This window comes from Archangium lipolyticum, from assembly GCF_024623785.1.
Taxonomy (GTDB): domain Bacteria; phylum Myxococcota; class Myxococcia; order Myxococcales; family Myxococcaceae; genus Archangium; species Archangium lipolyticum.
Genome location: NZ_JANKBZ010000027.1, coordinates 113223 through 165442, shown reverse-complemented (window position 1 = coordinate 165442; position 52220 = coordinate 113223). Strand labels below are relative to the sequence as shown.

Annotated in this window: 44 protein-coding genes, 1 pseudogene and 1 CRISPR repeat array (1 of these 46 only partly in view); of the genes and pseudogenes, 20 read left to right on the top strand and 25 right to left on the bottom strand. The window is 68.5% G+C overall.

What is annotated here, in order from left to right; translation table 11 throughout:
• Positions 1-199 precede the first annotated feature (199 nt).
• Positions 200-661: direct repeats of the CRISPR family, unit length 36 nt; unit sequence CGCCCTGCTCTTCGGTGCGGGGCGTGGGTTGAAACA.
• Between the two features lie 147 nt (positions 662-808).
• From NR810_RS39295 to NR810_RS39280, 4 genes are all read left to right on the top strand, one after another.
• Positions 809-940 (top strand): hypothetical protein, encoded by a 132-nt coding sequence (locus tag NR810_RS39295; RefSeq protein ID WP_257460141.1) that lies wholly within the window; start codon positions 809-811, stop codon positions 938-940.
• A gap of 112 nt (positions 941-1052) precedes the next feature.
• The gene (locus tag NR810_RS39290; RefSeq protein WP_257460139.1) at positions 1053-1403 is read left to right on the top strand and encodes a DUF2019 domain-containing protein; all 351 of its coding nucleotides are present in this window, start codon (positions 1053-1055) and stop codon (positions 1401-1403) included.
• Between the two features lie 192 nt (positions 1404-1595).
• Positions 1596-4142, top strand: a complete 2547-nt coding sequence (locus NR810_RS39285) for a VIT domain-containing protein (RefSeq protein ID WP_257460137.1) — start codon at positions 1596-1598, stop codon at positions 4140-4142.
• Positions 4143-4363: 221 nt separating this feature from the next.
• Positions 4364-6034, top strand: coding sequence for a ligand-binding sensor domain-containing protein (locus NR810_RS39280; RefSeq protein WP_257460135.1), 1671 nt, complete (start codon positions 4364-4366; stop codon positions 6032-6034).
• Positions 6035-6043: 9 nt separating this feature from the next.
• Here NR810_RS39280 and NR810_RS39275 read toward each other — a convergent pair whose 3' ends face one another.
• On the bottom strand, positions 6044-6529 hold the full coding sequence (locus tag NR810_RS39275; RefSeq protein ID WP_257460133.1) for a RebB family R body protein: 486 nt from the start codon (positions 6527-6529) through the stop codon (positions 6044-6046).
• A gap of 146 nt (positions 6530-6675) precedes the next feature.
• Here NR810_RS39275 and NR810_RS39270 point away from each other — a divergent pair, with 146 nt between their 5' ends.
• Complete coding sequence (locus NR810_RS39270; protein WP_257460130.1) at positions 6676-7419, top strand: hypothetical protein; 744 nt, start codon at positions 6676-6678, stop codon at positions 7417-7419.
• Between the two features lie 5 nt (positions 7420-7424).
• Entirely contained in the window at positions 7425-7811 is a 387-nt protein-coding gene (gene gloA / locus NR810_RS39265; protein WP_257460129.1) for a lactoylglutathione lyase, read from the top strand.
• A gap of 7 nt (positions 7812-7818) precedes the next feature.
• Here gloA and NR810_RS39260 read toward each other — a convergent pair whose 3' ends face one another.
• The 3 genes from NR810_RS39260 to NR810_RS39250 all read right to left on the bottom strand — a co-directional run bounded on the left by NR810_RS39260 (position 7819) and on the right by NR810_RS39250 (position 12552).
• Positions 7819-9426 carry a CotH kinase family protein gene (locus NR810_RS39260; RefSeq protein WP_326522538.1) on the bottom strand — a complete coding sequence of 536 codons (1608 nt, stop codon included), beginning with the start codon at positions 9424-9426 and terminating at the stop codon, positions 7819-7821.
• A 207-nt stretch (positions 9427-9633) separates the two neighbouring features.
• Positions 9634-11025 (bottom strand): hypothetical protein, encoded by a 1392-nt coding sequence (locus tag NR810_RS39255; RefSeq protein ID WP_257460127.1) that lies wholly within the window; start codon positions 11023-11025, stop codon positions 9634-9636.
• Between the two features lie 606 nt (positions 11026-11631).
• Positions 11632-12552: a hypothetical protein gene (locus NR810_RS39250; protein ID WP_257460125.1), complete on the bottom strand. Its 921-nt coding sequence runs from the start codon at positions 12550-12552 to the stop codon at positions 11632-11634.
• Between the two features lie 70 nt (positions 12553-12622).
• Between NR810_RS39250 and NR810_RS39245 the strand changes: the two genes are divergently transcribed.
• The 3 genes from NR810_RS39245 to NR810_RS39235 are packed head-to-tail and all read left to right on the top strand — an operon-like array spanning position 12623 to position 15567.
• A complete protein-coding gene (locus tag NR810_RS39245) occupies positions 12623-13450 on the top strand; it encodes an alpha/beta fold hydrolase (protein ID WP_257460123.1) in 828 nt (275 codons plus the stop codon).
• Between the two features lie 50 nt (positions 13451-13500).
• Positions 13501-14163 (top strand): GNAT family N-acetyltransferase, encoded by a 663-nt coding sequence (locus NR810_RS39240; protein WP_257460122.1) that lies wholly within the window; start codon positions 13501-13503, stop codon positions 14161-14163.
• Positions 14164-14223: 60 nt separating this feature from the next.
• Positions 14224-15567, top strand: coding sequence for an HAD family hydrolase (locus NR810_RS39235; RefSeq protein WP_257460120.1), 1344 nt, complete (start codon positions 14224-14226; stop codon positions 15565-15567).
• An 8-nt stretch (positions 15568-15575) separates the two neighbouring features.
• Here the strand turns inward: NR810_RS39235 and NR810_RS39230 are convergent, their stop codons facing one another.
• Complete coding sequence (locus NR810_RS39230) at positions 15576-17204, bottom strand: serine/threonine-protein kinase (protein WP_257460119.1); 1629 nt, start codon at positions 17202-17204, stop codon at positions 15576-15578.
• A 59-nt stretch (positions 17205-17263) separates the two neighbouring features.
• On the opposite strand from NR810_RS39230, the gene NR810_RS39225 reads away from it, so the two are divergent.
• Together NR810_RS39225 and NR810_RS39220 are read left to right on the top strand one after the other, a co-directional pair.
• Positions 17264-18670: a sigma-54-dependent transcriptional regulator gene (locus NR810_RS39225; protein WP_257460118.1), complete on the top strand. Its 1407-nt coding sequence runs from the start codon at positions 17264-17266 to the stop codon at positions 18668-18670.
• A 21-nt stretch (positions 18671-18691) separates the two neighbouring features.
• Entirely contained in the window at positions 18692-19939 is a 1248-nt protein-coding gene (locus NR810_RS39220) for a sensor histidine kinase (protein WP_257460117.1), read from the top strand.
• Between the two features lie 30 nt (positions 19940-19969).
• Here the strand turns inward: NR810_RS39220 and NR810_RS39215 are convergent, their stop codons facing one another.
• Together NR810_RS39215 and NR810_RS52670 are read right to left on the bottom strand one after the other, a co-directional pair.
• On the bottom strand, positions 19970-20545 hold the full coding sequence (locus NR810_RS39215; RefSeq protein WP_257460115.1) for an imm11 family protein: 576 nt from the start codon (positions 20543-20545) through the stop codon (positions 19970-19972).
• A gap of 1 nt (position 20546) precedes the next feature.
• The gene (locus tag NR810_RS52670) at positions 20547-21692 is read right to left on the bottom strand and encodes an AHH domain-containing protein (protein WP_257460113.1); all 1146 of its coding nucleotides are present in this window, start codon (positions 21690-21692) and stop codon (positions 20547-20549) included.
• A gap of 336 nt (positions 21693-22028) precedes the next feature.
• Here NR810_RS52670 and NR810_RS39205 point away from each other — a divergent pair, with 336 nt between their 5' ends.
• Positions 22029-22688 carry a hypothetical protein gene (locus tag NR810_RS39205; protein ID WP_257460112.1) on the top strand — a complete coding sequence of 220 codons (660 nt, stop codon included), beginning with the start codon at positions 22029-22031 and terminating at the stop codon, positions 22686-22688.
• 13 nt (positions 22689-22701) lie between these two features.
• Here NR810_RS39205 and NR810_RS39200 read toward each other — a convergent pair whose 3' ends face one another.
• On the bottom strand, positions 22702-23256 hold the full coding sequence (locus NR810_RS39200; protein ID WP_257460111.1) for a hypothetical protein: 555 nt from the start codon (positions 23254-23256) through the stop codon (positions 22702-22704).
• Positions 23257-23504: 248 nt separating this feature from the next.
• Between NR810_RS39200 and NR810_RS39195 the strand changes: the two genes are divergently transcribed.
• Complete coding sequence (locus tag NR810_RS39195) at positions 23505-24095, top strand: DUF2381 family protein (RefSeq protein ID WP_257460109.1); 591 nt, start codon at positions 23505-23507, stop codon at positions 24093-24095.
• Between the two features lie 17 nt (positions 24096-24112).
• Entirely contained in the window at positions 24113-26011 is a 1899-nt protein-coding gene (locus tag NR810_RS39190) for a serine/threonine protein kinase (protein WP_257460107.1), read from the top strand.
• A 12-nt stretch (positions 26012-26023) separates the two neighbouring features.
• Here NR810_RS39190 and NR810_RS39185 read toward each other — a convergent pair whose 3' ends face one another.
• The 3 genes from NR810_RS39185 to NR810_RS39175 all read right to left on the bottom strand — a co-directional run bounded on the left by NR810_RS39185 (position 26024) and on the right by NR810_RS39175 (position 29191).
• Positions 26024-26425, bottom strand: coding sequence for a response regulator (locus tag NR810_RS39185; protein ID WP_257460106.1), 402 nt, complete (start codon positions 26423-26425; stop codon positions 26024-26026).
• Positions 26426-27017: 592 nt separating this feature from the next.
• Positions 27018-27419 carry a response regulator gene (locus NR810_RS39180; protein WP_257460104.1) on the bottom strand — a complete coding sequence of 134 codons (402 nt, stop codon included), beginning with the start codon at positions 27417-27419 and terminating at the stop codon, positions 27018-27020.
• A 182-nt stretch (positions 27420-27601) separates the two neighbouring features.
• A complete protein-coding gene (locus NR810_RS39175) occupies positions 27602-29191 on the bottom strand; it encodes a glucose-6-phosphate isomerase (RefSeq protein ID WP_257460146.1) in 1590 nt (529 codons plus the stop codon).
• Positions 29192-29332: 141 nt separating this feature from the next.
• Between NR810_RS39175 and NR810_RS39170 the strand changes: the two genes are divergently transcribed.
• Positions 29333-30139: an alpha/beta hydrolase gene (locus NR810_RS39170; RefSeq protein WP_257460102.1), complete on the top strand. Its 807-nt coding sequence runs from the start codon at positions 29333-29335 to the stop codon at positions 30137-30139.
• Positions 30140-30239: 100 nt separating this feature from the next.
• Here NR810_RS39170 and NR810_RS39165 read toward each other — a convergent pair whose 3' ends face one another.
• From NR810_RS39165 to NR810_RS39135, 7 genes and pseudogenes are all read right to left on the bottom strand, one after another.
• Positions 30240-30941 (bottom strand): SDR family oxidoreductase, encoded by a 702-nt coding sequence (locus NR810_RS39165; protein ID WP_257460099.1) that lies wholly within the window; start codon positions 30939-30941, stop codon positions 30240-30242.
• Positions 30942-30957: 16 nt separating this feature from the next.
• Positions 30958-32352: pseudogene (locus tag NR810_RS39160) on the bottom strand (FAD-dependent oxidoreductase); the annotation flags it as partial.
• Complete coding sequence (gene kynU / locus NR810_RS39155; RefSeq protein ID WP_257460098.1) at positions 32330-33622, bottom strand: kynureninase; 1293 nt, start codon at positions 33620-33622, stop codon at positions 32330-32332. The pseudogene NR810_RS39160 and the gene kynU, both read right to left, overlap by 23 nt.
• Positions 33623-34636, bottom strand: coding sequence for an amidohydrolase family protein (locus NR810_RS39150; protein ID WP_257460097.1), 1014 nt, complete (start codon positions 34634-34636; stop codon positions 33623-33625).
• Positions 34633-35151 carry a 3-hydroxyanthranilate 3,4-dioxygenase gene (gene nbaC / locus NR810_RS39145; RefSeq protein ID WP_257460096.1) on the bottom strand — a complete coding sequence of 173 codons (519 nt, stop codon included), beginning with the start codon at positions 35149-35151 and terminating at the stop codon, positions 34633-34635. The genes NR810_RS39150 and nbaC overlap by 4 nt, the downstream gene beginning before the upstream one ends.
• Position 35152: 1 nt before the next feature.
• Positions 35153-35584 (bottom strand): RidA family protein, encoded by a 432-nt coding sequence (locus tag NR810_RS39140; protein ID WP_257460095.1) that lies wholly within the window; start codon positions 35582-35584, stop codon positions 35153-35155.
• Positions 35581-37023, bottom strand: a complete 1443-nt coding sequence (locus tag NR810_RS39135; protein ID WP_257460093.1) for an aldehyde dehydrogenase — start codon at positions 37021-37023, stop codon at positions 35581-35583. Before NR810_RS39135 ends, NR810_RS39140 begins: the two co-directional genes overlap by 4 nt.
• A 215-nt stretch (positions 37024-37238) precedes the next feature.
• Here NR810_RS39135 and NR810_RS39130 point away from each other — a divergent pair, with 215 nt between their 5' ends.
• The 4 genes from NR810_RS39130 to NR810_RS39115 all read left to right on the top strand — a co-directional run bounded on the left by NR810_RS39130 (position 37239) and on the right by NR810_RS39115 (position 42817).
• Complete coding sequence (locus NR810_RS39130) at positions 37239-38618, top strand: hypothetical protein (RefSeq protein ID WP_257460091.1); 1380 nt, start codon at positions 37239-37241, stop codon at positions 38616-38618.
• A 20-nt stretch (positions 38619-38638) separates the two neighbouring features.
• Positions 38639-40018: a DUF4785 family protein gene (locus NR810_RS39125; RefSeq protein ID WP_257460090.1), complete on the top strand. Its 1380-nt coding sequence runs from the start codon at positions 38639-38641 to the stop codon at positions 40016-40018.
• A 207-nt stretch (positions 40019-40225) separates the two neighbouring features.
• Positions 40226-41698 carry a methyl-accepting chemotaxis protein gene (locus NR810_RS39120; RefSeq protein WP_257460089.1) on the top strand — a complete coding sequence of 491 codons (1473 nt, stop codon included), beginning with the start codon at positions 40226-40228 and terminating at the stop codon, positions 41696-41698.
• 387 nt (positions 41699-42085) lie between these two features.
• On the top strand, positions 42086-42817 hold the full coding sequence (locus NR810_RS39115) for a hypothetical protein (protein WP_257460088.1): 732 nt from the start codon (positions 42086-42088) through the stop codon (positions 42815-42817).
• Positions 42818-42824: 7 nt separating this feature from the next.
• Here the strand turns inward: NR810_RS39115 and NR810_RS39110 are convergent, their stop codons facing one another.
• Positions 42825-43349, bottom strand: a complete 525-nt coding sequence (locus NR810_RS39110; protein ID WP_257460086.1) for a cupin domain-containing protein — start codon at positions 43347-43349, stop codon at positions 42825-42827.
• 169 nt (positions 43350-43518) lie between these two features.
• Positions 43519-44058 (bottom strand): hypothetical protein, encoded by a 540-nt coding sequence (locus NR810_RS39105; protein ID WP_257460085.1) that lies wholly within the window; start codon positions 44056-44058, stop codon positions 43519-43521.
• A gap of 88 nt (positions 44059-44146) precedes the next feature.
• Here NR810_RS39105 and NR810_RS39100 point away from each other — a divergent pair, with 88 nt between their 5' ends.
• The gene (locus NR810_RS39100; protein ID WP_257460083.1) at positions 44147-44932 is read left to right on the top strand and encodes a 2-keto-4-pentenoate hydratase; all 786 of its coding nucleotides are present in this window, start codon (positions 44147-44149) and stop codon (positions 44930-44932) included.
• Between the two features lie 2 nt (positions 44933-44934).
• Here the strand turns inward: NR810_RS39100 and NR810_RS39095 are convergent, their stop codons facing one another.
• The 5 genes in view from NR810_RS39095 to NR810_RS39075 are tightly spaced (at most 51 nt apart) and all read right to left on the bottom strand, a layout consistent with a single transcriptional unit that may run on beyond the window.
• Positions 44935-45237: a DUF5985 family protein gene (locus tag NR810_RS39095; RefSeq protein WP_257460082.1), complete on the bottom strand. Its 303-nt coding sequence runs from the start codon at positions 45235-45237 to the stop codon at positions 44935-44937.
• Positions 45234-45491, bottom strand: a complete 258-nt coding sequence (locus NR810_RS39090; RefSeq protein WP_257460080.1) for a DUF5985 family protein — start codon at positions 45489-45491, stop codon at positions 45234-45236. Before NR810_RS39090 ends, NR810_RS39095 begins: the two co-directional genes overlap by 4 nt.
• Complete coding sequence (locus tag NR810_RS39085; protein ID WP_257460078.1) at positions 45484-45882, bottom strand: hypothetical protein; 399 nt, start codon at positions 45880-45882, stop codon at positions 45484-45486. The genes NR810_RS39090 and NR810_RS39085 overlap by 8 nt, the downstream gene beginning before the upstream one ends.
• A 51-nt stretch (positions 45883-45933) precedes the next feature.
• On the bottom strand, positions 45934-47493 hold the full coding sequence (locus NR810_RS39080; protein WP_257460077.1) for a sensor histidine kinase: 1560 nt from the start codon (positions 47491-47493) through the stop codon (positions 45934-45936).
• Between the two features lie 5 nt (positions 47494-47498).
• A protein-coding gene (locus NR810_RS39075) for a HAMP domain-containing protein (protein ID WP_257460076.1) crosses the window boundary here: on the bottom strand, positions 47499-52220 show its 3' portion. 558 nt of this gene lie beyond the right edge of the window; only the last 4722 of its 5280 coding nucleotides appear in the window; its start codon lies off the right edge, out of view; its stop codon occupies positions 47499-47501.

The following is a 52220-nucleotide window of genomic DNA, read 5'->3' as shown; positions in this document are numbered from 1 at the left end:
TGACCCGGTCCAAGAAGGGGGCGAAGTGAACCCCGGCCAGCGTCGCTGACGCTCCGACTGTTCCACATGGCCGGAATGGGTGTTCCACTTCGCCCGGAACGGGTGTTCCACTTCGCCGGAATACGCACCTACGCCAGAAGGTCGCCCTGCTCTTCGGAGCGGGGCGTGGGTTGAAACATGATCCGCTACCTGCGCCAGTCGCCCTGCTCTTCGGTGCGGGGCGTGGGTTGAAACATCGCCTGCTCGGGGGTGACCATCTCGAATGCAGGCCGCCCTGCTCTTCGGTGCGGGGCGTGGGTTGAAACACTTGCACGTGTGGATTCGCCTTCCGGTTGGAGCGTCGCCCTGCTCTTCGGTGCGAGGCGTGGGTTGAAACCAGGAGAAGTTCGGAGTCGGGAAGTGGGTCGCGTGTCGCCCTGCTCTTCGGTGCGGGGCGTGGGTTGAAACTTAGAAGACCGACAAGCCGAGGGGGCTGCGCCCCGTCGCCCTGCTCTTCAGAGCGGGGCGTGGGTTGAAACAAGTTCGCCATCCTCCGGGGCGCCATCCGGGAGAGTCGCCCTGCTCTTCGGAGCGGGGCGTGGGTTGAAACCTGTCCAGCGCTGTCCCCATGGTACCCGGTCCGCGTCGCCCTGCTCTTCAGAGCGGGGCGTGGGTTGAGACCGGCCGTCCCCGTGTGCACCACCGTGGAGCCGGATGCCGCCCTGCTCTTGGAGCGGGGCGTGGGTTGAAACGCCCTCATGACGCCCGAGGAGGCGGTGCGGTCCGGTCGCCCTGCTCTTCAGAGCGGGGCGTGGGTTGAAACCAGAACGTGATGTTCATGGGAGCGCCGGTCGTCGTCGCCCTGCTCTTCGACGCGGGGCGTGGGTTGAAACATCTTCGAGTCCGCCAGGGCGAGAAGCTCGCGGAGTCGCCCTGCTCTTCGGCGCGGGGCGTGGGTTGAAATGGGTCCACGAGAGTCTGACTGTCCGAGAGTGGTTGAGCACACAGTCCTTCGAGGCTCAGCGTCAGTTCGGGTTGCAGGCCATCGAGAACATCAAAAAGGGAATCTGGCGATGACCATTGAGGAGCTTGTTGAGGAGTTCGCCCGAAACGTAGCCGCGCAGACCGATGCCATCTTTCGCGGGGATACCAGCACCGGAGATGAGCACGCTGATCGTTACATCGCTGCTTTCAAGAAACTGCGCTCCGCTGGAGACGCAGGGCGGGATGCTCTCGCAGTGCTGCTGGAGCACCCTCGGATGGATGTGAGGGTCGGAGCTGCCGCATGCCTGCTCCGCCACCGGACGGCAGAATCCAAGGCGGTGTTGGAAGCAGCGGCGAAGGGGGAGGGGCTCGCCGCGTTCGAGGCTGCCCAGGTGTTGAAGAACTGGGAGAACGGCACCTGGGCCTTGGACCCGGCATAGATGCCATGCTGCTGATGATCTGAACCGGGTTTCGCCCAGTGCGGTCAGGCAACCACACCCCATGCCCCGCCCTCGTGAGAGTGGGCCTCTGGCGCTCACACGCCCCAGTCCTTCCGCGTACTTGGCGCGCCGCGAGCCCTGGCCCGCTGGCTGCATTCCCTCGAACCGTACCCATCCCGTTCGAGGAATCCCATGCGAGCCGCACTCGCCGCGCTCATCGTCTGTCTTCTGTCCGTCCCCGCCTCCGCGCAACAGCCAGAGTCGCACGACACGCCCTGCCCCGCTCCCGCCTCGCCCCTGAGCTCCGGCGCCATCACCCAGGGCACCCTCGTGGCCAGGCTCCGCCACCACGCCTCCGCCCAGGGCTGCCCCGAGTCCCAGCCCCAGCACTTCAGCCTCAAGCACACCGAGGTCGACGCCGAGGTGAGCGGCTTCCTCGCCAGCGTCACCGTCACCCAGGTCTTCGAGAATCCCTACGCCGAGCCGCTCGAGGCACTCTATGTCTTCCCGCTGCCGGAGAAGGCCGCGGTGGATGCCATGGAGCTCGTCATCGGCCAGCGCGTCATCCGTGGCGTCATCCAGACCCGTGAGCAGGCCCGCGACACCTACGAGCGCGCCCGCGCCGAGGGCAGGACGGCCGCGCTGCTCGACCAGGAGCGTCCCAACATCTTCACCCAGTCCGTGGCCAACATCCTCCCCGGGGAGGAGATCCGCGTGCGCATCCACTACGTGGAGCGGCTCGTCTACGAGAGCGGCAAGTACCGCTTCGACTTCCCCATGACGGTGGGCCCACGCTTCATCGGCGGTGAGCCCCTGGCCTTCCGCCAGGGCGAGGGCACCGCGCCCGACACCACCACCGTCCCCGACGCCAGCCGCATCACCCCGCCCGTTCTGCCACCCGAGGCGCGCAGCGGCCGCGACATCCGCCTCTCCGTGCGCCTGGACGCGGGACTGCCCGTGCACGAGCTGCGCTCCACCTCGCACCAGGTGACGGTGTCGCGCGAGGGCCCCAGCCGCGCCCGCGTGGAGCTCGCCCCCAACGACCGCATCCCCAACAAGACCTTCACCCTGGAGTACCGCGTCGCCGACGCCCTCATCCGCCCCGCCGTTCTCATGCACCGTGAGCCCGGCGCCGACGAGGGCTACTTCCTCGTGCTCCTCAACCCCCAGCTCGAGCCCAAGCAGGAGGAGGTCGTGCCTCGCGAGCTGTACCTGGTGCTGGACACCTCGTGCTCGCAGTCCGGCCAGCCCATCGAGAAGTCCAAGGCCATCACCGCCGAGGTGCTGCGCCACCTCCACCCCGAGGACACCTTCCAGGTGCTCAACTTCGACACGTCGGTCACCAAGTTCGCCCCCACCGCGGTGCCCGCCTCGCCGGAGAACGTGGCTCGCGCCCTGCCCTACGTGGCCAACTTCTGGGGCGGCGGCGGCACGGACGTGCGCGTGGCCGCCCAGGAGGCCATGGTTCCCGCCAACGACCCGGCCCGCCTGCGCATGGTGCTGTTCATGACGGACGGCTTCATCGGCAATGACGACCAGGTGCTCGGCACCCTCCAGCAGCACCTGCGCGAGGAGACGCGCGTCTTCAGCGTGGGCGTGGGCAACGACGTCAACCGCTACCTCGTCGCCAAGATGGGTGAGGTGGGCCGTGGCGCCTCCACCTTCGTCAACCTCCGCCGCCCCGAGGCCGAGGTGGCCCAGGAGTTCGAGTCGCGCATCCGCGGCCCCGTGCTGACGTCGGTGCGCGTGGACACGGACGGGCTGCCGGTGTCGGACGTCTACCCGCGCGTGATGCCGGACCTCTTCAGCGGCCAGCCGCTGTTCCTCATCGGCAAGTTCCACGGCTCGGGCGAGGGCCTGCTGCGCATCACCGGCCGCGTCCGCGGGCAGGAGCGCCACTTCGACGTGCCCGTCACCTTCCCCGCCTCCGCGCCGGAGCACGCGTCGCTGCGCAGCCTGTGGGCCCGTCAGCGCATCGAGGAGCTGTCGGTGGAGAACTACCGCGGCGAGAAGCCCGAGGTCGTCCAGGCCATCACCGCCACGGCGCTCCAGTACCGGCTGATGAGCAAGTACACCTCGTTCGTCGCGGTGGAGGAGGTGGCGCGCACGCAGCCGGGTGGCGACCCGGTGCGCGAGCTGGTGCCGGTGGAGCTGCCGGAAGGCACCTCGTACGCGGCCGTCTCCGGCGAGCTGAGCCGCGAGGAGATTCCGCCCGGGGACCCCATCATCTCCGTGGCCGCCCCGAGGAACGCGCGCCGGGTGACGGCCTACTTCCCCTTTGGCCTGGTGAAGCCCCTCACCTTCGACACGGCGTCGGGCCTGTGGCGGGGCCGCTTCCTGGTGCCCCTCTTCGTCGAGGACGGCTACTACGACGTGCTGGTGGCGGTGGAGATGAAGGACGGCACGGTGCGCCGCCGCGAGGTGCGCTACCGGCTGGACTCCAAGGGCAACGACTTCGAGGTGGCGCTGTCCACGCGCGTGCTCGCTCCGGGGCAGGCCCTGCGCCTGGAGGTGGACGCGGTGGAGGCCACCCGGGAGGTGAGCGTCTACGGTGAGCTCTTCGGCGACGAGCAGCTCCTCCTGGAGACGCGCGATGGGCTGCGCTTCTCCCGGGAGCTGGTGGTGCCCGCCGGCACCGGGCCCGGGGACTACGAGCTGGTGCTCGTGGCCCGGGACGCCGCCGGCAACCGCTTCGAGCGCCGCGAGAAGGTGCGCGTCGCCCTCAGCGTCGAGGAGTAGTCCCTCCAACAGCCGGGCCTCCCCGGCCTTCGCCGCGGAGGAGATGGTCACGGGCCGTCCTCCACGGCCCTGCCCTCCCGGACATGGGTGCTGTCACGCGGCCACACTCCGAGGCCACGAGAAGACGCGGCCAAGCGTTTCCAAGGGCTTACGCGCTGGCCCGCGCTTCGCAATGCAACCGGGCGAGGAGGCTCACGACGCCTGCTCCCGAGGACCCGCACATGCTGCTCTCCACCCTGACCGCCGCCCTGCTCTCCGCCACCGTCACCAACACCGAGACGGTGCATGACCTCGCCTCGTACAACGGCCACGTGGTGGCCTGTACCGAGGGAGGCCTGGAGCTCTTCACCTCCGGGGGACGGCCGGTGCGCACGCTGACGGTGGAGGACGGCCTGCCGAGCCACTTCTGCCGCGCGCTGGAGGTCGCGGGAGACCGCCTCTTCGCCGCCACGGACGAGGGCGTGGTGGCGGTGGACGGCCGCTGGCGCGTGGAGCCGGTGGTGGAGGCGAAATGGTACGCCCTGCCGGCGGCGAAGGGCATGAACGCGGAGGTGTACCGCGCGGCGCTCGGGTGGCTCTCGGAACGGCTGCCCGCGGGCCCCACGTACACGGCCTTCACCGAGCGATATCTCGGCACCGCGGATGGGCGGGTGATGGCTCCGGCCTCGGGGCGCATGTGGACGGTGCCAGGGCAGGTGCGGCTGCTGGAGGAGGAGGGAGACTCGCTGCGCGTGGGCACCACCGAGGGCACATTCATGCTGGGGCCAGACGGGCTCGTGTCCCTCCCCGTGCCCGTGGGGCCGCTCGCGTACGCCACGGGCACGGGCGGTGAGACGCGGGTGCTCGGCGCGGAGGGCGAGTCACGGCGCTGGGGCGCGAGCTCGGGCGAGCCCAGGGCACTGCCCCCGGGAGCCACGAGCACGCTCGAGGAGAAGGGCGTGGCGTGGGTGGGAACTCGTGACCAGGGCGTCTTCCGGCGTCAGGGCGGGGCGTGGAAGCGGGTGACGCCCACGGGCCAGCTGTGCGGCAACCACATCACCGCGCTCACGTGGCACCAGGGACAGCGCGTGGTGGGTACCTTCGACAAAGGCGTGTGCTGGGAGCTACCCGATGGGCGGTGGCGGACGTTCCGCGCGCCGAACCTCCCGAGCAACCACGTGCTGGGCCTCGCGAGTGACGGGAGGAACCTCTACGTGGCCACGATGTACGGGCTGGGCCTCCACGACGGAAAGTCGTGGACCCCCATGGCCTACGGAGGCCGCAACCCGGTGGCGCTCGGCAAGCTGTCGGTGCTGGCGGCGGTGGCGGACACGGAGGACGGTGTCGCCCTCGTGGACGGACGCGGTGTGTCCTTCGTGAAGCCGGCGAGCCAGCCGCTCGAGTTGGCGAAGCGGCTGCAACCGCCGGAGGGCTGGAGCACCCACGCTTCGGTGGCGGACGGCGCCGGGCGCTACCTCTGGGTTGGGAGTGAAGATCGAGGCCTGATGCGCTGGGACGGCACACAGTGGAGCCGCTTCCACGATGGGAAGGACCTCACGGACAACTGGGTGACGGCGCTCTCCGCGGACAGGGAGGGCCGTGCGGTGGTGGGCTCGTGTCAGGACGGCTTCAGCTACTTCGACGGCGAGCGCTGGAGCCGGGTGCGCGACGCCGAGGGCCTGCCGAGCCGCTACGTGGTGTCCACCGCGCTGGTACCGGGTGGGGCCCTGGTGGGCACGCTGCGGGGCGCGGCGCACTACGACGCGGCGAGCGGCAAGGTGCGAGCGTTGCCCCGGCTCGCGGACCCGCGCGTGCACTCCATCCTCGCGGAGGAAGACACGGCCCTCTTCGGCACGGAGGGTGGGCTCTCCCAGTTGGACTGGAGAGCCCCCGCCACCGTCTCCCACCGCTGAACCGCGGGCTCAGCCCGCCTTGAGGACGCCCACCGGGTGCGACTCGCCGGAGGACCCGGACGAGAGCACCAGGACGGCCGCCTGGCTCAGGGCCGCCTGCCCCAGGGCGTTGAGCTGCTGCTGGTTGGCCACCGCGTTGTGGAACGCCAGGCCGAGCGCCTGTGCCGCCGCCTCGTACACCGAGGCCAGGGCCCGCGCCCTCACCTCGTCGGGGTGGACGGACGGCGCGCTGGACTCGGGCGCGTCTCCCTCCACCGGGGCCGTGGACTGCGCCGGCTCGATGGGCGGCAGGGAGACGGACTTCGACTCGGGCGCCGGCCCCCGGACGGACTCACACGCCACCCGGGCCTCCACGACGAGATCCAGGATGCCCTGCTGCTGCCGAGCGGTCACCTCGTTCAGCTTCGCCAGGACCTGGGCCACCGCCGTCCCGAGCCGCACCAGCTCCACCTCGGCGCCGAGCGTCGCCAGATCCACGTTGTCGCTATCCGCCATCGAATTCCTCCTGGGAGTGAAGGGCACCGCGGTGCCACGCCAGAGGGGGAGTAAAGCCGTCCGGAGCGGATCCGTCGAGACACCTCTCACCTCCGAGCCGCCTTCTCCCTCGGCACCCGGGCATGCCACACTGTCCCAGGCCCCCCATGCGATTGAGCGACGTGCAGGCGCTGCTGGACACCTCCTTCCAAGGTGCGGAGGAAGGTGCCACCCGGATGTACGAGCCCGAGGATGAGCGCTTCGACAAGCGGCTGAGCGCCGTGTGGCTGGAGTACCGCTGGTACGTGCACGAGCGGGGCCTCGCCGAGGTCTTCGTGAAGTGGAAGCGGGTGGAGCGGGAGGCCTGCGCCCGCGAGGAGGTGTCCGTGCTGCGCCTGCACCTGCTCGGGCACTCGGCCGTGCTCGCGGAGTGCGCGCAGCGGGTGCTCGACGCGGGCCAGCCCGCTCCGGGACGGCTGCTGGAGCTGTTCGGCGCGGACGGGGTGAAGCGAGAGAGCAGCGTGGCCGGCACCACCGGCATCACCCTGGAGCACTGGCCACACCCGGCGCCCCAACCGCTGCTCCCGGAGGAGACGTTCCAGGCGCTCTCCGCGGTGCTGGCGGACCCGCACGCCTCCTTCGAGGAGCGGCACGAGGCGGTGGACAGGCTCTGCCGGGAGCGCAGCCCGCGCGTGGTGCGGACGCTGCTGGCCGCGCTGGAGGTGGGCCCCTCCCTGTCCGCCCTGCGCCGGCTGTCCGAGTGGGGCGAGCTGGATGCCCTGCCACACCTGGAGCGGGCGCTCGCGGGCGTGGCACCCGACAACCCGGCGGACCTCTGGGCGCTCATCGCGCTGCAGCGGCGGTTGCAGGCCTGGGAGGCCGCGACACGCGCGCGCCAGCCCGCTATGTAACGCCCATGCGAATCCTCCACACGATGCTGCGTGTCGGCGACCTCGAGAAGTCGCTGGACTTCTACACCCGCGTCCTCGGGATGCAGTTGCTGCGCCGCAAGGACTACCCGGACGGCAAGTTCACCCTGGCCTTCGTCGGCTACGGCCCCGAGGACACCCATCCGGCCCTGGAGCTCACCCACAACTGGGACACCTCGAAGTACGAGCTGGGCAACGCCTACGGCCACATCGCACTGGGCGTGCGGGACATCCACGCCACCTGTGACTCCATCCGCAAGGCCGGTGGCAAGGTGGTGCGCGAGCCGGGTCCCATGAAGCACGGCACCACCGTCATCGCCTTCGTCGAGGATCCGGACGGCTACCGGGTGGAGCTCATCCAGCAGGGCTCTTGAGCCCTGTCTAGGGCAGCCGCCGGCCGAGCAGGCTCCAGCGCTCGCGCACCCACTGGCGGATGTACTCCACCTCCTGCGCGTGGGTGTTGAAGTCGGTGCGGTCGCTCCACCATTCGAAGGAGCGGTGCTGCTGGAACCAGCGGGCCTCGTCACGCAGGGCCACGGGGCCGATCTCCCGCTCGTAGCCGTCGATGAGCTTCAACACCTCCTCCTCGCTCAGGGGGCCTCGCAGCAACGCCCGGTAGCGCTCGCGCAGGGGCGTGGCGATGGCGGGGTCCGCCAGCATGCGCGCGAAGAGGAGGTTGCGTCCGGAGAAGTCCGGCAGATCCGTGGGCGAGCTCCGGTGCGTGTCCCAGTTCTGGCCGAAGCTCGCATCCAGGTCCCAGGGGATGAAGCGCCAGGGCGCTCGCGTCACCGGGTCGTAGTAGTGGTACGCGTTCTTGGAGGCCGAGTCCGTTCCGAGGATGAGCGTATTGAAGATCCACCAGTCCTCGTAGTCACGCGTGTTCAGCCACGAGCCCCATTGCGCGCGGAAGGTGTCCCGGTCCGAGCCGGCGATGCGCTCGATGAGGGCCGTGAGCGTGTCATAGGCGCCGACCTGGCCATCCTTGGGCTTGCCCTCGGACTTCTCGAAACCCTGATGAAGGGACGGCTTGGGCACGCCCTCCGCGTCGAGCCGCGAGAAGTTCGCGTCCACGTCCACCGCCTTGAAGAGGTCTCCGTCCTTGGATAGACCGTGCTGGCGCATCAGGTGCTCGTCCACGTGGTCCGCCACGGTGAAGAGGCCCCAGAAGCGCCCGTTCACGTAGAGGACCGCGCTGTACGTCTTCACCTGGATGTGGTCCGGCGACATCCGGTTCCACAGGTCGAAGGCGAGCCTCGGACGGATGTTGGAGTTGTCGTTGAAGCTGGTGATGAGCACCACGCGGCGCCGGCCGGTGAAGCCTCCGGCGAGGTCCGGCTCGTTGAACGGGTCCTCCTCGGAGAACTTCAGGGTGTAGTTGCGCTTGGGGTAGCTGCTGGAGGTGGCCCCGCGGTACTTGGCCTCGATGGCGTAGCGGTGCCCGCGGTAGACGAGCTGCGCGGGACGGTAGCCACCGGCCGTGAGCGTGCCCTCGAAGGAGAGGTGCATCACCGGCAGCCCGTACTCCTCGGTGTACGCGACCGGGTCCAACTCCCGGATGTTGCCCGGGGCCAGCCAGTTGTCGGCCACGCCCACCTTGAGCACGCCCGTCTCGCCGGTGCCGCGCTCGGTGATGGTGAGCAGCCACACGGACGCCTGGGCCTTTCCCGGCGTCCACTGGAAGATGCCACGGGCCTCGTCCACGGTGGCCCCGGCGGGTAGCGGAGACACGGTGAAGCGCAGGTCGGGCGTCGTGTGGCCCGTGCCGCAACGCAGCTGGAGGGTGATCGGCTCGCCTTCCTGGAGCCAGTGGGGACCGTCTCCCGTCGGAGCACAGACGGTCGGCTTCGGAGGAAGTGGAGGCGGCTCGTCCGGCGCCGGCGTATCGGGAGCGGGCGGCGTGCCCTCCGAAGGGGCCGGCGTAATCGGAGCCAGGGGAGGGGAAGTGTCCACTCCCGAGCCGGGAGAGCCGCCCTCCGCCTCCGTGGGCACGCACCTCAGCAACCCAAGACATGCCACCAGAACCAGTACGCACTGGACGAAACGGCCCCTGCCCCCCATGTCCCCTCCCCCGCCTGACGTCCTGGGAGGAGTAATCACCTGGGAGCGGAGCTGGCGGGAACCCAGGACACCCGCCCCAGGAGCGAGCGGGCGGGCGTCTCCGTCATCGGGGCAGGTCGACCCGCGCGGGCACCGTGCCTACTGGCCCATCTGGAAGGAGCCCTCGGCCACCAGCATCAGCTCCACCGCGGGCGCCGCCTTCACCCCGAAGGCCGACAGCGCGGAGGCCTGCGCGCGCACCGCCGACGCGTAGGCCTGGTAGGCCTCGGCCGTCTTCGTGGCCAGCAGCGTGACGTTGGTGCCGCTGACCGTCACCGCCGCCGAGGCCGCGAGGTCCAGGGTGGTGTCCAGCGTGGCCGCCGCCGCCGCCGAGGCCCTCACCGCCGCGCTCACCGCGAGCTGGTTCGTCGCGGTCACCCCGAGGTAGCGCCCCAGCACCGAGGCCTGCACGTCCGTGGTGCCCGCCACGCTGGCGCCGAAGCCCGCGAAGGCCTGCGCCGCCAGCGCCGCGCTCGTGGAGGCGCGCACCTGGGTGCGCAGCGTGGTGCTCGCCGTCACCGCCTGCTGCTTCACGTCGTCCGCCGCGTTGGCCGCCGCCAGGAGGGCCGACAGCGCCGCGCCCGAGGCCTGTGCCTCCAGCCCCGCCGAGGCCCGCGCCGCCGCGTCCACCAGCGGCTTCGCGTCCTCCGCGGACAGCCGCGCCTTCAGCGTCGCCCGGAAGGAGGCGCCCGCCGCGCGCTCGCTCTGCGCCTGCTGCTCCACCTTCGCGCCCAGCTTCTCGGCCGCCGCCCGCAGGTCCGCGTGGAACCTGTCATAGGCCTGCTCCACCGCGCCGCCCGCGTCCAGCGCCACGTTCAGCGCCGCCGCCGCCGCGAGCTCCTCGTGGAAGAGCGCCGTCTGGGTCGTCTGGGCGCCCGCCTGGGCGTACATCTCCAGCTCGGCCTGCTGCGCCGCGCGCACCGCGTCCGCCAGCGCCTTCACGCGCGAGCGGAAGGTCTCGCTCGTGGAGGCTCCCTCGCGCGCCGCCGCCGCCATGCGGGCGTTGATGCGGGCGCGCACGTCCACCAGGTCCACCGTCTCCGCCTGGGGCTTGTCCGCCATGATCTGCGCGAAGACCTCGGCCTCCAGCGAGCTCTCCGTGTCCATGGGCGGCGCCACCGCGTCCTGGCCCTCGGCGGTCGCCTCGAGCAGCGCCGAGGCCACCACCTGGCCGGAGGCGTCCACCGCCTGCAGCACCAGGTGCTCCTCACCCGCGGGCACATCGAGCGTGTACTGGCCCTGCGCCTCCAGCTTGCCCTCGGCCACCACCGTCAGGGTGCCATCCGGCCCCACGGTGCTGGCGCGCACCTGCGTCGCCGCGGCCACCGTGCCCGAGCCCCCGAGCGGAAGCGCTCCGGACACCAGCCCCTGAGGCTGCGTGCCCTCACCGTCCGTCACGCGCCCCTTCACCTGCACCGTGTTGCCACAGCCCGTCCCCAGGCCGAGCACCACCACCGCCGCCCAGAGGTTGCGAAGCGTCGTCGTCTTCAATGTCGTCTCCTCACGTCCCAAAGGCGCCGCATCCGGCCACCCGGCCCGGAACCGGAGCGAGCGCTCGCCCATTTCTTGAGAAAAGGGCTCCCGGTTGGATCAGCCGCGCCGTTTTCCTGCGATGAGCGGGGACAGCTGATCGACGAGGACTCGGCCGTACTGCTCGTGCGGCGGCCTTCACACCTGGAGCGGGTGTACGCGGATTCGCGGCGAGGCGAAGCACGAGCCCGGGAGGTGTTCCGCCAGCTCGAGGACACCTTCGTCGCCAGCGGCCTGTACATCGCCGATGAGGTGACGTCTCCGCGCTGCCTCGCCCCGCCACTGCCCGGGTGCAAGCCGGACTGGAGCTTCGTGGACAGGCTGCTGCCCTCGCGAGGTCCCGCAGCGAGGCACCCGCGGGAAGCATTGGGCACGGCCTTCGCCCAGCGGGCCCGTGAGCGCGGCATGCGCAACGCACTCATCACCGCGTCCCTCAACGCGCTGCTGGCCGTCACCCTGGTGAAGGGGCAGTTGAACCATCGCATCCCGCCTGCCTGTGTCCTACGGTCTGATACACAGTGGCACCGACCTCGGCTGACGTGCCCCTCGCGTGAGGGAAACCGCGCCCTACGGCTGACGGACAGCGGGCTCCCAGCCGGCGGTGACGAGCTGAAGCAGCTCGACGCCGAGCAACTCCGGGTAGCGCCGCAGCCAGTCCGTACGCTCCGGCGTGGCGGGCTCGCCGTTCCAGAGCACCTGCCCTCCGGCCCGTGTCCGCAGCAGCTCGGCCGCGGTGAAGGCGGTGCGCGCCGTCTGTACGAAGGGAGCCTCTCCCCATTGGGGCCAGATCAGCAGCTCGTCCGCCGCGTGGGGATTGCGAAGGAACCACGTCACGGGCTCACCCGAGGCCCGGTCGAACCAGACGCCTTGTGTCCCCTTCAGCTCCACATCCTGGCCTTCCGGCGGGGCCTTCAGCAGCTCCGTCAGCGGTGGCGGTTTCGGGTGCTTCAGCCTCAGAGCCAGCAGGTTGGGGCCCTCGTCATGCCCACCCGCGGGAAACTCGAGGGGCATGCGAAGGGTGGTGTGGAGCTGCTCGCGGCGTTGCAGCCACAAACGCCCCTGCTCCATCGCGTACTTCCCCTGGGCCTCCGTGAGCGCACCGAGGGACTCCACCGTCACCTCCCGGCCGTGAACACCCTCGAAGGCGCGCAGGCCCAGCTCCTCGTTGACGATGGCCGCGAGGGAGAGCAGCTCGAACATGTTCGCCAGGAAGAAGGCGCTGGTGCCACTCACCGAGAGTTGGAGGGTCCCCGCCCGGGGACCGTTGTTGGGCCGCACGCCCGCCCACAGCAAGGGAGCGGAGGCGGGCTCCGCGTCCGCGCGGAACACCCAGGTGGCTCCATCGGGCCGGCGAGCCCGCAGAATGGGACGGGAGCGGGCAAGCAGGTCCAGACAGGCACGCAGCTCGTCGGGGGTGAGCCGGTCCGGCGCACCGGCCCGGACGTCCTCGTAGCGGCGATGGGATGTCAACCAGACGGAGTAGGGCATGGGAGGTTCCTCGGGACGGACGCTACTACCGCGTCTCCCCAAGGAAATCGCGCGGTGTTATGGCTGCGGCATGACCACTCCTCCTCCTCCCCTCCGGGGCTTCGCCGAGGTGAATGGAGCCCGCCTGCACTACGAGCTCCAAGGCGATGGCTTCCCGGTCGTGTTCCTCCATGGTGGCCTGCTCGACCTGCGCATGTGGGAAGGGCAGATGGGAGCGTTCTCCCGGCACTTCACCACCCTGCGCTACGACCAGCGGGGCTTCGGCCAGACGCAGGCCCCTCTCGGGCAACCCCACGCGCCCCACGAGGATCTGCTCGCCCTGCTCGACCGCTTCTCGATGGACCGCGCCCACGTCATCGGCCACTCACTCGGGGGACGCGTCGCGCTCGACTTCGCCCTGGCCTTTCCCGAGCGCGTCTCCTGTCTCGTCCTCGTCGCGCCCGGCATCCAGGGCGCCCCACCCTCGCCCGAGGAATTCTCCTGGTACACGCGCCTGCTGGGCACCGGCCGGGAGAAGGACCCCCAGGCCCTCATCGAGGCCTGGCTCGGCAGTGATTACCTGGCCGCCACCATGGCCCAGCCTTCGGTGGCTGCCCGGGTGCGCCAGTGGACGGTGGAGAACCTGCCCGGCCTGAACCCCGGAGCCCACCCTGCCCGCTTCCTGGAACCCGTGGCCTACGGCCGGCTCGAGGAGCTGCTCATGCCCGTGCTCGTCGTGGTGGGGGACAGGGACAACCCGGTCATGCTGAAGAACGCCGAGGTGCTCGCTCAGCGCGTGGCCGCCCTCACCCGCGTCACCCTCCCGGGCGTGGGCCACATGCCCAGCCTGGAGCGCCCCGAGGACTTCAACCGTTCCGTGCTCGACTTCCTCCTGGGACATCCCACCCCGGCCCCTTGACGCAGTGCGGCATCACCCCTGATGCTTGCATCCCCAAAGGGGTCCTCGGGATGAAGCCACGGCATCACTTCGACACCGGGTGGCGGGAGCGGCTGACACTCGCCGATGGGACGGAGGTGGAGTTACGGCTGGTCCAGCCGCGCGACGCGGAGTTGCTCCTGGAGGGCTTCGAACGGCTCTCACCGCGCTCGCGCATCGGACGCTTCCACGCCCCCAAGTCACGGCTCTCGGAGCAGGAGGTGCGCTACCTCACCACGGTGGATGGGGATCAGCATCTGGCGCTGGGCGCGGTGAGCCTGGGGCCCGAGGGCCGGGAGCGCGGGCTGGGCATCGCCCGGTTCATCCGTCTGGCCCCCTCCTCCGACGTGGCCGAGGCCGCCATCACCGTGGTGGACGCGGCCCAGGGCAAGGGGCTCGGCCGCATCCTGCTGGAGCGGCTCATGGAAGCGGCGCGGGAGCGGGGAGTGGAGCGGTTCGAATGCCACATCCAGCCGGGCAACGCCGCGATGATCCGCCTGCTGAACCGGCTCCTCCCCGACGGCATGCACGAGGAGGACGAGGACACGCTCCGCATCACCGTGCCGCTGTCCTCCACGCCTCGCAGGAAGTGGAACCCGCTGCTGCTGTTGCTGGCGCTCGCCGCCCAGGGGGCACTGACCGTGCTGGGGCCCGCTCGCCCGCCCTCCCCAGACGAGCAGAGGCCGCCAGGTTGACGTCGGACCGGGCTCCGCGCGGTGATGGACCCCGCAGCCCAGCCCCTCAGGAGAAGTCCCATGACGTCCACCCGCCGAAGCCCCTCGGGGTTCCGCCGTCCCACGCTCGCCCTGGCCGGATGGCTCACCAGCGCCGTCCTCGCCTGCACGGGTCCACAAGGTCCCGATGGAGCCACGGGCCCCCAGGGCCCCGGCGGCAAGGACGGTGTCCCCACACCGGTGCGCCTCCTGGACGACAAGATCGGCCGGTGGCTCCCGGAGAACCGCACCCGCCTCAATGAAATGATCTCCACCCTGGGCATCGCCAGCCCGGCGTTCGACCCGAAGAACCGCCCCGTGGCCGTGTTCGACTGGGACAACACCCTCGTGAAGAACGACCTGGGGGACGCCACCTTCTTCTGGATGCTCCGGCACGACAAGGTGCGCCAGCCCGCGGACAAGGATTGGAGCACCACCAGCCCCCACCTCACCCCCGAGGCCCGGGCGGCCCTCAACAGCGCCTGCGACACCGCCGCCGAGCCCGGTGCGCCCCTCGAGACGAGCCGCCACACCGGCTGCGCGGACGAGCTCGTCAGCATCTACAACGGAGGCAAGACGCACGCGGGCAAGGCCGCCTGGAACAACCCGGTGACGCTGACGCTCAACACCGCGTATGCCTGGGTGGCCCAGCTCCAGGCCGGCTACACGCCGGAGGAGCTCCGCGCCTTCGCCCGCTCCGCCTACGCCGAGAACGCCTTCAACCCGCCGGGCACCACGCAGACGGTGGGCACCACCCCGGGGCTCGCCTACCACGTCCAGGTGTACGAGGAGATGGTCGACCTCGTCGAGACGCTGCAGGCCAATGGCTTCGACGTCTGGGTCGTCACCGCCTCGCCCCAGTTCGTCATCGACGCCGTGTCCGAGTCGCTGGCCGGCATCAAGCCCAACCGGGTCATCGGCATCCGGCCGATGACGGACTCCCAGGGGCGGGTGACGGCGCACCTGCGGGGCTGCGGCCCCGTGGCCGATGGCGAGGACTCGCTCATCACCTACGACCAGGGCAAGCGCTGTTGGATCAACAAGGTCATCTTCCACCAGCCCGTGGAGAAGCAGCTGCCCCGCCAGCCGGACGCGGCCAGGCGCCAGGTCTTCGCGGCGGGGGACTCGGACACGGACCTCGCCTTCGTGCAGGACGCGACGCACCTCAAGCTGGCCATCAACCGCAACAAGGTGCAGCTGATGTGCAACGCCTACGCGAACCACCAAGGCCGGTGGCTGGTGCAGCCCATGTTCGTCCAGCCTCGCGCCCAGGGCACCCGCTACCCCTGCACCACCGCGAAGGACGCGGCCGGACAGCCCCTCGTCGACGAGGCGGGCAACCCCTTCACCCAGGACTACGAGGACCGGGTGTACGCGCTGCCGTAGCCACCCGCTCAGGCCGCGCGGCTGGCCAGGTCCGCCATCAGCGTCTGCGTCCCGGCGAGCGTCGGGTCATCCCGCCGGGACCGCGCCACCTCCACCCGCGCGCCGTGCGCCATCCACCAGCGCTCGGCGTCCTCCTCCGTCCAGCGCCCGGCGTCCGCGCATGCATCCAGCGCCATCCGCAGCGCCCGCGCGCCCTCGTAACGGGCCTCGGGCTTCTTCTCCAGGCAGCGCAGGAGGACGTCGCAAAGGTCCTTCGGCAGCTCGCGCCCGGCGCGCACTTCCGGGGGATCCGGCGGCGTGTGCAGGTGGTGGGCACAGATTTCCACCACGCTCCGGCCCTTGAAGGCATGGGTGCCGGTGAGGAGCGCGTACCCCACCGCGCCCAGCGAGTAGAGGTCCCCCCGCGCGTCCACCTGTTCCGGCGTGGAGATGGCCTCGGGGGCCATGTACAGCGGCGTCCCGGTGATGACGCTGCCCTGGGTGATCGCCACGTCCTTCGGATTGCCCAGCTGCTTCACCAGCCCGAAATCGAGCACCTTCACCAGGTCCGGCATGCCCCGGCGCCGGCACAGGAAGAGGTTGGCCGGCTTGATGTCCCGGTGCAGCAACCCCAGGCCGTGCGCCTCCTCCAGCGCGCCGCACACCTGACGCAGGATGTGGATGACGCGCGCGGGCGGCTGCGGGCCCGTGGCCGTGAACAGCCCCTCCAGGTCCACGCCCTCCAGGTACTCCATCACATAATAGAAGAGCCCATCCGCGGTGCGGCCGTAGTCGTAGATGGCGATGGTGTTCGGGTGGGTGAGCTGGCTGGTGAGCTGCACCTCGCGCTCGAAGCGCTCCAGGCCCTGGCCATCCGTGTCGGCGCGCAGCAGCTTGATGGCGGTGCGGCGGCGCAGCAGGGCGTGGCTGGCCAGGAACACCTCGCCCATGGCTCCGGCACCCAGCCGTTGCAGCAGCGTGTACTGCCCCAGCTTGTGCGCGTCGCGCACCTGCTTGCGCAGCCCGTAGATGACCGCCGTGGCCACCGTGCTGAACGCCACCGCCACGAAGAACCAGCACAGCGCCAGCAGCACCTGACTGATGGGCGACAGGGGCGCCGCGTCGCGGAACCGCATGGCGACGAGGGTGGACAGCATCCCGATGCCGCACGCGCCACCACTCAGCAGCAGCGTGCGCCGGGCACTGCTCGGCACGAGGATGGCCCGCAGGCTGAGGAGCGCCACCAACGCCAGCAACATCTCGTAGATGCCCGCCACCGGATAGGGGTGGAGGAAGGGCCAGCTCGCCACCACCGTGCCCATCAGCAGCACGCCCACCGTTTCGATGGCCCGCAGCGCCTTCCACGAGCGCCTGCCGGTGCGGCACAGCAGCCAGATGCACCCGAAGACGGAGTACTCGCCCAGCGCCTCGAAGGAAAAGAGGCTCTTGAGCGCCGTCCGGAGGTCCACCCGGGGATCCAGGGCGATCGCCAGGTGGAACAGGGGGTAGTAGAGCAGGTCGATGAGGAAGCACACCTTCCCGAAAAACCCCAGCCGCTCCTGGAGCAACGCACGCCCATCCTCGGTGCGGCTCGAGGACACGGACGGCGCGGGCAGGCCCGCCGCGGCACCGAGAGAGGGAGGGAGCACTTCGCTCATGGTGCGGACAACTTAGCTCAAACCCCTCCTTCTGTCTGGCAGTGTACAGTGACACCGCAATGCTCAAGACGCTCATCGTGGACGACCAGGCGGCGGTGCGCACCGCGCTGGAAGTCCTCTTCGATCTGCACGGACTGCCCACGCTGGTGGCCAGCTCGCCCCAGGAAGCGCTGGACCTGGTAGCGGCGGAGGATGTGGGAGTGGTGGTGCAGGACATGAACTTCACCGAGGCCACCACCTCCGGTCACGAGGGACTCCAACTGCTGCGGGACATCAAGCGGTTGGATCCCGACCTGCCCGTGGTGGCGATGACGGCGTGGACGTCGCTGGAGATGGCGGTGCAGCTCATCAAGGAGGGCGCGAGCGACTACCAGGCCAAGCCGTGGGACGACACCAAGCTCGTCAACACGGTGAAGAACCTGATGAGGCTGCGGGAGCTGTCGCTGGAGAACACGCGCCTGCGCGCGGGGGGCGCCAGGGCCCGGGCGGAGCTGGCGCGCAAGCACGACCTGCGCGGCGTCATCTACGCGAGCCCCACCATGCACGAGGTGGTTTCACTGGTGGTGAAGGTGGCCCCCGCGGACGTGCCCGTCCTCATCAGCGGCCCCAATGGCGCCGGCAAGGAGCAGGTGGCGGAGATGGTGCAGGCCAACTCGCGCCGCAAGGCCGGACCCTTCGTGAAGGTGAACTGCGGCGGGCTGCCGGACCAGCTGCTGGAGGCCGAGCTCTTCGGCGCCGAGCCCGGTGCCTACACCGGAGCCATGAAGCTGCGCGTGGGCCGCTTCGAGGAGGCGCATGGCGGCACGCTCTTCCTGGACGAGATTGGCAACCTGTCCCCGGCCGGGCAGGCGAAGCTGCTGCGCGTGCTGCAGCTGGGCGAGTTCCAACGGCTGGGCAGCAACGTGACGCGCAAGGTGGACGTGCGCGTCATCAGCGCCACCAACGTGGACCTGCCCAGGGCCATCCAGGAGGGCAACTTCCGCGAGGACCTCTACTTCCGGCTCGCCGTCATCGAGGTGAAGCTCCCCGCGCTGAAGGACCGGCCCGAGGACGTACCGGTGCTCGCCGAGCACTTCCTCCAGCACTTCCAGCCCGAGGGCGAGGCGCTGCACCTGGGCGCCAGCGCGCGCCAGGCGCTGCTGGCCCACGACTGGCCGGGCAACGTGCGCGAGTTGCAGAACCGCATTCAACGCGCGGTGCTGGTGCGCAAGGGGACCACCCTGGAGGCGGCGGACCTCGGGCTGTCCGAGGCCGGCCAGCCGGAGAAGTCCGCCTCCGAGCACGCCCCCGTTCCCGCCGCGCTCTCCGAGGAAGAGGCACAGGAGCGCGCCACCGTGGAGCGGGCGCTCGCCGAGGCCCAGGGCGTGGTGTCGCGCGCCGCCGCCCAGCTCGGCCTCAGCCGGCAAGCCCTCTACCGGCGCATGGAGCGGCTCGGCCTCAGCGTGGAGCGCCGTCTCAAGGGCTGATCCTCCTTCCGGAATCCTCTCGTGCTCTCCTCGAAGAACGTCCCCGCGTCCTCCACCTCCACACGCCGTGTCCCGCCCCTGCTGCGCAAGCTGGCACCCGGAGCGGCGGCGCTCGTCCTCGCGGTGCTGCCCGGCACCACGCTCGCACTGACCACCGGCTCCGCCGTGTGGACGCTCGTGGGAGCGGGCCTGGGCGTGCTGCTGGGACTCGGCCTCCTGGCGTGGGCCGTGCGAGCCCAGGCCGCCGGACAGGGGAAGCTGCTGCGCACCGTGGTGGAGGGCGTGCCCATGGCCATCGTGCTGTATGGCGACTCGGGCCACATCGCCTTCACCAACGCCACCGCCCGCGAGCTCTTCTTCGAGGGCCGCGCCGTCGAGGGGCAGAACTTCCTCTCCATGCTCCAGGCCGCCCCCGCGGCCCTGCGCCAGGCGCTCCTCACGGACAGCGACGAGCTCTTCACGGTGGAGGTGAACAAGGAGAGCGAGACGTTCCACCTGTCCAAGCGCGACTTCGACTTCGCCGGCGAGCCGCACACGCTGCTCATGGTGAAGCACCTCACCCAGGAGCTGTCGCGCCAGGAGGTGGATGTCTGGAAGAAGGTCATCCGGGTGATGAGCCACGAGCTGAACAACTCGCTGGCGCCCATCTCCTCGCTGCTGCACTCGGCGCGGCTCATCTCCCAGAACCCCGAACAGCTCGGCAAGCTGGCGCGCGTGCTGGACACGCTCGAGGAGCGCACCACGCACCTGCGCACCTTCCTGGATGGCTATGCGCGCTTCGCCAAGCTGCCGCGCCCCCGGCAGGGGGTGGTCGAGTGGCCGCGGCTGCTCTCGGGGTTGCAGGCCCTGTATCCCCAGGCGACCTTCGCACCGCCGCCGGGCAAGCCGGGATGGTTCGACGCGGCGCAGGTGGAGCAGGTGCTCATCAACCTGCTGAAGAACGCCCAGGAGTCCGGCGGGCCGCCCGAGTCCGTGGCGCTGGAGGTCGACGAGGCCGAGGGAGGTTTCCGGCTGCGCGTGCACGACCGGGGGCGGGGACTGACGCCCGAGGTGCTACAGAACGCCCTGCTGCCCTTCTACACGACGAAGGAGAAGGGCACGGGGCTGGGACTGGCGCTGTGCCGGGAGATCATCGACGCGCACCGGGGGCGGCTGCGCATCGAGAACCGCGAGGGCGGAGGAGCCACCGTCACCGTGTGGCTGCCCGGACGCGACACGACGATCGCGGGCCGCACGTCCCTGGCCCGGCTGACGATGACCCGGGTGTGAGTCTGGCGGCCCGGTTCCCATCCCGTCATCTCAGACTTCGGTGAAGCGGATCCCTCCAAGCCGAGGGTCATCCAGTGCCTGCTTGAGACGCTCGGAGACGAGAAGGACGGAACTCCATCCATTGGGCCGGAAGATGTCGGCATCACCCACCTTGCTCGTATCAATACGTAAGCCCCTGACAAGGCGGTAGTCGCCTACCCTGTCAGGTGCTCCGTCTTCGGGCTTCCAATATTCAACCCTCTCGCACCGAGCATCGTCGATGCAGGGGATGATGCGAAGAACGTTGGCGATGAAGTAGGGCGCCGTCTGGCCCACCACCTCAACCGGGATGAATTGTATCTGTTGCTGGAGACCGAGACCTTCGAAGAGGGGAACGAGCCGGCCATGAACGATGGGGATGCTGAGCGTCGTGAAGCTGAAGTCGAGCGCGCGCCCAGGAGCAGCCAGGGGTATTCGAGGCGTCCCTCTCAACGCGAGGGTGTGTCCGCCGAAGAACTGCCAGGGGTCGAGTTCCTCGCCATACTCGTCGATGGGATCCGACAGGACCCACTGCTCTCGGATGCGTGAGTCGAAAAACAGCTCATGATATCGAATGGATTCGCCCATTTCAGTCCCTGGGTTTCGCGATCAGACCGTGGAGTCGTGAGCCAGGAGTGCAGACTTCATCCGCAATCCTCTTGAGTTCCTCCAACAGCCTGGACCTGCATTGCTGTTGTGTTCTACAGAACCGGATGGCGTCCTCGAGCCGCCTGAAGATTTCTTCGTGATATTCTTCAGGGTGAGGACCGAAGTGCCCCAGCAGGTTCACCTTGTTCGCATCGTCGTCGAGGTTCATGCCCGCCTTGGCGAAGATCCTCTCGAAGCGTGGCGTCCACGGGCCACCTCGCACATTGGAATCATCGTTCTTGTTGGTGGCCAGGTGATGGCGCGAATAACCAGGCGCCTTGTCCGAGAGTTCCTTGCAGGCACTGCGCAGCGCAGAGCTGGCTGTACTGGCGGCCACCCCTGTAACGAGGAGGGTCCCCTCGGCCGACACGGCCTGGGCGAGGGTAACGTTGCTCCAACTGTATCCCCCCGGCAGGGACAGACGGCGAGGCAACAGCTTCCACAACCCACCTTGAGAAACCTGCACGTTCTTTCCAACCCCCCGCATCGCCAAGAAGGCGAGGATGCGGACTCCAGCGCCGCCCAGGTAACTGCCAAAGCGCTCGGCGGCTGCTTCGACTTCCTTCAGGCTTCGAGCATCCTGAACGCTCTGGTAGAGGTGGAAAGCCACCATACCGAAGTGGGTGAGCTCCGCGACAGAGAAGACCGTGAGGAGCACCACGGTAACGGAGGCGGCGAACGCCTTGGTGAAGATGGGCTCGGGCGTCACCCAGGCGAGGCCATACAGGACAAGGGCCATGGCCATGCTTGCGAGGAAGGCAGGGTCCTTCACGAGCTCTTCGACCCCCTCACGTACGCCCTGGGGCATGTACTGGGGAGACAGGCGCAGCGCCATGACGAGGGGGCTGCCCTCCAGGCAAGGAGGGAGGGGAAACAGCGGCTCGCCATAACGCTCGATGAACTGCTCGCGCAGCGTGCGCTCCAGAGGGGAGGGCTGGAAGGAGACACCAGAAGAGGAGACAAACTGGATATCTGGAGCTTGCCCCGGCAACACCAGACCCTGGGGGACAGAGCAGAGTCCGACGCCCGCTCTTGGATGCAGGCTGGGCTCCAGATAGGCGAGTTCCTCACGGAATTGGGCGAGCACCCTGCGAGCGTCCTCAATGGAGACGTGCGGGAAGGCCGACTCTGAAGGAAGGGGCGGAGAAGATAGCAGGAGCCTGCCATCCGGCAGCGGAGTGACGCGAACGGTCTCGGCTCGCCCAGGGCCACGAGCACCTTGAGAAGACTCGTCGATGGTGACACACGCCGGAGCGAGCCGCAGGCACAGGGCTACCGCCAAGTATGAGACCAGCGTGCCCATCTTTGTTTCTGGCATGGCGTGCCAAGATGTTATCAAAGGGTTGGAATCATCGACTCGAATCCTGTGATGGCGCGCCGAGATCGACAAGGAGCGGAGGAACTGGTCTACAACGCACGCGTCATGAACCGTGCCCTCCTCCTGTCCGCCTGTGTCCTCGCCACGTGCCTTGCCTGCACGGAATCACGCCGCGCCCCCACGCCACCTGCGGAAACGCCCACGCCGGTCGACGCGGGCACCACGCCTCCAGCCAGGGAGGCGGGGATGCCGGACGCGGGGCTCGCGGACGCGGGGCCCCTTCCCTCTCCCATGGATGGCGGCACCGCCTGCTCGGCCCAGGGGCTGAGCCCCACGCCGTCCCCCGCGCAGCCGCCCCTGCCTCCAGCCGTGGACTCCATGCGCCGCCGCATCGTCGCCGCGGCGGTGGCGTGTGACTACGCGGCGCTCGGTGCGCTCGCGGACGAGCAGGGCAAGGGCCTCCGCTTCTCCTTCGGCCCCGATATGGACGTGACCCACTTCTGGCGCATGCAGGAGCAGGAGCACGGTGAACCCGTGTTGGCCCGACTGGTGAAGATCCTGAGCCTGCCCTACACGAAGCAGGGCGAACTCTATGTCTGGCCCTCGGCGTTCCGGGAGAACGCCACCGCCCAGGACTTCGCGGCCTTGAAGGGGCTCTACCCGGACGAGCAGCTCCAGGCGATGCAGCGGGAACTGAGCTACCTCGGCCTGCGCGCCGCCATCACCGGAACGGGCGATTGGCAGTTCGCCGTCAGCGGAGACTGAAGGTCAGGTCCGCTCAAGCGAGGGTGAGCGGATACAGCACCACCTGGGCGTAGTTGATGCTGCCCTCGTGCGTGGAGAAATGCCGGGCGGACTGGCGCAACCTCCGGACCATCGCCTCGAACTCGGCCTGACTCACGGCCCGTAGGGACATGTACAGGCGCGCCGCCGCCCTCAAGTACGAGAAGAGCGGGTGCGCATCATGCCCGTCCGGCCGCCGGTACAATTGGCGGTAGAGCCGAGCGAACTCGGAGTCCAGCTCGGGCCTGCCCATCGCCGCGCAGTAGATGGCGGCGGTCGTTTCCAGCAGCAGGAAGAAAGGCGCGTACTGCCGCGGCGGCTCCCGTGTCATGTCCGGCGGCACCGCCGTTCCCGTCCACAGCCGGGAGATGGGTTTGAGCCGCACCGTCACGATCCTGCCCGAGTAGTCCGCCACCGGAGCTTCTTCTCCCTCCAAGGGAATCACGCGGTCGGGTTCTTGAGGGTGGTACCTGACGGGGATTTGCAACACCTCGGGACAGCGCACATTCAGGCCGCCCCGCTTCAACTGCTCCGCCACATCCCAATCCATGTCTCCTCCTCAGGACGTCATGTGGAAGATGCGACTTTTCTGGTCGGGTGTCGAGGGCCTCCGCCCATCTCCCGTTTGAAGGGAACTTCGGATTTCACTTGACCCCGGAGGTTCGGCGGTCAGTAGGTTCTTCCCGCATGCGGCCCACCCCCTGCGGTCTCGTTCCCCTCCTGCTGGCCTTGACTGGAAGCCTTGAGGAGCCATCGTCTTCTCAGGTCACCTCCCCGGAAACGCACGCGCGGCCGGAGGTGATTCCAGAAGTCACTCCCGCTCCGGAAGGACAGGAACACGCGGTGCGCGTGCTGGAGATTCCCGAGGCCCCAGGCGACACAGGGCCGGGGGTCGATGCGTGGCAGGCGCGGCGGGTACTCCCGGAGGCGCCAGCCGGGCCGCTCCCGGAGCGGGCTGGAGACATACCCGCGCGCTACGAGCCCGGCCTCTTCGCCCGGCTGGTGCTCTCGGGACGGTTGGGAAGGAGCGGTGTCACCTTCTCGAGGCCCATGGGCACTGACGGGATGACCGAGGGTGACGATCTCATCGCCTGGGAGCAGCGCATCCACCGTGCGGAAACCCTCGTCGTGGTATCGGCGGAGCTGAAGCTGTCCGCGGCGTCCACGCGGCCCTGGGTACCAGACGAAGCGTGGCTGCTGGACATGAAGGGCCAGAGAGTGGGCCGATTCCCAGTGTGGATGGTCGTTCCGGTGCTCTACCCGGGCGGCAGATGCACCGTGGCCGTGGAGGTGGAGCTCGCCTCTGACACCCCCCCGAGGACGCTCCGGCTCGAGCTGCGGGAGAAGGACGGTGGGCGCGTCGTTCCCGTCGGGAACCTGAAGTTGTGAAAGGGAGTGTGACGGGCATGAACGGGCACGTGTGGAACGTGGCGGAGCTCGAACCCGGCACCGTCGTGGCCGGTTGGCGCGTACAGAAGCGGCTGGGCGTGGGCGGCTATGGGGCCGTCTACCTCGTGGAGTCCGTGGAACAACCGGGAGCCCTCGGCGCACTCAAGATGTTCTTCCACCCCCAGGACATTCGCGCCGGACGCGAGCAGTCCCTGCTGGTGGACAAGGCGATGCACCCCAACGTGGTGCGCTGCCTGGGGGCGGGCCGCTGGCCCCACCCCATCCAGGGGCACCCCTTCCTCGTACTGGAGTACGTGCCCGGCCCGCCACTGCATCTGTGGGTGGAAGAGAACAACCCCGAGTTCTCACGACTGGCCTATCTGGGCGCCGAAGTAGCCCTGGCGTTGGGCCACCTGCACGCGCGTGGCGTGCTGCACCGCGACCTCAAGCCCGAGCACGTGGTGGTGAGGGAGACAGACAGGAAGCCGGTGCTGGTGGACTTCGGAGTGGGCGACTACACGGGGGCGAACACGCTCACCGAAACCCCCCTGCCCCCGGGCACCGCGCACCTGCGAAGCCCCGAGGCCGCGTGCTTCTGGCTGGCCCATGGCGACAAGCCGCGGGCACGCTACGACTACCGCCCCTCGGACGAACTGTACGCGCTGGGAGTATGCCTGTACCGGGCAACAACGGGGCATTACCCCTTCCCGGCCGGAGCGGACGTGAAGTTCCTGCTGTACATGGACATCGCCCACCGGGTGCCTCCCCCACCGGTGGAGGTCAATCCCCGGGTGCCGCTCGTGTTGAGTGACGTCATCACGAGGCTGCTGGCCAAACACCCCGAGGCGCGCTACCGCAACGGCGAGGAGGTGCACGCGGCGCTGCTGGCGGCGGCCACCTTCGGTGGGCGCGAGCCCTGGGAGGCCAGCGTTTTCGAGTGGGAAGAGGTCCCCACGGGAGAAGCGCCAGAAGGGGCGATCACCGCCAGGCGGCGCATCCGCCGGCCACCACCGCCCGTGCGGGAACAGCAACCCACGCAACCCAAGGGCCCACCTCCGGCCGAGCCGCCCGCCTCCGAGCCCGCCATCAGTCCGCCCGGGCGCTTGCCCAGGGCGGTACTGGCGGCAACCGCGGCATTGATGGCCCTGCTCATGGTTACAGTCGTCCTCATTCCGCGCGGATGGAGGCAGGAAGAAACCCCTCAAGTAACCGCGAGCGACCCGCCCGCTGCGGTTCAGGAAGTGGCACACCCGGCCCAGGCACCCGACACTGCTCCCGCCCCGGCTCCGCTACCACCAGCGGAAGATCCCCCCGAGGCCACCGTCCAGCCGGTGCGACACACGGAGAGCGTGTCCATGAAGAAGAACAGCCCGCCCAGCAAGCAGTCCGAGCAGAAGCCCGCCACCGATGAGGCGACCTCCTCCGATGCATGGAAGCGAGCGATGATGGTGTGCCTGCTCTACGGAGGCACGGCGTGCACGGGAGCCCAGGTGCGGCCGCAACCCGGAGATTGTCCTCCCGAGGCGCTCGCCGCCATGCGCTCCTTGCGTCAAGCCGTCCCCGGTACAGCGGACGTGTGGCTCGACGTCACCAAGCCCCACTCCAGGGTGGGTCTGGACAACTACACGGATGGCCCGATCATCAGCAGCATCGCCTACAGCACGAGCGACATCCCCGAAGGCTCGGTGCTGTACGGGTGGCTATGGGTGACCGGCAACGGAGTGGATGCGGAAGGCTACAAGAAGGTCTATGGCCGTTGGGACAAGCTGAAGCTGCCCGACGGAAGGGAAATGCCGGTGTGCTTCATCCTGGCCGATTCAGACGGGGTGGAAGAGGTCGAAGTGGGACCGCCGGGCTACGCCCGGTTTCCGCGCATCGCGCCGCTCATGTCCGTCAAACGCTTCGTCTTCGAGTGAGGCCCACGCGCCTCAGGCCACGAGGTGGTCCACCTCCTCGGGCATCCGGAGATGCCTGCGCACCACGGCCGTGAGCGCGGCGCTGGAGATGGGCTTGCGCACGAACTCGGAGGCACCGGCCTGCACCGCCCGCAGATCGAGATCCGGCGCCTTGCCCCCGGTGAGCAGCACGATGGGCAGGTGGCACACCTCGGGCCGCTCGTCCGCGCGCACCTGGCGCACGAAGTCCAGGCCGTTCATCCCCGGCATGTTGAAGTCCGCGATGATGAGATCCACGGGGCTCGAGCCCAGCAGCCGCAATCCCCTATCCGCTCGATCCGCATCCAGAAACCCCAGCTTCAACTTCATCAAATACACCTTGATGATGTGCCGGATGGTATCGCTGTCATCCACGATCAGAACGCTGCGCTTCATGGAGCCCCCTCGAATCCAAAGACAGAATTCCGGAAGAACCCGCGTGTGTCGACCCGATGGCATTCACGGCCGCCTCGGCACGACCAGGGCTGAACACTCCGGGACTCGGGACGCACGGGGATGTTGAGCACCCGACTGCGACATGTCGTGGGCGGTGTGGAGGGGATCGGAGACGCGGTCCGGAAGGCGGGTCACGGCCATGCGCGAATCCGTGCCCGCCCTCCGGTACCGCTGCGCTCCGGAATGCTGGAGACCCCCCCGGGCCCCACCTTCATTCCGTCACGGTGTGTGAACGACCTCTCGGGCCGAGCCCACGACGACGGCTCTGTCAGCCCCAGGGCCTCACACGTCAACCCCGAGGAACAGTGAGCATCGCTGTCCGCGTGAGCAACTGGCGTGCCGCCAGCCCCCCGCTCCTGGAAGCCTTGACCCTCCGCGGAAACACCCTCGAAATTTCGAGGGAACCCCTGGAGATTCCGTGAGTTGCGCGTGCGCCGCTGTCCGCGGCACGCATGACGGAATGGCACGGGACCGGACACCTGTCCGGACACATGTCCGCGCCAGCCCGTGGAGGCCGGACACCGATGTCGCGTCAGGCGACGAGACTCGCATCCTCTGAAAGCGGGAGATGCCGCCGCACCACCGTCGCGAGATCCTCGATGGAGACGGGTTTGCGCACGAACTCGGAGGCTCCGGCCTGGCGCGCCCTCGTCTCGAGGTCCGGCGCCTTGCCTCCCGTGAGCAGCACGATGGGCACCTTGCGCACCTGCTCCCGCTCACTCGCGCGGACCCGGCGCACGAACTCCAAGCCATCCATCCCGCCCGGCATGTTCACGTCCGCGATGATGAGATGCACCGGGTTCGTCTCCAGCAGCTGGAGCCCCTGCTCGCCCCCACTCGCGTCAAGGAATCCCAGTTTCAGCTTCATCAAGTAGATCTTGATGATGTGCCGGATGGTGTTGCTGTCTTCCACGAGCAGCACGGTGTGATTCACGGGAATCCCCTTTTTTATGGAGTCATTCCTCCATTACCCGTGAATCACCGCCCCGCCACACGACGTGCCCGTGAGTCATTGGCACGGTGGGAACTGAACAGAGACGGGGGCTCGCAACCCGTGTATGCGAGCTACCCTCACCCCGACCCTCTCCCGAAGGGAGAGGGAGTTTGTTTGTCGTTTCAGCTCGCGCGGAAGCGTGCGTCGAACCGTGTGGCTCCCGGCTCGCGCTTCACGCCGTGGTCCGGGTTCGCAGACAGGTGCTCCAGCACCTTGAACACCGTCTCCACCTCGTCCGCTGCCCCCACCGCCACCGCGAGATCCTCGGCGGTGTAGCCCTTCGTCTTGTCCCCGCGCAGCTTCGCCAGCGCCTTGCCCTGCAGCTCCAGCACCACGCCCGCCGCCTTCTTCCCCGCCTCCACTCCCGGCTGGTGGTACGCGTTGATGTTCACCAGTGTCGCGTAGAAGCCTACTGCCCGCTCGTACAGGGCGATCAGCGCCCCCACCGTCCGCGCGCTCACGTCCGGCACCGTGAGCGTCATCGACTCGCGGCCCTTCTCGAACAGCGCCCGCCGCGTCCCCAGGAAGAAGCCCAGCAGGTAGTCCCCGCTCGTGATGTCCGGCTCCACCTGCATCGACGTGCCCCCGCGGTCCTTCAACACCTCCAGGAAGGTGACGAAGAAGTTGTTCACGCCCTCGCGCAGCTGCTGCACGTAGGCATGCTGGTCCGTGGAGCCCTTGTTGCCGTACACGGCGATACCCTGGTTCACCACCTTGCCGTCCAGGTCCTTCTCCTTGCCCAGTGACTCCATCACCAGCTGCTGGAGGTACCTGGACATCAGCATCAGCCGGTCCTTGTACGGAAGGATGACCATGTCCTTCTGGCCACGCCCGTTGCCCGCGTGGAACCACATGAGCGCCATCAGCGCGGCCGGGTTGCGCAGCGGGTCGCGCTGGCGCGTCGCCTCGTCCATGTCACGCGCGCCCGCCAGCATCCCGTCGATGTCCAGCCCCTGGAGCCTCGCCGGCAGCAGGCCCACCGCCGACAGCACCGAGGTGCGTCCTCCAACCCAGTCCCACATGGGGAACGCCCGCAGCCAGCCGCCCTTCTTCGCGTAGCGGTCCAGCTCGCTGCCCCCGCCCGTCACCGCCACCGCGTGCTTGCCGAAGTCCAACCCCTTCTGCTGGTACGCGCGCTCGGCCTCCACCATGCCGTTGCGCGTCTCCTTCGTACCGCCCGACTTGCTGATGACCACGGTGAGCGTCTCGGAGAGCCTGTCCCCGAGCTGCGCCAGCACCCGGTCCATCCCGTCCGGGTCCGTGTTGTCGAAGAAGAACACCTGCATCCGGTCCGCCGCCGTGCCGAGCGCGTCCGCCACCAGCTGCGGCCCCAGCGCCGAGCCACCGATTCCCACGAGCAGCACCCGCGTGAAGCGGTCCGCCTTCGGAGGCTTCACCCGGCCGGCGTGCACGTCATCCGCGAAGCCGCGAACGGCCGCCACCGTGTCTTGAATCTCCTTCCCGAGGCCCGCCTCCGGAGCTCGCTCGGGAGCGCGCAGCCAGTAGTGCCCCACCATCCGCTTCTCGTCCGGATTCGCGATGGCTCCCTTCTCCAGGGTCTCCATCGCATCGAAGGCCTTCTCCATGGGGCCGCGCATCCGCTCGATGAAATCGTCGGCGAAGCTCATCCGCGACACGTCGAGCGTCAGCCCGACCTTCTCCACCCCGCACAGGTACTTCTTGTAGCGCTCCCACAGTTGGCGCTCGGTCATCTCTTCTCCCTCGGCTTCGTTTCCTCGTGTCTCGCCCGTTCCTACCGCCGCGCCCTCGCTCGGGGGAATGATTTTCATGGGTGCGCGCACTCGGCGTGACACTGTTGATGCATCCGCCGTCTCCGGCCCATCATCGCCCCCATGAGCCACCCCTGGATGCTCGAGACGCCCGCGCCGCCCGCCGACGCACGGATTCCCTATGGCACCGACCCCCACCAGTTCGGGGACCTGCGCCTGCCTCGCGGCCAGGGCCCCCATCCGGTCGTCGTCGTGGTGCATGGCGGCTTCTGGCGCGCTCGGTATGACCTCGAGCATGTGGGACACCTGTGCGCGGCTCTCACTCAACGGGGCCAGGCCACCTGGAGCCTCGAGTACCGGCGCGTCGGCCACCCCGGCGGCGGCTGGACCGGCACCTTCGAGGATGTCGCGCAGGGGATGGATTTCCTCCGCACCCTGGCGGACCGCTACCCGTTGGACCTCGGGCGCGTGGTCACCCTGGGGCACTCGGCCGGAGGGCACCTGGCCCTCTGGCTCGCGGGCCGTGGGCGGTTGGAGCCCGGGCAGCCGCTGCACACCGGGAAGCCCTTCGTTCCGCGAGGCGCCGTGTCACTCGCGGGTGTGGTGGATCTGGAGCGCGCTCACGCGCTGAACCTCGGGGATGGGATTGTCGAGGCATTCCTCGGGGGCACGCCCGCGCAGGTGCCTGAACGCTATGCGCTCGCGTCTCCCGCCTCGCTCCTGCCCCTCGGCGTGAGGCAGGTCCTGGTGCATGGGGAAGAGGACTCCACCGTCCCGCTCACCCTGAGTACCGAGTACCACGCTCGCGCCACGAAGCTCGGGGATAGTGTACGGCTCGTGAGCCTGCCGGGCGCCGAGCACTTCGAGGTCATCGACCCGCGTGCGAAGGAGTGGTCACGGGTCGTCGAGGCGGTGGATTCACTGATGTGAGGCACGGGCATCCTCACGAGGGCGTATACCCTCACCCCGACCCTCTCCCAGAGGGAGAGGGAGGGAAGGAGGGAGGGAGGGAGGGAGGGGGAATGCGATGTCAGAAGCCTCGCATCCAGCCTCCGTCGATCGCGATCGACTGGCCTGTGATGTAGCCCGCCTGCTCCGATGCCAGGAACGTCACCAGCGCTCCCAGCTCCTCCGGCTTGCCCAGCCGGCGCGCCGGAATCGCCGAGGTGATCTTGTCCTCGGGGACTCCCAGCTCCTTGAGGCGCTCCGTCGCATGGTAGCCCGGCTGCACCCCGTTGATGGTGACGCCGTGCTCCGCCACCTCGTTACTGACGGTCTTCACCAGTCCCATCAACCCCGCTCGCAAGCCGTTGGAGATCGTCAACTGCGGCATCGCCTCGCGCGCCGCCACCGATGTCACCAGGATGATTCGTCCCCAGTGTCTCTCCTTCATCCCCGGCAGCGTCGCCTGCAGCCCCTCCACCACGCTCATCCACAGGCTCTGGAAGCCCTCCTGCCACTGCTCGGCTGAAATCTTCTCGATGCTCCCCTTCGGCGGCCCGCCCGTGTTCACCACGAGCACGTCCACGCCCCCCAGCTCCCCCACCACCTTCTCCACCAGCGCCTTCGTCGCGCCCGGCTTCGTCGTGTCCGCCGCCACCCCCAGCGAGGCGCCCATCCGCTTCGCCGCCTCGCGGATCCGCTCCTCGCTGCGCGAGCAGATGGCCACCCTCGCCCCTTCCTTCACCAGCTGCTCGGCGATGGCGTACCCCAGCCCGCTGGAGGCTCCCATCACCAGTGCCCGCCGACCCTTCAAGCCGAAATCCATCCGAATGCTCCTTCACGAAGGGCACCAGCCGCTCGTGGATGAGCGTGCGGGCCCGGTCCAGGTCCACGTCCTCCGCACGGGTGAGGCCCTCGCTCAGCTCGGCGACGATTCCGCCCGCGATGGCGCCCACCTCGTACGCCAGACGGTACGGCACCCGGCTGAAGCTCACCAGCGTGTAACGGCTCAGGAACTCGCCCGGGAAGGCGTTGAGCAACGCCTTCTCCACCGCCTTCTCCACCAGGAAGCGCGGATCCGCCGTCCTGTCCCGCATCTCCACGAAGTTCTCCACCGCCATGTCCGCGATCGCATCCGCGTGCGGCTTGCGCAGTTGGAAGAAGTCCTCGAAGGCGTCCTCCCACCGCTCGTGCCGCCCGAGGCACTCGTCCAGCACCACGCAGTCCTCGAAGCCGCAGTTCATCCCCTGCCCGAAGAACGGCACGATGGCGTGCGCCGCGTCGCCCAGCAGCAGCGTCCTCCCCCCCACGTGCCACGGGGCGCTCTTCACCGTCACCATCGTCCCCGTGGGATGGTGGAAGAAGTCGTGCACCAGGTCCGGAATCAGCGCCAGGGCGTCCGGGAAATGCTCCTGGAAGAAGGTCACCACGCGCTCGGGCGAGTCCAATGACTCGAAGCTCACCGGCCCCTGGAAGGGCAGGAAGAGCGTGCAGGTGAAGCTGCCGTCCTCGTTCGGCAGCGCAATCAACATGTACGAGCCCCGGGGCCAGATGTGCAGCGCGTGCTTCTCCATCTGGAAGGCGCCGCCCGGACCCGCGGGAATCGTCAGCTCCTTGTAGCCGTGGCTCAGGTGCTCCTGCGTCGAGCCGTGGTCCGGCCGCAACACCAGCTCGCGCCGCACCGCCGAGCCCGCGCCATCCGTACCGAACACCACGGGAGAGCGCACCTCGCGCACGGCACCGCTCTCCTCGTCCAGCACCTCAAGCAGGCCCCGCTCGGCATCCACGTGCTGCACGCGCTGCTTGAACTGGATGCGCACCTGGCCCGTGGCCTCCGCGTGCGTCATCAGGCTCTTGTTGAGCCACGCGCGCGAGAGGCTGTTGATGTGCTGTGAATCGTCCTTCCCGTACGCCTGGAAGGCCAGCGCCCCCGTGGCGTGATGAATCATCCGCCCGCGCATGGGGATGGCGTGGCTCAGCGCCTCCGCCTCCAACCCCACCTGCCGCAGGGCGTGCAGCCCCCGGGTGGAGATGGCGAGGTTGATGGAACGGCCCGCGCCAATCTCCTCGCGCCGCATGTCCGGGCGACGCTCCAGGACCTCCACCTGGAAACCTCGCCTCGCCAGGTACATCGACAGGAGCGAGCCCACCAGACCCGCTCCCACCACCGTCACGCGCTCAGTCCGCTGAATCTCTTGCATGCCGTTCGAGAACCCCCACGAACCGGTATACGTCATGGAAGCTGACGTAGAGGGGGGCCGGTGCGGCACGGATGACATCCGGTGAACGGAAGTCGCAGAAGACACCCGCGCTGTTCAGTCTCTCCAACATTTTCCGCGGATCCTTGCGGAAGCGCAGCGAGAGTTGTACCCCGCGCTGCTTGGGGTCTCTCGGGGTGAGCACGGTCACGAAGCCGGGCGGGAGCCTGTCCAACAGGAACTCCAGATAGCCGGTGAGCAGCTCGCTCTTCTGGCGCAGGGCCGGCATCGTCGCGCGGTCGAAGAGCTCCATGGACGCGCGCAGCGCGGAGAGCTGGAGGATGGGCGAGTTGGACAGCAGCCAGCCCTCGGCGCCCGGAGTCGGCTCGAAGTCCGGCCCCATCTGGAAGCGCGTCTGCTTGTCGTGGCCCCACCAGCCCTCGAAGCGGGGAAGGGTCTTGTCACGGGCGTGGCGCTCGTGGACGAAGACGCCGCCGAGCGTGCCCGGGCCCCCGTTGAGGTACTTGTACGAGCACCACACGGCGAAGTCCGGCCCGTCGTCGTGCAGCGAGAGCCGCAGGTTGCCAGCCGCGTGCGCCAGGTCGAAGCCCACCCGGCAGCCCTGCTTGTGCGCCGCCCGGGTGATGGCCGCCATGTCGAACGCCTGGCCGGTGAGGTAGTTCACGTTGCCCAGCAGCACCAGGGCGATCTCCTTCCCGTGCCGCTCGATCGTCTCCAGGATGTCCTCGTGGCGCAGCGTCTCCTCGCCCGGGCGCGGCACGAGGCGGATGATGTCGCGCTCCGGGTCGTAGCCGTGGAAGCGCACCTGCGAGGCCACCGCGTACTGGTCCGATGGGAACGCCCCCGCCTCCATGAGGATCTTCGGGCGCTCGCGCGTGGGCCGGTAGAAGGACACCATCATCAGGTGCAGGTTCACCGTGAGGGTGTTCATCACCACCACTTCGATGGGATGGGCGCCCACCAGCCGGGCCGTCTGCTCGGTCAGCGTCTCGTGGTAGGGCATCCACGGACGGGAGCCGGTGAAGTGGCCCTCCACGCCCAGCTTCGCCCAATCCTCCAACGCCTCCAGCACGTAGGTCTTCGCCTTGCGCGGCTGGAGCCCCAACGAGTTGCCCACCAGGTACATGACGGGCTCGTCACTCTTGGGGTCGGGGAAGATGAACTCCTCACGGAAGTGGCGCAGCGGATCCTCCGAATCCATCCGCCGGGCGAACTCCTCACTGGCCTCGAAACGCACCGCCTGACTGCCCATCTACTTGAACTCCTCGGCCGAGCGCCCGAGCCACTCGAGCGCGTTACGCCACAACAAACGTTCGCGCGTGGGGGCATCGAAGTCCACGAGAGACTCCACCAGCGCCCCCGGCCGATCCTCACCCAGGGGGAAGGGATAGTCACTGCCCAGGGCCACCTTCTCCGGGCCGAACAGCCGGACGATGAAGCGCAGCATGTCCGGGTCGTGCACCAGCGAGTCCACCCAGAAGCGGCCCAGGTACTCGCGCGGTGAAACCGGGTTGTCCACGGCCACCAGGTCCGGCCGCACCTGGAAGCCGTGCTCGATACGGCCGAAGGTGCCCGGGAAGGCGCCGCCGCCGTGCGCGAAGGCCAGCCGCAGCTTCGGCAGCTTCTCCAGCGTGCCCGAGAAGAGGAGCGAGCAGAGGGCCAGGGCCACCTCCGCGGGCATGCCCACGAGCCAGGGCATCCAGTACTTCTTCATCCGCGCCTCGCCCAGCATGTCCCAGGGGTGGACGAAGATGGCGGCGCCCAGCTCGGCGGCGGCCTCGAAGAAGGGGAACAGCTCCGGCTCGCCCAGGTTGAGGCCGTTGACGTGCGAGCCCACCTGCACGCCCGCCATCCCCAGCTCGCGCACGCAGCGCTCCAGCTCGCGCACGGCGAGCGCCGGGGACTGCAGGGGCACCGTGCCCAGGCCCACGAAGCGCTTCGGGTGCGCCTTCACCACCGAGGCCAGCTGGTCGTTGAGGAAGCGCGACACGTCCAGCCCGTGCTCCGGCTTCGCCCAGTAGCTGAACATCACCGGCACGGTGGACAGCACCTGCACGGTGACTCCGCACGCATCACACTCCTCGATGCGCTTCACGGGGTCCCAACAGTTGCTCTCGACTTCGCGGAAGAACTTCCCGTCATCCCGAACCATGCGCGCCCGGCACGGAGCGTGGTGGTCCAGCGTCATGAAGCCACCGTACCCGTAGCGCTCGGCGAAGCGGGGCAGCTCGGGCGGCAGCAGGTGGGTGTGGATGTCGATCTTCACGACGCGCGCTTCTCCCGCGTCATCTGGAAGCCGCACTGCTTGCAGGTGCAGTGCTCCGGATTGCCATAGAAGCGCTCGAACACGGGTGGCAGTTGCGTGACGATGTTGGTGACCTGCAGGTACTCGTCATACAGCTTCGTGTCGCACCGGGGGCAGAACCACGCGAACCCGTCCAGCTCTCCCGGCCGCCGCTTGCGCTCGATGACCAGGCCCACCGTCCCCGCCGGCCTCTGCGGCGAGTGCGGCACCTTGGAGGGCAGCAGGAAGATCTCCCCCTGGCGGATGGGGATGTCCTGGGGCTTGCCGTCCTCGATGACGCGCAGGGTGATGTCCCCCTCCACCTGGTAGAAGAACTCCTCGCTCTCGTCGATGTGGAAGTCCGTGCGCGAGTTGGGCCCGCCCACCACCATCACGATGAACTCCCGGTCCTCCCACACCAGCTGATTGCCCACGGGCGGCTTCAGCAGGTGACGGTGCTCGTCGATCCACTTCTTGAAGTCGAGGGGTCGCAACATCTCAGTCTCCAATCGTTGCCACGCACTTCAGCTCGATGGCGATGGGGGTGGGCAGCGCGGTGATTCCGAGTGTCGTCCGGCACGGCGGCGTGGGCACGTCCTTGAAGTACTCGGCCCACAGCCGGTTGTAGGTGGGGAAGTCCTTCTTCATGTCCGTGAGGTACACCGTCACGTCCACCAACCTGTCCCAGGAGGAGCCCGCCTCCTCCAGGATGTAGCGCACGTTGCGGAACACCGAGTGGCACTGCGTCTCGATGTCGTACGAGACGATGTTGCCCGCAGCGTCCAGCTCGACGCCGGGGATCTTCTTGCTCCCGCGCTCGCGTGGCCCCACGCCGGAGAGGAAGAGCAGGTTGCCCACGCGCCGGGCATGGGGATAGAGGCCCACCGGCTCGGGGGCCCGAGGGGAATCGACTCGCTCGGAGTGGCTCATAGCTTCACGCACACGTTCTTGGGTTCGGTGAAGAAGCGCAGCGCGTCCCAACCGCCCTCGCGCCCCACGCCCGAGTCCTTCACCCCGCCGAAGGGCGTGCGCAGGTCGCGCAGCATCCAGCAGTTCACCCAGACGATGCCGCTCTCCAGCTTCGCGGAGAAGCGGTGCGCCCGGCTCAGGTCCCGCGTCCACACGGTCGCCGCCAGCCCGTAGCGCGTGCTGTTCGCCCAGGCCAGCACCTCCTCTTCCTTCTCGAAGGGAGTGAGCGTGGCCACCGGGCCGAAGATCTCTTCCTGGTTGGTGCGGCAGGCGTGGCCCAGGCCCTCGATGAGCGTGGGCTCCACGAACCAGCCGTTGCGGCAGCGCCCCTGCACCTCCGCGCGCTTGCCTCCGGTGAGGACGCGGCCCCCCTCCTGACGGGCCACATCGATGCAGCCCATCACCTTCTCGAAGTGCTGCGGGGACACCAGCGCCCCCTGGTCCGTCGATGGCTCCAGTGGATCGCCCACCTTCAGCGCCCGCGTACGCGCCACCAGCGCCTCCTTGAAGCGCTCGTAGAGGGGGGCCTGCACGAAGATGCGCGAACCACAAAGACAGATCTGCCCCTGATTGGAGAAGGACGAGCGCACCGTGGTGGCCAGGGCTTCGTCGAAGTCGCAGTCGGCGAAGATGACGTTGGGGTTCTTGCCGCCCATCTCCAGCGAGAGCTTCTTGAAGAGCGGCGCGGCGGTGCGGGCGATCTCCGCGCCCGTGCGCGTGCTGCCGGTGAAGGAGATGGCGCTGATGTCCGGATGGCTGCTCATCGCGGCGCCCACCTTGGCGCCATAGCCGTGGACGATGTTGAGCACGCCCGGCGGCAGCCCCACCTCGCGGCACACCTGCGCGAGCAGGTACGCGGTCATCGGCGTCACCTCGGAGGGCTTGGCCACCACGCAGTTGCCCATGGCCAGCGCGGGGGCGATCTTCCAGGTGAGCAGGTAGAGCGGCAGGTTCCACGGCGAGATGCAGCCCACGACCCCCAGCGGCGTGCGCAGCGTGTAGTTGAGCGCCATGCCGTCCGTGGTGTGGGCCTCGGTGGAGAACTGCGTCACCGCGTCCGCGAAGAACTCGAAGTTGAGGACGCTGCGAGGGATGTCCACCGTGGAGGCCAGCTTCAGCGGCTTGCCAGTATCGATGGCCTCGGCGCGGGCGAAAGCCTCGGTGCGGGCGCGAATCGTCTCCGCGACGCGGCGCAGCATGCGAGCCCGCTCCACCGCTGGAGTGGCGGCCCAGGCCGGGAAGGCGCTCCGAGCCGCCTCCACGGCGCGCTGGATGTCCGTCCCGTCCGAGTCCGGTACCCGCGTGGAGGGCTCTCCGGTCGCGGGATCGGGCTTGTCGAACCAGACCTGGGAACTCGGGGACACCAGCTCTCCGCCGATGTAGTTGAGGACCTTCTCCACGCGCGAATCCTCCTCTGGCAACCCGGCCTCGAATACCACGGGCCCCTACAGCGGACACCCTGGGTGGAGGACCGAAGCGTTCACTTGTCGAGGACGCCCAGGTCATGACGCATCGCGCTCATGCGCTGACATGACGGCTTTCCCCGTCTTGCTTTCTCACATTCTTATACTTGGCTATCCTGCTGGGCAGCTTCCTTACCCCCCAGGAGGTTCCCATGCAGTTGTTTCCCAGGTCCGGGTGGCTTCTCGGCGCCACCTGTGCCGCGCTCCTCGGAGCGAGCGGAGTGGCCCAGGCCGCCGATGGCGTGGTCTTCGTCCACGGCACCGGCGACCAGTCGGTGAGCTCGGCGACGACCGGCTACTGGACGCAGAGCGCCATCGACACCATGCGCACCGGCCGGCCCTACCTCATCGTCGGCTATCCCGGAGCGAGCTGCGCCGGCTTCAGCCAGTGCAGTTGGGGGTCGATCGTCGATCAGATCGTCCCCTGGATGGACGCCAACAACATCACCAGCTTCACCGTCATCACCCACTCGAATGGCTCGAGCCCGCTGCGCTACATGCTCGGCCACACCGGCGCGGTGAGCGCCAAGGGCCATGCCGTCAGCACGGTGACGAGCCGCATCTCCCAGGTCATCTTCTCCGCGCCGGACCTCACGGGTACCCCGCTCGCCGACCAGGTGACGACGAGCGGCTCCTTCCTCAACATCGCCAACAGCGTCGTCGAGTTCTTCGGCGGGGGTAGCTACAACAACCCCGCCGTCGTGCAGCAGCGCACCGACAACATGCGCGTGTACAACTCGAACGCCACCTTCGCGGGCGCCCAGGGCGCGACCACCGTCGGCGGCAAGCCCATCTCCGTGGTGCGCGGCAACCGCGTCTACGCCAACATCTTCTCGAGCGACGCCTACTGCGGCGGCTACATGTACACCATCGGCCTCAAGGCGGCGGCGCTGCTCGGCTGGGGCAGCTTCAACGCCAGCACCGATGGTTTCATCGGCAGCGACAGCTCGGGCTACTTCGGCAACATCATCATCGACGACGCCCGCCTCAACCATCACCAATCGCGCCGCGGCTGCCACAACAGCGGCAACCTGATCGCGAAGAAGGTGGCCAGCCTCACCATCCCGCCGCCCTCCCAGCAGACCTACACGCCCGAGACCAACGTCCAGGGCGCGGCCCTCGCCTGCAACAACTACGCGGCCGCCTACGCCACCGACTTCATGACCGGCAACACCGTCTGGAAGTACGGCTGCTCGAGCACCCAGCTCAACAACGGCTACGTGGAGCCCGACTGCCTCATCTCCTACGGCTACTCCAGCAGCTACCGCATCCCGAGCACCGCGAGCTGGAACCCCTTCCTCAATCCCGCCTACTACCCGACCTGGGGCGAGGTGTGCCCCGACTCCTGGCATGGCGATGGCATCTGCGACGCCTGCCTCATCTCCAAGTACGGCTTCGACGCCACCACCGGCTCCACGGGCGCCAATGACTGCGTCCAGGCTCCGCCGGGTGGCTCCAACTGGTGCGCCGACCTCGCGTGGGACACCTACTACGGATTCCACAACTACGCCGTCGTCAAGGCGCTTCACTAGGCCACAGAGAGAGAACGATCATGACCTCACCACGTTCCTTCGTTCAATCCGCCGGCCTGACGCTGGCCATCGTCCTCCTCGGCGGTTTCACCCAGGAGCCCGCCATGAGCGCCGACTTGCGCAGCGCCTCGGGCGCCACGTCCACCCCCGGTGACGTCACCCCGGGCCGCCTCTTCGCACGCGACGCCCGCGAGGGCATCGGCCCGGGCCGCGTCTCGGTGTCCAACCCCACCTCGCCCAAGCAGCCGCTCGCGGCCCCTCTCGCCCCCGAGACCCGGCGCTCCAAGTCCACCATCATCCACGTGGCCCCGCGCTCGGCCGCCACGCAGCTCGAGCTGCCCATCACCGCCCCCGACGAGGCCTGGGTGATGTTCATCCCCAAGGGCAACGACGCCAAGGTGGGTGAGGAGGCGCTGCGCGACATGGCCCTGTTCGACCCCAAGGGCGTGCGCGCCGACAAGCGCGCCGCTCGCGCCGCGGAGAAGGAGCTGGACGCGGACCCGGCGCGCATGAAGGCCGAGGGCATCGTCAAACCCATCACCCTGCTGCGCATGAGCCGCGACATGGGTCGCGGCCTCTACAAGGTACAGGTCGGTCCCAAGGCGGCCGCCGTGGGCATGGCCATCGAGGTGCGCGAGCCCTCCTCCACCATCGAGCTGTCCCTCACCACCTCGGCGATGCAGCTCTTCCCGGGTGACGACGGCTACGTGACGGTGGGCCTGCAATCGGAGGCCCCCCTGGAGCGCGTGCGCTACGAGGCCACGCTCTACAACCCGCGCTACGAGCGCGACCGCACGGTGCCGGTGGTGAAGGTGGGCAACGAGTACCGGGCCCAGGTCTCGCGCGTCATGCACGAGAAGGACGAGACGGGCGCGTGGGTGCTCGAGGTGCGCGCGGTGGGCACGGCGGGCGGCCAGCCCTTCGACCGACTGGCGCAGACCGCCTTCGGCTTCGCGGTGCCGACGGCGCGCATCGCCTCGGTGGGCCGGGAGCGGCTGGTGCGTGAGGGCGGCAAGGTGACGGCCCTCGAGGTGGACGTGGTCCTCGAGAGCCAGGCGCTCGACCGCTACGAGGTGACGGGCACGCTCGTGGCGACGGATGCGCGGGGCGTCGAGCGGCCGGTGGCCGAGGCCCAGGTGACGGACCAGCTCGGCGCCGGCACGCACACGCTGACGCTGCGCTTCGAGGCCGGCCACGCGGGGCTGTCCCGGCTGGACGGCAGCTACGCCCTGCGCGGGCTGCAGCTCTACTCGCTGGGCACCAACACCCTGTACCACCGGCTCGCCAGGGGCCTCGAGGTCCGATTCCCCGCGGTGCGCCTCGCGGAGCTGGGAAGCGCCGAGGTGACTCCCGCCATCGAGCACCTGCTGCGCGCCGGCGAGTTCGACGTCACTCCGTAGTCCCTACCCGCTCCGGGGGTCCGGCCTTCACGGGCCAGGCCCCCTGGCTTCCGCCTCCCCTCCGCCGTGCCAGCGGTTGCACGCCCGCCCGCCGGGGTTTTCCGCGAGTGATTCCGGCAGTTGCTGGCACAAGCGGTTGGAACCCGTAGAGTTCGCCCTGGAAAACGCTGGTGGAGGCCCCCGCCCCTCAGCAGGAGAGGTGTGTCGATGTTCTCGAAGTGGACGGTGGGACAGCAGTTCCGCATCGGCTTCCTCCTGGTCGCCGCGCTGCTCGGCCTCTTCCTGGTCGCGTCCTTCGAGAGCACCCGCAGCTTCGCGACCGCCCTCACCTCCGTGCAGCGCAGCCACGAGACCCTCAATGGAATCGATCGGATCCGCGCACGAATCGACGGCGCGGAGATGGGGCTGCGCGGGTACATCTTCACCGGCAGCACGTCCTACCTCGAGCCTCACGCCCAGGCCGCGACCGAGCTCACCCGGGAGCTGTCCCTCCTGCGCGAGCTCTTCTCCAGCAATCCCGAGCAGGCCCGCCGCCTGGAAACGCTCCGGCCTCTCATCGAGCGGATGCTGGTCCAGCTGCGCGACACCACCGAGCTGCGCCGCACCCAGGGGTTCAGCGCCGCCCTGGCCACCCTCGATACCGGAGAGGGCAAGCGGCTGATGGACGGCATCCACCAGACGATGGAGGAGATGCGCCGGACCGAGGCCAACCAGCTCGCGGCGCGTGATGCCTATCTGGCGAAGGGCTCGCGCACGCTCAACTGGTTCTTCAGCGGTGGGAGCGCCGGCGTCCTCGTCTTCGTCACGCTGATCGGCGTGATCATCGCCAGGAGCCTGGGCCGCAAGCTCGAGACCGCCATCCAGCAGGTGCAGAGCTCCTCGGCCGAGCTCCAGTCGGCGGCCTCGCAGCAGGCCACGGGCGCGCGCGAGCAGGCCTCGGCCACGACGGAGATCTCCTCCACCGTCCAGGAGCTGCTGTCCACCTCGCGGCAGATCGCCGGCAGCGCGCAGCAGGTGGCGCGCGTGGCGGACGAGACGGCGGGCGCGGCCAGCACCGGCAACGAGACGGTGCAGCACGCCCAGGAGGCCATCGAGTCGGTGCGCCACCAGGTGGATGCCATCGTCAATCACATGCTGGAGCTGGGCAAGCGCTCGCAGGAGATCGGCGGCATCGTGGACATCATCAACGAGCTGGCCGAGCAGACGAACATCCTGGCCATCAACGCCACCATCGAGAGCGCCGGGGCGGGGGAGCACGGCAAGCGCTTCGCCGTGGTGGCGGAAGAAATCCGCAAGCTGGCGGACCGCGTGGGCGGCGCCACCAAGGACATCCGCGTCCTCATCGACGAGATTCGCGCCGCCTCCAACACCACCATCATGGCCACGGAGGACGGCTCCAAGGCGGTGCAGAGCAGCGCGAAGCAGTTCGGCGACGTGGCCGGCAACTTCCGCCGCATCGCCGAGCTGGTGCGCGCCAACCTGGACGTGGCGCGGGAGATCGAGCTGAGCACCCAGCAGCAGACGACGGCCGTGGAGCAGGTGAACACCGCCATCCACGAGATGGCGCAGACGGCGCGTCAGACCGAGGCCAGCTCCACCCAGACGCTCCAGACGGCCAACCAGCTCATCCAGCTCTCGCGGCAGCTCGCTGCCATCATGTCCCCGCGCGCCTCCAGGTAACGCACCGCGGCTGACCGACACTGTCTGTCATTGAGGCCGGTGCCTCCGGCCCTCGCGTGGTCGTTCACACCCCACCGGGTCACTCCCGACCGAGCCTGGGAGTGAATCCACCACGCGCTGCAAATGCAAAGTTATGCGCTGAGCGGTTCATTTGCATTTGTGCCTCTCATTCCTATTCAAACTCCTCGCGAGGCTTCGCCGCCGAGGCTCTTCCATGCCCATACACAACGAAAAGATTTGCCATGGGTGTACGGAGAGCACGCCTTGGAAGGCTTTTGCTCCGAGACGATCCCATCGAGCCTCTTGGCATCAATCCAGCATCGAAGAGAACCGTCCATGTGGGGGCTCCACGAGGAACCCCCTTCGCATCTCGCACGGGAGGGAACCATGAGGGCAGTGCTGCAACACATCAGCGTCCGACAGGCCCGTTTCTCCGAGCACCCCTTCTTCGCCGAGCTCCGACAGGACCGTCCGCTGGAGCAGGTGCTGGCCTTCGCCCCGCGCCTGGCCTTCTGGGTGATGAGCTTCCAGGACGTGCTGCGTCTCAACGCGCAGCGGGTGAGGGACCCCGAGCTCAACCTGCTCATGCTCCGCCATCGCTCCGAGGAGCGTGGGCACGACCACTGGTTCTTCGAGGACGTGGCCGTGCTCATGGGCCGTCCGCTGACGCTCACCGACCTGTGGGACCGGCCGCACGAGCACACCCGTGACGCCAGCTACGAGCTGCTCGCCGAGGTGCTCCGCCCGATGGATGACCGGCTGCGCGTGGTGCTGGTGCTGGCGCTGGAGTCCACCAGCCACGCCTTCTTCAGCCGCACCGCGGCCCTCACCCAGGCCTCGGGCACCGACAAGCGGCTGAAGTACTTCTCCAACCACCACATGGAGGCCGAGGAGCAGCACGAGGTCTTCGAGGAGCAGATGGAAGCGATGCTGCGCGGCATCGAGCTCACGCCTGCGTTGCGCGAAGAGGCCATCACCCTGGTGGACCGCATCTACGCGGCCTTCCACGCCATGTTCGACGGGCTGCACACCGAGTTGCTGGCCCCCGCGGCCCGGTCCGACTGGCGTCCGCGTCAGGCCCACGTCTCCGGCCAGGACCTGGCCCGCGTGGGCACCTGAGCCCGCCCTACTGGGGCTCGACGATGTTGAAGAACGACTTGATGACCTCCTTGCCCTTCACCTCCCAGGTGACCACCTGTCCCTGGCGGATGAAGTAGCTGTCACCCTCCTTGAACGTGTGGCGCTTGCCCGTCTGGTCCGTGATGGTGACCTGACCCTCGAGGATGGTGGCGTGCTCGGAGAAGGGGAAGGTCACCCGGATCTTCCCCTTCGTCGCCTTGAAGAGGCCCACCGTCTTGCCGCCGTGGCTGTAGTCGATGCGGGCGAAGATCTGCGGGTTGCCCTCGAGCACCTGCCCGCCCAGCACCTCCGGTGGCCCCAGCCACACGAAACCCGCGTCGCTCACGGGCTTGCCCCGCGTGGAGTAGACGATCATCCCGGCGGGAGCCGCCTCCTCGAGCGACGAGGTCGAGGAGACCATGCCCTCCGAGGTGGAACCCCGCGGCTGCTCGCCGCCGCAGGCCACCAACAATCCCGTCAGAGCACCCAGACCCAGGCCCAACAATTGGTGGCGGCGAACGTGACGAGACATGGCTCCCTCCGTGTTTCAGTGTTCGCGCATATTTAAACCATGCCCCAAATCTGTTGTCTATGAAAAATGGGGCTTATGCGCGAAAACGACATCACCCGACAAAGCCCCTGGCCCGCATACCCATACAATCATGACGGCCATTTACAGACAGAACGGCCGCCATGAGCACTCACCACTTGAGGCGATAGGAACAGGAACGGGCGCCCTTCGCCCGGCAACCCGTGTGCTCGTGCTCGATGCGCAGCACGATGGAGCCCTTGGGCGGGAAGCGGTCGTAGAGCGCCTCCATGATTCCCTGGTCGAAATCACAGGGGTAGGGATTGTCACACACCATCTGGGCCGTGCGGCCCACCCCGGGGATGTAGCGGTAGCTGCCGATGTCGCCCGAGCCCCGGTGGTTCATCCGGTAGGCCTGGTCGAGCGACTGCAGGGCCGTCTCGAACGAGAAGATGGCGGGAGGAAAGACAGAGGACTTGGGAATGGCGTGGCCAATGGCGCGTGTGGTGTGCGGTCCGACCTGTGCGAGGATGTCGTTGAAGCTCGAGAGAACACTGTTCATTGGATACCACTTGTCAGCCTGAAGCGACTCGATGCCGTGAGAGGCCAGGATCCGTTGCGCCCTGAGCTTGAGGAACTCCATGGCGTTGACCAACGCCTGGACACTCTGCCCATACACTTCGACATGGCTTGAAAGCGTGCTGCGAGTCATGAACACTCCTTCTTCCTGACCAGCGGGTCCATACTCAAACACGCGACTGGCTCCCCCCTCAAGACACCGCCCTCCTGGAGATGGCCACATGACGGAACACATGCAGGCGGAGCTTGCGCTGTTGCTGGACCAGGCCCGGCTGGAGGCCCGGGAGATTCCGCCCCTCACCCGGCAGCACCCGGACCTCACCCTCCGGGACGCCTATGCCATCCAGGCCGAGGGCATCCGCCTGCGCACCGCTCGCGGCGAGCGCGTGGTGGGCCTGAAGATGGGGCTCACCTCCGAGGCCAAGCGCCGGCAGATGAACCTGGACTCGCCGGTGTATGGGGTGCTCACCGACCGCATGCGCGTGCCCGCCCATGGCACGCTGCGGCTCCAGGGCGCCATCCACCCGAAGATCGAACCGGAGATCGCCTTCCGCACCTCGCGCGAGCTACGCGGCCGCATCACCCGCGACCAGGCGCTGGATGCCTGCGCGAGCGTCTTCGCCGCGATGGAGATCCTCGACTCGCGCTACCTCGACTTCAAATACTTCTCCCTGCCCGACGTGGTGGCGGACAACTCCTCGTCCTCGCTCTTCGTGCTGGCCACCACCGAGCGGCCACCCCGGGAGCTGGACCTGCCCCACCTCCAGATGGTGATGGAGGTGAATGGCGAGCGCGTGCAGGCGGCGCGCTCGGACGCCATCTCGGGAGACCCGGTGCTGTCCCTCATCCAGCTGTGCGAGCTGCTCGAGCAGCACGGCCAATCCCTTCCCGCCGGCAGCATCGTGCTCGCGGGCGCCGCCACCGCGGCACACATGCTCAAGCCCGGAGACCACGTCCGCCTCACCGTGGATGGACTGGGTGAGGTCGCGGTCTCCGTCGGGACCTGAGCTCAGCGGACGGAGTCCACGGGCCGCGGCGGGGACGAGTCCTTCTTGCGCGGCGTGCCACGGTTCTTGTCCACGATGGCCACCAGGATGAGCACGAAGGTCAACAGCCGGATGACGTACGCCGTGAGGAGGTGCTCGCTGTCGTCCCGCAGGTACAGACTCACCATGCGGTGCACCGCCATCAGCAGGAAGGAGGTGGCGAAGAAGGCGAAGAACCTGTCGCGCGTCTTGCGCCAGAACCGCAGGAAGAACAGCCCCGCGACACAGCACAGGGCGGACGTCATGCCGGAGATGAAGTCGTTCATTCGGAATCCCACACGAGTCCGAAGATCAGGAGCGCGAGCGACAGGAGCGCGGACAGGTTGCGCAGCAGCAGCAGATCCCTCCCGGGGATGATGATCAGGTCCACCACCAGCAGCATGTTGTTCACCGCCAGCCCGACGAAACACAGGCTGCTCCACAGCAACAGGGGAACCCGGTTGCGGGCATAGCCCCGGAGGAGCAGCACCGCACAGGCCAGGCTGGTCACCGCGCATAGAACGAAGACTGCCTCAGCCATTGTCATCCCCCTTCCGCAACCGGAAGGCATCCGCGAAGGTCCGTATCTTGTCGACGGGCTTGGAGAAGATGAGGTTGATGACGGTCACCCGGCGCTCGGCATACGCCGTGGCCAGACCGCTCACCGCCTCGTCCAGCGCCGGAGTGCCCGGGGCATAGCGGAACCCTCCCGGGCTCCCCTCCACGCGGACCAGCAACCCGGCACGGGCCTGGTCCTCCAACCGGTCACTCGCGGAGAGGGCGGAGATGCGCAGCTCGCGAGCCACCGACTCGGCGTCCCACGCGCGCGACGGGTGCTGATGGAGCAGCAGGAGGATCTCCAACTGCTCCACCGAATCGACATGGTCGACGATGAATCGCCGCACTACCTCGGGAAGATCGCCCGCGCGCAAACTTCATCCCTTTCTCCCCACCCCAGCCGGACCCGCCCCCTGGCGGGTCCGTCATGAAAGCCTGGATTGGACGGGCAGGCGCACGTGGAAGGTACTACCCTCGCCCTCCACACCCCGGGACTCCGCCCAGATGCGCCCACCATGTTGCTCGATAATGCCCTGGGAAATCGTCAACCCCAAGCCAAGACCGCCATAACGTGCGCCATGGGCCTGCCCGAAGCGTTCGAAGATGAGCGCAAGCTTCTCCGAGGGGATGCCAATGCCATGGTCCCTCACCCGGAGCGCCACCTGGCCATCCTCGGCCCAGACCCGCAGTTCCACCGGCCCCCCATGAGGGGAGTAGCGGATGGCGTTGGAGACCAGGTTGGTCACCACCTGCTCGATACGCCCCGGGTCCCCCCGCATGGGGAGCCGCGCGGGGGCCTCCAGACGCAGCCGATGGTCCGTGGAGAGCGCCTGCAGCCGCTCGCAGGACGTGCGCAACAGGGGCACCAGGTCGAACTCCTCCACTTCCAGGGATAACCGGCCCGTGAGCAACCGGCTCACGTCCAACAGGTCCGACACCAGCTTGGTCATCCGGTCCACCTGCCGGTCCAACCCCTCGAAGGCCCGGCGCGGCCCGTCCGTCAGCTCGTGGCCGAACTTCCGCTTCGCCAGCTGCACCTGCATCTTCGCGGCGGCCAGGGGCGTGCGCAGCTCGTGCGAGGCGGCCGCCATGAAGGCGTCCTTCGCCGCGCTCGCCCGGGCCAGCTCCTCCTCGGCCCGCTTCTGGTCGTCGATGTCCGTGGCGGTGATGATCCACCCGGTGATGCGCCCGCGCTCGTTGCGCTCCGGCACGGCGCGGCCCAGGTGCCAGCGGTACGCCAGGTCACTGTGGCGCAGCAGCCGGAACTGCACCTCGAAGGGCTGGCCGGTGCTCACCGAGTGGCACCAGGCGGCATGCACGGAGGATTGATCCTCCGCGTGCACCACCTCCGAGCGCCATAAGTCCTCCACGGCCTCCGCGGGCAGGCCGGACAGCTCCGTCCAGGCCCGGTTGCCATAGCGCAGCCGTCCATCCGGGCTGGCGGCGAACACGCACAGGGGCATGGCGTCACCGAGCAGCCGGTAGCGGTAGGCGCTCTCCCGCTCCAGGGCCTCGCGCTCGCGCCGGCGCAGCAGCGCCTCCTGCCGCTTGAGCTGCTCCTCCTTGAGGAACAGCTCCACGAAGACGGACACCTTCGAGCGCAGGATTTCCGGCGCGAAGGGCTTGAGCACATAGTCCACCGCGCCCTGGGCATAGCCCCGGAACACGTGCGAGGCGTCCCGGCTGCGCGCGGTGAGGAAGATGATGGGGATGAAGCGCGAGCGCTCGCGCTCCTTGATGAGGCGGGCCGTCTCGAAACCATCCAGCCCGGGCATCTGCACATCCAGCAGGATGAGGGCGAAGTCCTCCCGCAGCAGATGGAGGAGCGCCTCCTCTCCCGAGTGGGCCTTCACCACCTCACCCAGGTCGCCCAGGGTGGCTTCCAGCGTGAGGAGATTCGGTGCGTGGTCGTCGACCACCAGGATGCGTGCGGACGGGAGGTCCGTCCGGGCCTGATGGTCGATTCCCCCCTCGGTCCACGTCATCGCTGTCATCTGGCTCCCGCGCAAGGCTCTACCCACCGGCGAATCAACTCCAGCAGCCGCTCGGTATCGACCGGCTTCGAAAGGTAATCGGACGCGCCCGCTTCCAGGCACTTCTCGCGGTCGTCCTTCAATGCCCGCGCGGTGATGGCGATGACCGGCAGCGACGCCCACCGGGAATCCGCACGGATGGCGCGCATCGCCTGGTAGCCGTCCATCTCTGGCATCATCACGTCCAGCAGAACCACGTCCAGTTCCGGGTTCTTCTCCATCAAGTCCATGGCTGCTCGCCCGTCCTGGGCGAACGTCACATGCATGCCGTGGCTCTCCAGGACACTGGTGAGGGCGAAGATGTTGCGGGCATCGTCGTCCACCAGCAGCACCTTGCGGCCGGCGAGCGAGCGGGTGAGCTCCTTGGCCTCCTCGTTGGCCACGCGGGACTGATCCCCCACCCGGCGCAGGAAGCGGCCCACCTCGGCGAGCACCGCCTCGGGCGAGCGGGCAGCCGCCTCGAGCAGCACGGACTCGGCCGAGCGCCGCAGCCGCCGCTCGTCATCCGGCAGCAGCTGCGAGCCACTATAAAGGAGCACGGGGGGCAGGCGGGCGGGCCGGCGCACCAGCTCCACCAGCAGCTTCATCCCCCGCCCACCGGGCGCGGCCAGGTCCAATGCCAGGGCGTCCACCTCACCCCGGTCGAGCGCCATCACCGCGGCGCTCGACTCCAGCTCGCGCATCTCCAGGGACTCGCCCATGTCGATGAGCTGCTGGACGCAGTCACGCAGCTCGGGCTTGGGGTCCACCAGCAGCAGCTTCCGGGGCGCGCCGTTGGGCTTGAGCTCCAGGTGGCTGAAGGCGCCCTGGATGGCCTCGGGAGAGAAGGGCCGGTCGAGGTAGGCGAAGCCGCCACCACACGAGGCGCCGCGCATCCGGTCCACGCTCACCATCTGGACGGGGATGCGGCGGGTGCGCGGGTCGCGCTTGAGGCGGTCCAGCACGCTCCACCCGTCGATGACGGGCAGGCCGAGCTGCAGGACGATGGCGTACGGCTTGAGCCGCTGGGCCAGCGAGAGCGCCACGTCACCCCGGGTGGCCACCAGCGCCTTCAGGCCGTGCTGGCGCGCGGCGGTCACCAGACCGTGGGCGAACTCCACGTCGTCCACCGCCACCAGCAGCACGTTGTCATCCGCGCCCAGGCTGTCCCGGTCGTCCACCAGCGGGTGGGGGGCCGCGGTGCCGTGCACCGTGTCACGCGGCAACAGCTCGCGCAGCATGGGGGTGTAGCCCACGTCCGCGTCGCTGGCCGGCTCGCCCCCACGCTCGGGGCCGCTGTAGCTGCGCGGCAGGTAGAGGGTGAAGGTGCTGCCCGCGCCGCGAGCGCTCTTCACGCGAATCTCTCCGCCCAGCAACCGCGCCAGCTCGCGGCTGATGGAGAGCCCCAGGCCGGTGCCGCCGTACTTGCGGCTGGTGGTGCCATCCGCCTGCTGGAAGGCCTCGAAGATGAGCTTCTGCTTGTCCTCGGGGATGCCAATGCCCGTGTCGATGACGGAGAAGGCCAGCACCGTGTCCGCCTCCACCAGCTCGGGGGCGGCGAAGCGCTCCTCGGCGTCCGCCATGCGGATGCGCAGCGTCACCTGGCCCGTGCTGGTGAACTTGAAGGCGTTGGACAGCAGGTTCTTGAGGATCTGCTGCAACCGCTTCGGATCCGTGAAGACGGTGGCCGGCACTTCCGGGCCCACCTCGGTGAGGAAGCCCAGGTGCTTCTGCTCGGCCACGGGGCCGAAGGTGCGGCGGGCGAACTCCACCAGCTCCGCCACGGCGGAGTCGCGCGGCTCCACCTGCATCTTCCCCGCCTCCACCTTGGACAGGTCGAGGATTTCGTTGATGAGGGACAGCAGGTCCCCACCCGAGGAGTAGATGGTCTCGGCGTACTCCACCTGCTTGCGGCCGAGTGAGCCGTCGGAGTTGTCCGCGAGCAGCTTGGCCAGCACCAGCATGCTGTTGAGCGGCGTGCGCAGCTCGTGGGACATGTTGGCGAGGAACTCGCTCTTGTACTTGGAGATGAGCGAGAGCTGCTCGGCCTTCTCCTCCAGGGAGGAGCGCGCCTGCTCCACCTCGCGGTTCTTCTCCTCCACCTTGATGTTCTGCTGCTCGAGCAGTTTGGCCTTCTCCTCCAGCTCGAGGGCCTGGGCCTCCAGCGCCGAGTTGGAGCGCTTGAGCTCCTCCTGCTGCTGGGTGAGCTCGCGCGACTGGCTCTGCAGCTCGTTGGCGAGGCTCTGCGACTGGCGCAGCAGCTCCTCGGTGCGCATGTTGGCCATGATCATGTTCAACACCACGCCAATGCTCTCGGTGAGCTGGTCCAGGAAGATCTGGTGGATGGTGCTGAACGGGTGGAAGGAGGCCAGCTCGATGATGGCCTTCACCGCGCCCTCGAAGAGGACGGGCAGGACGATGACGTTGAGGGGGCTGGCCTCGCCCAGGCCGGAGGTGATGCGGATGTAGTCCGCCGGCACGTGGGTGAGGAGGATGGTCTTCTTCTCCAGGGCGCACTGGCCCACCAGGCCCTCGCCGAGGCGGAAGCGGTTGCCCACGTTCTTGCGCTCGCGGTAGGCGTAGCTGGAGGTGAGCTTGGCCACGGGCGCGCCATCCTCGGAGTCCATGAGGAAGAAGGCGCCGTGGTGCGCGGAGACCAGGGGCGTCAGCTCGGACATGATGAGCCGGGAGACGGCCTCCAGGTTCTTCTGGCCCTGCATCATGCCGGAGAACTTCGCGAGGTTCGTCTTCAGCCAGTCCTGCTCGGTGTTCTTCTGCGTCGTCTCCTTCAGGTTGACGATCATCTGGTTGATGATGTCGGACAGGGCCGCCACCTCGCCCTGCGCATCCACCGAGATGGACCGGGTCAGGTCACCCTTCGTCACGGCGGTGGCCACCTCGGAGATGGCGCGCACTTGAGACGTCAGGTTGCCGGCCAGCTGGTTCACGTTGTCGGTCAGCTGCCTCCAGGCGCCGCGGGCACCGGGCACCTTGGCCTGGCCACCCAGCTTCCCTTCGATACCCACCTCGCGGGCCACCGTGGACACCTGCTGGGCGAAGGTGCCCAGGGTGTCGGTCATGCTGTTGATGGTGTCCGCCAGCGCGGCCACCTCGCCCTTCGCGTCGACGACCAGCTTCTGGGTGAGGTCTCCATTGGCGACCGCCGTCACCACCTTGACGATGCCGCGCACCTGGGTCGTCAGGTTGCGGGCCATCAGGTTCACGTTGTCCGTGAGGTCCTTCCACGTACCGGCGACACCGGGCACACGCGCCTGGCCACCCAGCTTGCCCTCGGTACCCACCTCGCGGGCGACGCGCGTCACCTCGGAGGCGAACGCGTTGAGCTGATCCACCATCGTGTTGATGGTGTCCTTCAGCTCGAGAATCTCGCCCTTCGCATCGACGGTGATCTTCTTGGACAGGTCACCGTTCGCCACCGCCGTCGTCACCTTGGCGATGTTGCGCACCTGGTTGGTGAGGTTGGACGCCATCGAGTTCACGCTGTCGGTCAGGTCCTTCCAGACGCCCGACACGCCCTGCACCTCGGCCTGGCCGCCCAGCTTTCCTTCCGTCCCCACCTCGCGCGCGACGCGCGTCACCTCCGCGGCGAAGGACCGGAGCTGGTCCACCATCGTATTGATGGTGTTCTTCAGCTCGAGGATTTCCCCCTTCACGTCGACGGTGATCTTCCGCGACAGGTCTCCATTGGCCACCGCCGTGGTCACCAGCGCGATGTTTCGCACCTGGCTGGTGAGGTTGGAGGCCATGAAGTTCACGTTGTCCGTGAGGTCCTTCCACGTACCGGAGACGCCGGGCACGTCCGCCTGACCGCCCAGCTTTCCTTCCGTACCCACTTCCTTCGCGACGCGGGTCACCTCACCGGCGAACGAGCGGAGCTGCTCCACCATCGTATTGATGGTGTTCTTCAGCTCGAGCACCTCGCCCCGGGCGTCGACCGTGATCTTCTTGGACAGGTCACCGCGGGCGACGGCCGTGCTGACTTCCGCGATGTTGCGCACCTGCGCGGTCAGGTTGTTGGCGAGCAGGTTCACGTTGTCCGTGAGGTCCTTCCACGTCCCCGCCACACCCGGCACGTCCGCCTGGGCGCCCAGCTTGCCTTCCACGCCCACCGTCTTGGCGACGCTCGTCACCTGGTCGGCGAAGATGCCCAGGGTCTTCGTCATGCTGTTGAGCGTGTCGGCCAGCGCGGCCACCTCGCCCTTCGCATCCACCACCAGGCGCTGGGACAGGTCGCCGTTGGCGACCGCCGTCACCACCTTCACGATGCCTCGCACCTGGGTCGTCAGGTTGGAGGCCATCAGGTTCACGTTGTCCGTGAGGTCCTTCCACACGCCGGACACGCCGGGCACGTCGGCCTGGCCTCCCAGCTTTCCTTCCGTACCCACTTCCTTCGCGACGCGCGTCACTTCGCCAGCGAACGAGCGGAGCTGATCCACCATCGTGTTGACGGTGTTCTTCAGCTCGAGCACCTCGCCTCGCGCATCGACCGTGATCTTGCGCGACAGGTCACCCCGCGCCACCGAGGTCGTCACCTCGGCGATGTTTCGCACCTGCGCGGTCAGGTTGTTGGCCAGCTGGTTCACGCTGTCCGTGAGGTCCTTCCACGTACCGGCCACCCCGGGCACCCGCGCCTGGCCGCCCAGCTTCCCTTCCGTACCGACTTCACGCGCGACGCGCGT

Excerpts from the sequence above, each read along its gene's own strand:
- NR810_RS39290 (WP_257460139.1), top strand. The coding sequence starts at position 1,053 with ATGACCATTGAGGAGCTTGTTGAGGAGTTCGCCCGAAACGTAGCCGCG.
- NR810_RS39285 (WP_257460137.1), top strand. The coding sequence starts at position 1,596 with ATGCGAGCCGCACTCGCCGCGCTCATCGTCTGTCTTCTGTCCGTCCCC.
- NR810_RS39280 (WP_257460135.1), top strand. The coding sequence starts at position 4,364 with ATGCTGCTCTCCACCCTGACCGCCGCCCTGCTCTCCGCCACCGTCACC.
- NR810_RS39275 (WP_257460133.1), bottom strand. The coding sequence starts at position 6,529 with ATGGCGGATAGCGACAACGTGGATCTGGCGACGCTCGGCGCCGAGGTG.
- NR810_RS39270 (WP_257460130.1), top strand. The coding sequence starts at position 6,676 with ATGCGATTGAGCGACGTGCAGGCGCTGCTGGACACCTCCTTCCAAGGT.
- gloA (WP_257460129.1), top strand. The coding sequence starts at position 7,425 with ATGCGAATCCTCCACACGATGCTGCGTGTCGGCGACCTCGAGAAGTCG.
- NR810_RS39250 (WP_257460125.1), bottom strand. The coding sequence starts at position 12,552 with ATGCCCTACTCCGTCTGGTTGACATCCCATCGCCGCTACGAGGACGTC.
- NR810_RS39245 (WP_257460123.1), top strand. The coding sequence starts at position 12,623 with ATGACCACTCCTCCTCCTCCCCTCCGGGGCTTCGCCGAGGTGAATGGA.
- NR810_RS39240 (WP_257460122.1), top strand. The coding sequence starts at position 13,501 with ATGAAGCCACGGCATCACTTCGACACCGGGTGGCGGGAGCGGCTGACA.
- NR810_RS39235 (WP_257460120.1), top strand. The coding sequence starts at position 14,224 with ATGACGTCCACCCGCCGAAGCCCCTCGGGGTTCCGCCGTCCCACGCTC.
- NR810_RS39230 (WP_257460119.1), bottom strand. The coding sequence starts at position 17,204 with ATGAGCGAAGTGCTCCCTCCCTCTCTCGGTGCCGCGGCGGGCCTGCCC.
- NR810_RS39225 (WP_257460118.1), top strand. The coding sequence starts at position 17,264 with ATGCTCAAGACGCTCATCGTGGACGACCAGGCGGCGGTGCGCACCGCG.
- NR810_RS39215 (WP_257460115.1), bottom strand. The coding sequence starts at position 20,545 with ATGGGCGAATCCATTCGATATCATGAGCTGTTTTTCGACTCACGCATC.
- NR810_RS39205 (WP_257460112.1), top strand. The coding sequence starts at position 22,029 with ATGAACCGTGCCCTCCTCCTGTCCGCCTGTGTCCTCGCCACGTGCCTT.
- NR810_RS39200 (WP_257460111.1), bottom strand. The coding sequence starts at position 23,256 with ATGGATTGGGATGTGGCGGAGCAGTTGAAGCGGGGCGGCCTGAATGTG.
- NR810_RS39190 (WP_257460107.1), top strand. The coding sequence starts at position 24,113 with ATGAACGGGCACGTGTGGAACGTGGCGGAGCTCGAACCCGGCACCGTC.
- NR810_RS39185 (WP_257460106.1), bottom strand. The coding sequence starts at position 26,425 with ATGAAGCGCAGCGTTCTGATCGTGGATGACAGCGATACCATCCGGCAC.
- NR810_RS39175 (WP_257460146.1), bottom strand. The coding sequence starts at position 29,191 with ATGACCGAGCGCCAACTGTGGGAGCGCTACAAGAAGTACCTGTGCGGG.
- NR810_RS39170 (WP_257460102.1), top strand. The coding sequence starts at position 29,333 with ATGAGCCACCCCTGGATGCTCGAGACGCCCGCGCCGCCCGCCGACGCA.
- NR810_RS39165 (WP_257460099.1), bottom strand. The coding sequence starts at position 30,941 with ATGGGAGCCTCCAGCGGGCTGGGGTACGCCATCGCCGAGCAGCTGGTG.
- kynU (WP_257460098.1), bottom strand. The coding sequence starts at position 33,622 with ATGGGCAGTCAGGCGGTGCGTTTCGAGGCCAGTGAGGAGTTCGCCCGG.
- nbaC (WP_257460096.1), bottom strand. The coding sequence starts at position 35,151 with ATGTTGCGACCCCTCGACTTCAAGAAGTGGATCGACGAGCACCGTCAC.
- NR810_RS39140 (WP_257460095.1), bottom strand. The coding sequence starts at position 35,584 with ATGAGCCACTCCGAGCGAGTCGATTCCCCTCGGGCCCCCGAGCCGGTG.
- NR810_RS39130 (WP_257460091.1), top strand. The coding sequence starts at position 37,239 with ATGCAGTTGTTTCCCAGGTCCGGGTGGCTTCTCGGCGCCACCTGTGCC.
- NR810_RS39125 (WP_257460090.1), top strand. The coding sequence starts at position 38,639 with ATGACCTCACCACGTTCCTTCGTTCAATCCGCCGGCCTGACGCTGGCC.
- NR810_RS39120 (WP_257460089.1), top strand. The coding sequence starts at position 40,226 with ATGTTCTCGAAGTGGACGGTGGGACAGCAGTTCCGCATCGGCTTCCTC.
- NR810_RS39115 (WP_257460088.1), top strand. The coding sequence starts at position 42,086 with ATGAGGGCAGTGCTGCAACACATCAGCGTCCGACAGGCCCGTTTCTCC.
- NR810_RS39110 (WP_257460086.1), bottom strand. The coding sequence starts at position 43,349 with ATGTCTCGTCACGTTCGCCGCCACCAATTGTTGGGCCTGGGTCTGGGT.
- NR810_RS39105 (WP_257460085.1), bottom strand. The coding sequence starts at position 44,058 with ATGACTCGCAGCACGCTTTCAAGCCATGTCGAAGTGTATGGGCAGAGT.
- NR810_RS39100 (WP_257460083.1), top strand. The coding sequence starts at position 44,147 with ATGACGGAACACATGCAGGCGGAGCTTGCGCTGTTGCTGGACCAGGCC.
- NR810_RS39095 (WP_257460082.1), bottom strand. The coding sequence starts at position 45,237 with ATGAACGACTTCATCTCCGGCATGACGTCCGCCCTGTGCTGTGTCGCG.
- NR810_RS39090 (WP_257460080.1), bottom strand. The coding sequence starts at position 45,491 with ATGGCTGAGGCAGTCTTCGTTCTATGCGCGGTGACCAGCCTGGCCTGT.
- NR810_RS39080 (WP_257460077.1), bottom strand. The coding sequence starts at position 47,493 with ATGACGTGGACCGAGGGGGGAATCGACCATCAGGCCCGGACGGACCTC.